Genomic DNA, 57,671 nt, shown 5'->3' with positions numbered 1-57,671 from the left:
GGGTTCGCGTACTCCTCCTTGCCCAGGTACTGCGGCGCCGCGGAGGTCTCCACCGTCTGCCCGCCGTTGTACATCACCGTGTGGGTGCGGTCGTAGGTCTCGTAAACGAAGTCCGGGGTCTTTCGCTTCCAGGACAAGCTGATACGGTGTTCGGACATAGACACCCTCCTAGGCGGACCGTTCGATCGCCACGATCGTCGTGTCGGCGGGGTCGTACTTCACGTAGATCGATTTGCCCGGCTGGTACTTGGGAATCGACGCCTCCGCGATCACGCCCTTGGCGCGCGAGAGGAATTTTGGTTTGCCCGTCGGTTCGACCTCGACCAGCAGCTCCATCGCCGGGTTGTCGCCGTTGACCTGAAACCCCAGCGGCGTCGCCTGGAGGATCTTGGCAAAGGCCGACTGGCCGCCGGCTGCGAGCCTCTTGTTCACGGCCTCGAACTCCGCCGCCTCTCTGAGGGCCTGCTCCTGGTTCATGAGGATCGCGCCGGCCGGCGCCAATCCGCCCTCGGGATCGATCGCCACGGCCTGGGGATCCTTGGGATCCACCTTGATCGCGACGGTCATTCCCGGTTGGAAGAGATTGGGGTTGATGCGCGAGACCAGGGTTTTCACCTTGGCCTCGTAGGGCGGCTTGAATTTGGATCGGACCTCCAGGGCGAGCTCGATCTGGGGCGCGTTATTGACGGTGACGCCCGTGTCGCGCACGCCCTTGATCAAGGCCGTCGCGGGTTCGCCGGTCTTGAGGATCGCGTTCGCGCGGAAGAGCGGCCGGAGGACGGCCATGAAGACCGAACCGAAGATCGCGACGAAGACGACCGCCATCAGCCCGCCGTAGACCGGCGACGCGATGACCGCGGCGAGCAGGCCGATCCCTCCGCCGATCAAGCCGGCGATCAGACCGATCTTGGCCCCGAGTCCCAGTTTGAACATGGAAGGATTATTCTCCGGCCCGCTCCCAACGGAGCGAGGAGCACTTGTCGCCGAAGTAACCGAGATCCGGAACGGAGCCAGAGCCCTTCAGGACGTAGCCGCGCTTGGAGTAATTGTTGTTTTCGTAAAGGACCGCCTGCCAGCCGGCGGGCACGCTCCACTTGACCGAAGACGCCTTGTCGTTGAAGCCCGACTTGCCGTCGTCGGAGGAGACATAGTGCATGTTGCCGATGTCGCGGCCGAAGCGGACGGTCAGGATGCGGTCGGTGAAGCCGGCGTCATCGTAGAGACGCACGTAACCGGACGCCTTGGTCGGCGTTGCGGCGGTGGCCGACGGGGCGGCTTCGGCCGCCGGCTTCGCCGGCACTTCCTTGACGATGACCCGTTCCACCACCTTGGTCGGGGCGGGCGCGGGGGTCACTGCGGCCGGGGGCGTCGCGGGCTGGGTGGTCGGCGCGGCGGGCTGGGTCTCGGCCTTGGCCTTGAGTTCGGCCTCGATCTTGGCCCTCATCTCCGCCTCCGCCTGGGCCTTCTCCTCGGCCTCCTTGCGCGCCTTGGCCTCGGCTTCCATCTGCTGAACCTTGGCCTCCAGCTCCTTCATTTTTTGATCCTGCGGAGAGACCTCCTCGACCTTCTTGCCGGTCAACTGCGTGAGTTTGTCGCAGGAAACCAACGGCAGGACGAAAGCCCCAACCAGGATGATCGTCAAGACACGTCGCATGGATGCCATACCCCCTCCTTGGATTCGCGCTTAATATCCGAGGCGATGGGCCAATGAAAGGTTTTTTTCTAGAGGGATTAGGGGCGCCACGAGGGGCGGCGGCTGTGGTAGAGTTCCATCGACACGGTCAGCGAATCAAATTGGCGCAGGGACCGGATGGCGTCGTCGTAGAAGATCGTCACCGCCTCCGCGGGTTCCTGGGAAACCAAGGGCAGTATCTCTTCGGCCAGGCTCGCGCGCGGGGCGATCACGCGGCGCAGAAGATTCACGTTCCTCCCGATGGTGATCGCCAACGCGTCTTCGTCCCTTCGCAGGTCCGGGGCGTTCCATCCGGCGATGGCATTTTCGAGGGCACGAAGCGACGTGCTGAGAGTCTCCAGGTCGCTCATCACGCGGCTGGCGCGCGGGCGATCGGCCGAGACCCAAGGCAAGGAAAGCTGCCAGAACAGCACGCGAAACTGCCCGTTCTTGGCCAGGAACTCGTCCAAGAGGGCCTGACCCACGTTCAGGGGCGCGAGAAGGGCGCGTTCCTGGACGCGAACGTCGCGCACAAAGGTATCCAGCCGGTCCGATAGCCCCAGGCCGCCTCCATTCGAGTAGGGAATCGGGCTGTTCGCCGTCAGGGAGGCGGGGATCTGCGCCCAAGCCGTGATGTGCGAGGTCAACTGCTGCTGTGCCAAAATGTTCAATGGGTTCATGACGCAACGCACTGTCACAGCGCGTCATTGCTGTCAAGCCCTTGCCGGGCCTACATTAGCCCCGTATTGATAATTTCTTGCCGGCTTCTCCGAAAAGGGCTCGGAGTTCCTTGTGATTCTCCGCCACGGGGAATTGGGGGAATTCCTTTTTCACGTTGTCTGGCGGGCAAAAAAGGATGCCTTGGTGGGCGGCGGCGAGCATCGCCGTGTCGTTGTAAGAGTCTCCGGCCGCCACGACCTTGAATTGGAGCCTGCGGAACGCCTCCACGGAGAGCTTTTTCTGGTCCTTGATCCGGAGCTGGTAATCGGCGATCGCCCCGCCCGGAGCGACCTTGAGGGAATGGCAGAAGAGCGTCGGGTACCCGAGCTGTTTCATGAGCGGCATCGCGAACTCGTAGAAGGTGTCGGAGAGGATCACGACCTGGAACTCCGTCCGCAGCCAGTCGAGAAACTCGTGGGCCCCATCGAGCGGGCGAAGGCTGCCGATCACGTCCTGGATGTCCTCCAGCTTGAACTTATGCTCCGCGAGGATCTTCAGCCGGCCCTTCATGAGGACGTCGTAGTCCGGCACGTCGCGGGTGGTGAGGCGCAGCTCCCGGATGCCGGTCTTTTCGGCGAAGCTGATCCAGATCTCGGGAACGAGGACGCCTTCGAGGTCGAGGCAGGCTAAATTCATCCGGTTTCTATAGTTGCAACGGCGTTCCCCTTCAAGGCAATCTTGGGTCATGACCCCCAAGGACCGATTCCTCAAGGCCTGCCGGCGCGAAGAGGTCGACCGCCCTCCCGTCTGGATGATGCGGCAGGCGGGGCGTTACCTGCCCGAGTACCGCGAGATCCGGAAGTCGAAATCCACCCTGGAGATGATGAAGGACCCGGCGACCGCCTGCGAGATCACCCTGCAACCCGTCCGCCGTTTGGGCGTCGATGCCGCCATCCTCTACAGCGACATCCTGATCGTCCCCGAGGCGATGGGACTCAAGCTCGACTTCGTCCGGGACGTGGGACCGGTCTTCGACCGGAAGATCGAGAACAAGGCGGACGCGCATTGGCTCCGCGAGAAGGACGTGCCGGAGCGATGCCCGTTCGTCTTCGAGACGATCAAGAGGATCCGCAAGGAACTCTCCCCGGACATCCCCCTCCTCGGTTTTGCCGGGGCGCCCTTCACCGTCGGGGCCTACATGGCGGGAGGCGACGGCTCCTACGACGGCGCTCGCATCAAGAAGATCGCCTACCAGCACCGGGACGTCTTTCGGACGCTCATGGAAAAGGTCGCGCTGGCGACGATGGATTACCTCAAGGCCCAGGTCGCCGCCGGCGTCGACGCGGTCCAGCTCTTCGACACCTGGGCGGGAACGCTCACCGCCGAGGACTACCGCCAGTTCGCCCTGCCCTACGCGCGCGAGATCCTCAAGGAGGTCAAGTCGGCCGGCGTTCCGGCGATCCTCTACATCAAGGGCGGCTCTCACCTCTTTGACGAAATGAAAGCCGCGGGACCGGACGTCATCAGCATCGACTGGCGGATGGATCTGACCCTGGCGCGGGAACGGGCGAAGGGCGAGGTCGCCATTCAAGGAAATTTCGACCCGGCGAGGCTCTATGCGCCGCCGGAGGTCATCCGGCAGGAAACGAGGAAGATGATCGACGCGGCCGGGGGCTCCCCCGGCTATCTCGTGAACCTTGGCCACGGCATCTTGGAGGACGTCCCCGTCGAGAACGCGCAGGCGTTCGTGGACGCGGCGAAGAATCATGGCTGACCGTCTCGCAATGCTCCTGAAAAAATACGACGTCGCGGGGCCGCGGTACACAAGTTACCCGACCGCGCCCGCGTGGACCAACTCCGTCGGAGAGGGCGACTTCCGGAAAAGTCTTTCGAGCCTCAAGTCCGGCGAACCCTTGTCCCTCTATTTCCACGTCCCGTTCTGCGAGACCCTCTGCCACTTCTGCGGATGCATGAAGATCATCACGAAGGACCATGCGCGCTCCCGCCGGTACGTCGACGTCCTGTTGACCGAGCTCGACCGGATCGCCTCCTTGATTCCCGGCGCCGGCGGCCAGGTCTCCCAAATGCACTTCGGGGGCGGCAGCCCCAATTACCTGCAGCCGGACGAACTGAAGGACGTCGTCGATCGAACGCGCGCGCGTTTCCGGTTCGAGGCGGACGCCGAGATCGCGATCGAAATGCACCCCCGCACCAGCACGCCCGAATTCTGCGAAATGACGGCCCGTCTCGGCTTCAACCGGATCTCGCTGGGCGTTCAGGACTTCGACCCGGTGGTCCAAAAGCTCATCAACCGTCATCAGACCTACGAAATGACGGCGGACATGGTGGCCTTGCTCCGAAGGCTCGGCTTCACGGCCTTCAACTTCGATCTCATCTACGGGCTTCCGGGACAAACGATCGCGGAATGGACGAAGACGCTGAACCAGGTCATCGGCCTCAGGCCCAATCGCCTCGCCGTCTACAGCTATGCCCACGTGCCCTGGCTCAAGCCCTACCAGAGATCCTTCGAAGACAAGGACCTGCCGTCTCCGGAGCTCAAGCTGCGGCTGTTCGAGACCGCCTACCGGACGCTCACCGCCGGCGGTTACCAGCCCATCGGCATGGATCACTTCGCGCTCGCCGACGACGACCTCGCCAAGGCGCACAAGAACGGAACGATTCACCGCAATTTCATGGGCTATTCGACCAAGGCCGACGCGCACCAGATCGGATTCGGCCTCAGCTCCATCTCCTATGCCGACGGAAATTATTTTCAAAATCACAAGGACATGGAGGCTTACGAGGCCGCCATCCGCGCGGGCGGCCTGGCGACCCAACGGGGCTATCTCCTGAACCGCGACGACCACGTCCGCCGGGAACTCATCCGCCAGATCATGTGCCGGGGCGTCGCGGAGATTCCTGCCTTTGAAAAGGACTGGGGGATCGTCTTTGCGGATTATTTCAAGGACGACCTGCCGCACCTCGGCCCGATGATCGCCGACGGCCTGGTCACCCTCGATTCACAGGCCCTTCGCGTCGTCCATGAGGGCCATCTTTTCCTTAGAAACGTCGCGATGGCCTTCGACCGGCACTTGGAGGAAATAAAGTCAACGGCCAAGAACCCGGTCTTTTCTAGGACGGTCTAATTGGGGGTTCTACGGTCAAGACCCGGTTTCCGAAGCATCGAGCGGCGTCTCCTGACCTTGCCCGTTACCGCCACCGGCGGGTGAATCGATGTCATCGAGGGCCCGCTTGACATCCTCGGGAGCGCCGTCCCTTGGCTGCCGTCCCGAATGTCTGCCGCCGCCGGGGTCCTTTTCGCCCAGGCGCACGACCCGATAGGCGCGGTCGAGCGTCTTCAAGGCCTTGGCGTCGGCCGCGGTGCGGAGCGCGATGCTGTGCTGAACGGCCAGGCCGTAGACGGCCGCGGCCGCGGCGGTCATCTGCTGGCTCAAGAGGCCCATCACGTAGTCGCGGGTCCACCAGTGGCGCGGAGCGTTCGGCGCCAGACGCTCCCATTCCCGGCCTTGCAGATACTCGTAGCCCGAGACCATGACGCCGCCGGCGTTGGCCAGGATGTCCGGAAGGAGGATCACGCCCTTCTCCTGCAGGATCTTGTCCGCTTCGGTATTGGTCACCCCATTGCCCAACTCGACGATGTACTTGGCGCGCACCCGGTCCGCATTCGACCCCGTGAGCGTCAAATCGGGCGCGGCCAGGACCAAGACGTCCGCGTCCATCGCGAGCAAGTCCTTGGGGTCCAGGTTCCGGTCGAAGAGGCGCGTCCGCTGCTTGCGCTCCTCCTCCTTGAGGGCGAGGAAATTGCCGATCTCGTCGGCGGTGAACCCTTCCGGATTCTTGGAGCGCAGCCCGCCCCGCGAATCGCTGAAGGCAAGAACTCGCCCGCCCCGGGACGTGACGATCTGGGCCATGAAGCTGCCGGCGTTGCCGAAGCCGTCGATCGCGAACGTGCGGCCCTCGAACGGATTGCCGTCGATCTTGAGCGTCTCCCGGAGGAGCCATTCCAGGACGATGAAGCCGCCGCGGGCGGTCGCCTCGTCGCGGACGTAGATGCCCCCGTCCTCGATCCGTTTCCCCGTGAAGACCGACCAGACCCGGCGCCCCGCCTGACGGCTGTACTCGTCCGTCATGATCTGCATGTACCGCCCGATGGTGTTCACGTCCGGGGCCGGCACGTCGATGGGATGCCAGTCCGGTCCGGCCAGGTGGGACGCGAACGTGCGTCCGTATTCGGCCGCCAATTGCACCAGCTCCTGGTCCGTCAGCGTCGACGGATCGACGCGCACCGTCCCCTTGCCGCCCCCCATGAAGAGACGGGCGCCCGCCTCCATCGCGTCCGCCGGATCGAAGGACGGAGCGACGACCGCGTTCTTCAAGGTCATCTCAAAGGCGAGCTCCTTGTTCTTGCCCAAGGTCACGTCGGGATGGAAACGGATGCCTCCCTTGTAATCCAACCCCCGGTAACCGAGCAGGCGGCCGTATTCCGCCAAAACGTTCTCGTCTTGGATGCGGGCGGCGGGAAAGACGCGATCGCCGATCCGCAGGAGATGGGCATAGACATGGTTGGGCGCGCTCAAGGAAAGCAGCGTCTGATCATGCGGGGAAACGAGGGGGGCGACGGCCAGAAAGCGCTCGAAGACCGCTCCGCGCCGCCCGGGCTGAAAATAAGAAGACTGCGCCGCGAGATTGGCCGCCAAGGCCGGAGAGACCGCCGAAATCGTCATAAAAAGCCCCTTTGCTTGCCCCCGTGCGCGCCTCCTCGCACGACTTGAGGATAGGTTGCCAGCTTTTTTTCATGTTCTTCATACCCTCCTTCGGATAAGAACGGAGCGCCCCATGATCGGAATCCTTCTCGTCAATTTGGGAACGCCCGACGCCCCGACTACGCCCGCGGTGCGGCGGTATCTCCGCCAATTTCTCTCGGACCCGATGGTGATCGACATCCACCCGGTGGCGCGATGGATGTTGGTCAATCTCGTCATCGCCCCCTTCCGGTCCCCGAAATCCGCCGAGGCCTACAAGAAGATTTGGATGCCGGAAGGATCGCCGCTCCTGTTTCACACGAACAACCTGGCGAAAAAGGTCCAAGCGGTTTTGGGGAAAGACTGCCAAGTCGCCGTCGGGATGCGGTACGGCAGCCCGTCCATTTTATCCGCCGTCGATCGGCTGATCGCGGCCGGGGTCTCGGAGGTCCGCATGCTGCCCCTCTTTCCCCAATACGCGGCCTCCTCCACCGGTTCCGCCGTCGCGGAGTTTGAGCGGGTGATGACGTCGAAGAAAGACGCGCCCCCGTTCCGGGTCCTTCCGCCCTTCTACAACCATCCGGGCTTCCTCTCGGCCTTCGCCGCCGTGGGCGAGCCGGTGCTGGAGCGCGTGCGGCCGGATCATGTCCTCTTCAGTTTTCACGGATTGCCCGAACGCCACATCCTCAAGGAAGACCCGGTGGGGAACCACTGCCTGAAATTCGACGAATGCTGCGATCAGGACGTGATGCAGAATCAGCGATGCTACCGTTCCCACGCCTTCAAGACGGCGAGGTCCCTGATGAAGAGGATCGGAATACCCGACGACGTGTGCAGCGTGTCGTTCCAATCGCGCCTGGGCCGCACGCCCTGGCTCAAGCCCTACACGGATCTGGTGATTCCGGAACTGGTCAAAGCGGGGCGCAGGCGCCTCGTCGTCTTCTGTCCGGCCTTTGTGGCGGATTGTCTGGAAACCCTGGAAGAGATCGGGATCCGGGCCAAGGAAACGGCGATGGCGGCCGGCGCGGAGGCCTTCGAACTCGTGCCTTCGCTCAACGACCATCCCCTTTGGGTGAAAGCCGTGGCGGGGCTGGTAGCGTCGGCCGGTTCCTCCGCATGCGGTTGAGCAGGAACCTCATCTGCCCCACCAGCTCGTCGGCCGACGCCGGCTTGGGGAGGAAACCCGCCATCTCGACGTCCTGGAGGTCTTCGGGGAGGCCGTCTATCCCGCTCTGAAACAGGCAGACCATGTGGGGATCGACGGTCCGGAGTTTTTCCAAAAGCGCGCGCGTCGCGACGCCCGGCATGTTGATATCGAGCAGGACGGCGCTGATCGGGGGACGCGAGAGGTCCCGGTACCACTCTTGCGCGCGGTCCACGGCCTCCCGGCCTCCCGACGCCGTCAGGACCCCGTGTCCCCTCGCCATCAAGACGCGTTTCGCCGTGCGCAGGATCAACTCCTCGTTGTCGACGACCAGCACGATTTCGCGGCCCGTCTCCGGCAGGGGCCGGAGAGGGGGGGGCGGGGCCTCTTCCGCCCTGGGGAAATAGATCGAAAAGACCGTCCCGTGATTTTCGGGGGCCGTCGACGTCCGGACGGCGATGAAGCCGCCCATGGTCTGGACGATCTGGAGGGTCACCGCCAGCCCCAAACCCGTCGAGTTCTTGCCGCTGAAGGACGGATCGAAGATCCGGGGCAGGACATGGGGCGGAATGCCCGGACCATCGTCGCTGACTTGGAGCATCATGAAATCGCCGGCGCGGTGCGTCCCGCGAATCAAGGGTGCGGAGAGCCTTGCCGCGTCGTCCTCGTCCAGAAGCACTTTGCGGGTGGAGACGGACAGCCGGCCGCTCCCGCCCATGGCGTCCCGCGCGTTGACGATGTTGTTGAGGATCACCTGCCAGACCCGGATGGAAGGACCGGGAATCCTCCAGGGCTCGCCGTCGAGGCGGAATTCCACCTCGACCCCCCGGCCCATGAACGCGGACAAGGTCCTTTTGTTCAGGTGGGCGTGCAGGTCCGCGGCCCCCTCGCCGCCGTTCTTGAGCCCCAAGACGAATTCCTGATGGAGCCGGAAGAGGTCGACGGTCAGCGCAGTCAGTTCCTTGGCGGTCTGAAAGCATTCGGAAAGGTCGCGGAGGAGGGCCAAACCCTCCGCGAGATCCTCGGCCGAGGCCACGTGACCGTATTGGTCGGCGATGAGGTTCATCTCCCTCAAGTTCTCCTCGGCCCTTCCGGCGTCCGTCAAGAGGTCGAAGAGACCGATGGTGATTTGGGCGATCAATCCTCCGTCCGACGCGAGCCGAGTCCGCTCGAGATCGGCGCCGGCGCCCACGTCCCTCAGGGACGCGATGACCCGCTGAACGCCCCGGACAAGCTGCGCGACGTTCATGAGAACGCCGCTCATGCCGTCCAGGACGCGGTCCATCGATTCGAGCGTGCCGCTCAACCGCACCCTGACGTCGCCGGGAATGAGATGAAAGTGCCGTCGGGCCAGGAAGTCGACCCTCTGGCAGGTCTCCTCCGCGACGGTCATCTCGCCCGTGAGGGCGGTTAGGATGTTGTTAGCGTCGTGGGTCACCTTGGCCAGGGCGTCCCGCAAGGCATCCGCCATCTGCTGTGCGATGATCTCCCCGGAGATCTCGCGCGTTCCGTGGACGCGAAGAACGGGCGGCGCGATCGAAACGGCCTCGCCGTCTCCTTGTTTCAGCCGCGCGAATCTTCTCCGGAGGCTATCGATATTTTCCCGCAATTGAAGGTCGTCCGTCGTGACCTCCAAGTCCCGGATCGTATCGTCCAAGGCCTGGACGAGCCGTTCGCGCGTCACCGGTACGACGCCCGATGCCGGAGGCATCGTGTCGGGCCTGGGGGGTAGGAGGCTGCTGATGTGGGCCAGTGGGGCCCTCAACTCAGGCGCTTCCTGCCATTGAGGAACGGAGGCCGCCATCTCGTTGTGGATTTCCGAGGGATCGACCCCTTGGGACAGCATCACCGTCCAGTGGAGGATTTGGTGAAAGACGTCTGTAATCGCGAGCGCCGGCATAATGGCCTATGGCGCCTTTTCGCATGGCCGGTCTTGGCGTTGCTAGGAAAAACTGGCCTAACTGATTGATTTTACAAAGAAAATGGAAAAGTTTTTATCCAACGTTGTTCCAAGTTGATTCAAATGAATGGATAAAGATTTAGGAAGCCCGGGGAAGGTAAATATGAAAGGCCGTCCCGTGACCTTCGCCCTCCGTCTCGGAGTCGATTCCGAGAAAGCCTCCCATGTCCTCCACCAGCTCGCGGGTCACGGCCAGACCGTAACCGCTCGAGTTCCGGCCGCTGTAGAAGAGGTCGAAGATTCTTCCCATAAGCCCCGCAGGGATGCCGGGGCCCGCATCCCGGATCGTCAACTGCATGTAATCGCCCGCCCTCGGGGAGCAGCTTGCAGAATCGTGCGGAAGAGACTCGGCCTCTTCCGCCGTGAGGCTCACGCGGCGCGTTGATATTTCCATGCTCCCAAAGTCCTCCATGGCCTGCCGCGCGTTGCCAACCAGGTTGATGATCACCTGCCAGATCCGGATGGACGGTCCGCGCACGGTCCAGGGCGAGGGATCGAGGTCCATGCGAAGCCGGATGCCCTTTCCCAGGATCGCCTGGATCATATCCTCCCTCAGGTAGGCATGGGGATTGATGGAAAACGGGCACTCCGTCTGTTCGCAAAGGTCCTGAAGCCTGAGCAATCTCCGGAAGAGGGTGGCGGACAGCTTCGTCAGATCGATGGACGTCCCGACCGATTCCAGGACGCTCCACACAACGCCGCCCCCCTCCCCGTCCCGGGGTCTCAGGCGGAGCGTCCTTTGCAACCGGCCGAGCGGGTGGAGGAGTTTGGCCAGTTTCGTAAAGACCTGATGGACGTGGCCCTCGGAGAACAGGAGCGTCTTCAAGTCCGCCGGATCGCCTCCGTAGTCGTCACGTTGGGAGTCAATCTGGCCCCTCATCTGTTTGATGAGCGTCGCAATCACGTCGATCTGATGCTCGATGTCCAAAATGATCTCGTTCAAGGCCGGGGCGTCTGGAAAATCCCTAATCTTCTTCTTCGCGGTGGCGACCGTGAGACCCAAGACGGTCAGGGTGTTGTTGGTGTCGTGGAGGGCGCCACCGATGGAGACGAAAAAGGCCTCCCGCACGTTCCGATCCACGCGGGCCCGGGCGTCGCGCTCCGAGCGCCCGGTGCGGAGCCGAAAGACGCCGCTCACCGGCTCCGTAGGATCCGATTCCTGCAGGACGCCCTGCAGTTCGGCGCTGAGGGAATTCAGAAGCCCCTGCTGATGAGGATTGGCGAGGGGGACGATGCTAAGGGCAAATTCCCGAAGCGCCAGGGCCACGTCCCGGCGGGAGGCGGAACCCTTTTCCGCCTGGGACGTCGCCAATTCTTGGAGCGGCTCCAAGCGGTCTTCCAAATTCCTCTTTCTCCACCGCTCGGCGGCGGAGAGCACATCGGTGGCCACCGCATGGGAGGGAACGCCTCCCGTCAACCGGCTGGTTGCGGAGGTGATCAACTGCACGACGTCCAAGATGGGAAGGATGGCCGTAACCGCCATAGTTTCTTTCGGACCCTCTTTCTTTCATATCGTTGGGGGGTTGGGCCAGTGAAAAGTGATGACTCTATGCGTCAGAAGGCAAGGAATATCAGCCTGTTAAGATGGTTATCCACATTGTGGATAACTAGGGAGAGGCCTTCTTCAAGAGGGCGACCGCCTTTTCGGGCAAGGGGATCCGGGCGGCCATCTCGCGGGCGCGCGGTGTCATTTTTTCCAACGTACCGCGAAGGATCCGGACGGTCTTGGCCTCGTCCCATTCCTCCAAATACCCTTCGAGCTTCAATTCCAAAAAGGCCAGGCAATCGGCGTCCTCCAAGGACTGTGAATCGGGGTCGGAGGGAAAATTCTTCTTGAGGATCAGATCGCGCACCCGCGAGATGGCCTTCTCGTCGACGCCCTCCTCGCTCAGGATCTTCGACGTCGCGTCGGCCGAGATGAGGTTAAGGGCCTTCCGCCATTTGTGGTAGCCGGCCGTGGTCATCGGATATTTTTGGGGCTGGCTGTCACGCGGGAGCGTCCAGCGGTCGAGGACGTGGCCCCACGCCGCGAGAAGGAGGGATTCAGAGGGGCTCGGGGATAAACGGCCCACCCACGAGACGACTCGGCGAACGAACAGCAGATCGCGCGGACCTTCTTCGGAGCTCGTTTTCTCGAGCCTCGGGTCCTCCGACAATCGGGCCTCGATCCGGGCGATCGATTTCAAAACGGCGCCGCGCATACGCTTGTATACAAAATAATCGGGATCTCTTGACCCCTCTTACTCCCCCCGATAGAGTCCCGTGTCAATTCCGCAATCCCTCAAACCCTCAGACAAGGAGACTCGCATGAAGAAGCACTCAAGATTATTCGCATTCGCCGTGCTGCTGGCCTCTCTCCTGGCCTACAATCGCGTTTTCGCGGCGCCTGCCGCCTACGGCCCCGAATCCAGGCGTTTCGGCGCCGGCCTTTACCTCGGCGATCCGACCGGCTTGACGGTCAAAGGTTATCTCACCGAACGCCTCGCCCTGGACGCCATCGTCGCCTGGTCGTTCATCGAGTCCTCCTTCACGCTCATCGGCGACGTGACCTATGACATCCTCGACATCCCCGTACATGCCTCGAGTTTCACCCTGCCCTTCTACGCCGGAGCCGGCGGCAAGATCGGCTTCGACAAGGGAGGCAACGGAGACGGCAAGACCATCGCGGCCATCCGCGTCCCCGTCGGCGTCGCCATGCAGTTCGTCCATTATCCCGTGGAAGTCTTTTTCGAGGTTGCCCCCGGAATTCAGATCATTCCCGACAGCGAATTCGACATGACCGGCGGCATCGGCGCGCGTTTTTATTTTTTCTGAAACCGGCCGTTGCCTGTCTGACGGTAGGCCTCGTAGAGGACGATCCCAACGGCCGTGGCGAGGTTTAAACTCCTGACCGGTCCCCATTGCGGGATGTTGAGAACGGACTCGGGGTTCGCTTCCAGGACCTCGGAGGGCAGGCCCGAGCCTTCCGAGCCGAACACCAGGACATCGTCCGGACGGTAGGCCGCTTCGGAATAGACCGTCTTACCCTTGGTGCTGAGATACCAGAGCCGCGACCGTGGATTCTCCCCCTTCACTTCCTCCAGACCGGAGACGACCTTGTATTTGAGGTGCTCCCAATAATCGAGGCCGGAGCGGCGGATCTCCCTGGAGTCGAGGAAGAAACCCATGGGGCGGACGAGATAGAGTTCCGTCTGCGTCGCGACGCACAGCCGGCCGATATTGCCCGTGTTTTGGGGGATCTCCGGGCGAAAGAGGACGATCTTCAACGCCTATTGCGGCTTGATGTTCGCCAGAACCTGAACAGGGAGCGTCGTGTCGCCCTTGAAGGTCAGCACCAGAGCGGCAACGCCCTTCTGCTCCGCGGGCGGCTGGCTGCTCAGTCCCACGCTTTTCAAGACCGCCCCGTCGACCTCCACCGTCACGTAGGCGGCGTTCTGATGCTCGGCCAAGAGGAGGGGATCCACAAAAATGCTCCGTTGGGAGGCGGACAAGACCGACTGGACCGTATCGAAGAGGTCTCCCACCTTGGTGGATTTGCGCTGGTCCGCGATCTCGACCAGGATCGTCTTGCCGGCGAAGGCCTTGGAGTTGATGAGACCTTTCGTCCAGCCGCTTTGCTCGCCCACAAGATCCCTGACGCCGCGGCCCTTGGAAAAAGCAGGCCCCGCGAAAACGACGGGAAGGACCGCCAACAGTGCCACGATGAGAATTTTTTTCATTTTTTTCATATTGGCTCCTTAGTAAAGGTTATAGGACCTTGCTCTACCCGCGAACGTGACAATTATCAAGCCGACAATGACGTCATTGGAATCGACACTCCATTCGGTTTTCGGTCTTGAGGGATTTAGGCCCGGACAGGAGGAGATCGTTCGCGCCGTTTTGGAGGGACGCGACGTCCTCGCGGTGATGGCGACCGGCTCCGGGAAATCCCTCTGTTACCAGCTCCCCGCGGTCGCCGCGGGCAAGCGCTGTCTGGTCGTTTCCCCCTTGATCAGCCTCATGAACGACCAGGTCGCAAAGCTCAATCTCTTGAACATTCCGGCGGCGACGACGCATTCGGCAAATAAAGATGACGGAGAAGCCCTTGCCGCCTGGGCGGAACGGCAGATCAATCTTTATTACGTCTCCCCCGAACGGATCGCGCTGCCCGGCTTCTTCGAATTCCTGAAAAGGCACCGCCCCGACTACGCGGCGGTGGACGAGGCCCACTGCATCGCCCAATGGGGTCATGATTTCCGGGAAGAGTATCGCGACCTCGGCCGGATCAGGCGCGAGTGGGGTTGCCCGGTGATCGCCGTGACGGCCACGGCGACGCCCGAAGTCCAGAGGGAGATCGCGGCCTCGCTCGAGCTTCAAGACCCTCTCATCCGCGTCCACGGCTTCTACCGGCCCAACCTCAAGTTCCGCGCGCGGATGGAGGGCGGCAAAAAGGCGCGGTTTTCGGAGATCCTCCGTCTCCTGGAGAGCCTCCCGGAAGGGGCGGCCATCGTCTATTGCGGCACCCGCAAGGTGGTCGACGCCCTGACGGAATTGTTGAGAAGCCGCAAGGTCCCCGCCTTTCCCTATCACGCCGGACTCGAGGCCGACGCTCGGGAGAAGGCCCACAGGCATTTTCAGGAAGACGCCAGGGTCGTCTTGGTCGCCACGAACGCCTTCGGGATGGGGGTCGACCGGCCGGACGTGAGGCTCGTCGTCCACGCCCAAATGCCGGGGAGTCTCGAGGCCTATTACCAGGAAGCGGGCCGCGCGGGGCGCGACGGGCTCGAGGCGCAGTGTCTTCTCTTTTTCGGCGGCGACGACGCCGGCCTCCAAGACTTTTTCATCCAGCAGGTCTTGGAGACCGTCCCTTCGGACCGGCGAGACGCGTGGCTCGGGAACCGTGAAGACAAACTCAAGCTCATGCAACGCTACGCGCACGGGTCCGCGTGCCGCCAGGCGGCCCTCATGGACTATTTCGGCGACGGCGAAAGGCTCAAAGACGGGTGCGGCGCCTGCGACAATTGCTCGGAGACGGAGACTTTTGAGATCTCCTCTGAGCTGAAGAAAGACATCCGCATCGTCCTCTCGGGCCTTGCCCGATTTGGCACGGCCGCCTCCTTCGGCAAGGGCGTCTTGATCGACTGTCTGACGGGAAAAACGAGCGAGCGCGGTGAAGCGTATGGCCATGACCGACTTTCGACCTTCGGTCTTCTGGCCCACAAAAGACGTCCGGAACTCATGGGCCTCGTCGATCTCCTGATCCGACAGGGCTACATCCAGCAAAACGGGTTCAAGTACCCCACGCTCTCACTGACCGCGGAAGGATCGGCGGTGATGAGGGACCAAAAGGAACCGGTCTTGCCCAAGAGACTCTACGATGAACTCATGACTCGAAGGCCGCGCCGGAGCCGGAGTGCGGGAACGGTCGCATCCTCCGTGCCGGGCGGCGCCGACCACGGCGGTCTCTGGCAGGCGATCCGAAGCTGGCGCGCGGAAACCGCCCGCCGGAAGGGAATCCCGCCCTACACCCTCTTTTGGGACCGGACGATCGACGACCTCTGCGTCAAGAGACCGCGCAACCTGGACGAGTTGGCCGGCGTTTTCGGAATGGGGGAGCGCAAGTGCGCGTCGTTCGGCGAGGAATTGCTGGCGGTCCTCAAGGGTGCGGCCTCGTCTTAGCCTTTTTCCAAAGAGCGCCCATCTCTTTCAGATTCGAGTCTTTGGGCCTCTTCCCCTTCTTTCGCAGTTCGTTTTTGACGAACCGGAAACGGGACTGGAACTTGTCCAGGGTCGCATGGAGGGCCTTTTCCGGGTTCAGCTCGAGCAAGGTGGCCAGGTTGCAGACCGAAAAAAGCAGGTCGCCGATTTCCTCCGAGGTCCGCGCCTTGGTCTTGTCACGGCGGCGGATCTCCCGCTCCAACTCGCGGAGCTCTTCTTTGACCTTTCTCAACGGTCCGGTCCAGCCCCGCCATTGAAAACCGGCCCGCTTCGCATGGGCGATGGTCCGCAGCGTCCTTCGAAGAGCCATGTTACGATTCCCTCTTGGTGCCGGCGTACAATTCGTACTCCAACAACCGGCAGTCGATCTTGCCCGTGTAAAACTCGATCCGGCGGCTGGCCTTCAGCCCGACCTTTTTCGCCAGGTCCAAATTGCCCGTAAAAAGGTAACCCATGAATCCTTTGCATTTCTTTTTCATGAAATCGCCGATGCGCGCGTACGTGGCTTCCAGTTCGGCCATGTGGCCGAGGCGTTCCCCGTACTCGGGATTGAAATAGACAACGCCGGGCGGCTCGGGGAGGGGCGTCGTTTCGAAATCGCCGACACCGAACCGGATCAAATCCCCCACGCCGGCGGCGTTCGCGTTGATCCTGGCGATACGGACGGCTTCTTCGCTCAAATCGGTCGCTATGATCATGAGCCCGGGAACCTCTTTCACCTCGTCGGCGAGCCTTCGGCGCTCTTTGTCGTACACCGCCCGATCATAACCCCTCACGTGCATGAACGCATAATGGCTCCGGAGCAAGCCAGGCTTGCGATGCGTCGCCAGCAAGGCCGCCTCGATCGCCACAGTCCCGGAACCGCACATCGGGTTGACGAACGGGGAGCTTCGGTCCCACTTGGTCGCCATCAACGTCGCCGCGGCCAACGACTCCAGCATGGGCGCCTTGCCGGGCATCTTGCGGTAGCCGTGCTTGGCCAGGGTCTCGCCCGTGGAATCCAGGAATACCTCGGCCCGGTCGTCCTGCCAGTACAAATGCACGACCGTGCGGTCCAACTTCGGCCCGGAATCGGGCCTCTTTCCGGTCTTGTCGCGGATGCGGTCCATGATCGCGTCCTTGACCTTCACGTTCATGAATAACGAGTTATTGACGGTCGGGTGGCTCACGGTGCTGGTGACCGACAGGTAGCCGTCCTCGGGAACGACCTCTTCCCATGGGAGGGTGACCAAGGCGTCGTAGACGCCTCCCGGATGATCCGCCGGAAACTCCTTCAACGAATACAGGACTTGGCTCGCGCATCGCAAATTCAGGTTCAGCCGGATGCAGTCGTTGAGGGTCCCCCGCCATTCAACGCCCGTCGCGAACGTCCGCTTGGGGGTGACGCCCAGTTCCAAAAACTCCCGCTGCAGAGAGGGCGACAAGCGCTTGCCGCAGGTCACGACGATGCGGTTCGGGGTGGTGAAGGGGTTCATGGAATGGCACCGTATATGTTCACCTTTCTCGCTCCCACAACATGAGATTTGTGGTATAGAATCCCTCGTGCCCCTCAAGGACGACTTTCAAAAGGCCTCCAAGGAGGTCTGGAACCTCAAGACGAAGCCGTCGAACGACGAACTCCTGAATCTCTACGCCCTCTACAAGCAGGCCACGGACGGCGACGTCTCGGGGTCCAAACCGGGGCTCTTGGACCTCAAGGGCAGGGCCAAATACAAGGCATGGACCGAACTCAAGGGAACATCCAAGGACGAGGCGATGAAAAAATACGTCGCCGCGGTCAAACGCCTCAAGGGATAGGAATCCTCATGGACGACCTCGCGAAAATCTTCGAGCGCCAAAGGGAGAACCGCTGGCGCATCGCCAAAACCTCCGCCGACCAGCGGATCGCCAAGCTCAAGAAGCTCCGCGAAGCCATCCTCAACCGGCGCGAGGAGCTCCACAAGGCGGTCTATGACGATTTCCGCAAGAATCCGGCCGAGACGGACCTGACCGAGACGCACCTGGTCGTTTCGGAGCTGAACGACGCCATCAAGCACCTGCGGCGCTGGATGCGCCCTCACAAGGTCAGGACGCCCATCACGCTCTTCGGCGCCTCGAGCGAGATCCGCTACGAGCCCAAGGGGGTCGTCCTCATCCTCTCGCCGTGGAATTATCCCTTCCAACTCGCCGTCTCGCCCGTTATCGGCGCCGTGGCCGCGGGCAACTGCGTGATCCTCAAGCCCTCCAACAAGACCGCCCATACGGCCCGTTTTTTGAAAAAGCTCATGGCGGAGGTCTTCGCCGAGGACGAGGTCGCGGTGCTCGAGGGGGACCACGCCGTCGCCGACGCGTTGCTGGAGATGCCCTTCGACCACATCTTTTTCACGGGGAGCCCGAACATCGGGAAAAAGGTCATGGCGGCGGCGGCCAAGAACCTGGCGCCGGTCACCTTGGAGCTCGGCGGCAAATCCCCCGTCATCGTCGACGAGACCGCGGACGTCAAAAAGGCCGCCGCTCGCATCATGTGGGCCAAGTTCATCAACGCGGGCCAGACCTGCGTGGCCCCGGACTACCTGCTCGTTCATGAGGGCCGGGCGAAAGAATTCGTGGAAGAGGCCAAGAGGGTCGTGGCCTCGCGCTACGGATCGACGGAGAAGGACCAGGCCAAGAGCTCGGACTACTGCCGTCTCATCAGCGAACAACACCGCCAGGGGTTGCAAAAGATACTGGAGGCGACGATCAAGTCGGGCGCCAAGGTCGAGATGGGCGGCCTGTCGGGCTCCGACGGGGACGGACGGTTTCTGGCGCCCACCCTGCTCTCCAACGTCACCCCGGATTCACCCATCATGCGCGAGGAGATCTTCGGTCCGATCCTCCCCATTCTCACCTTTCAGACCTTGAATCAGGCCATCGAACTCATCCAATCAAAAGACAAGCCGCTGGCCCTCTACATCTTCTCCAAGGACCGGCGCCACGTGGAAGAGATCCTCAACAACACGACGGCGGGCGGGACCTGCGTGAACAACCTTGCCATCCATTTGGCCAATTCCAACCTCCCCTTCGGCGGCGTGGGCACGAGCGGGATGGGCAGCTATCACGGCTTCTTCGGCTTCAAGACCTTCTCGCACGAGCGGGCCGTCCTCCGCCAGGGCGCGATCGACATGGTCAAAATATTCTACCCCCCCTACACGCCACGCATCAAAAAGATCATCCGGTTTCTGACCAAGCACCTCTGATCAACAAAGACAAAAAAGGCCCCCGTCACCGAACCTGAGGGGGGGTCCGACGGGGGCCTTTTCCAAACTCCGGGACGATCACCTCCTTTCTCCAACAAGGGTTCCGGTCTCCCCCGCTGAACCCTCATGCTGCCTTTCACCAGGAGGACTCATAAAGAGGATTCAAGCGGACGGGGACCTTCCCCATCAGTCGCGATTACTTGGGCGGCAACGTTCCGCCGGAGGCTTCGGGTGAAGCGCTGGCCTGCTGTGTCTTGGCTTCGCGTTCTTGTTTGCGTGCCTCGCGCTGCTTCTCGTGTTCGGCGCGGATGCAATCGGTCAGCTCCTTGCCCTGCTTCCCTTGATCCTTGCAAATCTGGAACGCGCTCGGCGGCGTTTTCGCATTCGCCTGAGCATCTGCGGACTTCGCTTTTTCCACGGCTCCGGCGATTCCCACCGCCAACAGGGCGGCGGCCGTCACGGCCAGAAGAGGACTCTTTTTCATGCGATCACCTCCTTCCATTGACCCTCTTCTAGGGGCGCGCCTTAAAACCTTGATGAAAAGCACATTAAAAAAACCTCATTTGAACGCGGCCCTCCGATCCTCTATACATAAGGATGATGAAGATCCTGATCGCCGAGGATGAGCCCAAGGTCCGGAGTTTCGTGAAAAAGGCCACGGAAGAGGCCGGATTCACGGTCGACGCCGTCGATACGGTCGAAGACCTTCTCGCCTCCGTCCGTGCGAACGCCTACGACATCCTCATCTTGGATCGCCTTCTGAAGGGCCGCGATTCCCTGGACCGGATCGCCGACATCCGCCGTTCCAACGCCCACGTCAAAATCCTGGTCTTGAGCGCCCTCTCGGAGGTCGAGGACAAGGTGAAGGGTCTGACGGAGGGGGCCGACGACTACCTGGGCAAGCCGTTCCACGTGGGCGAGCTCATCGCCCGTCTCCGATCCCTCGCCCGCAGGACGGAGTCGGAGGGCCGGGCGGTGAAAGACACTCTGCTCGCGTACGAAGACGTCAAGATCGATTTGGAGACGCAGCGGGTGTTCCGGGCCAACAAGCGCGTCGACCTCTCGGCCAAGGAGTTCCGCCTCCTCTGCACGCTTGCCCGGCACCCAGGGAAGGTATTTTCCAAGATGGAGCTCCTGGACCAGGTTTGGGACATGAATCATTTCCCCGAAAGCAACGTCGTGGAAGTCACGATCGCGGGTCTCAGAGGCAAGATCGACAAGGGGTTCCGGCCGCTGATCCACAACCGGCGGGGGGTGGGGTACTGGCTGGGTGAGGCTTGAAGAACCCTCTCGCCTCGAGAATCGCGCGGGTGATGTGGGTCATGACCGCGGCCAGCACGCTGGCCGCCATGCTCCTGACCGGCGCCCTGCTCGTCCGCAGCCACCGCGAGTCGATCCGGCGCCAGCTCGAATCCACCGCGTCCGCGCTCATCTCGCTGGGCATCGACGACTTTGGCGATTTGGAAAACATCGACGAACTGAGCCGTTTCATCGAAGGGGCCCTGGGACTCGAGCGCGTGGACCAGGTCGTCCGGATCTACACCAATACGGGCCTCCTGGCCTTCTCGACCGCCCGCCGCGGTTATGACCAACTGCCCGACCGGCTGCCCGAATCCTTCGCGAAGCCCTCCTTCTTCGCCATGGAAGGTCGGAAGAGGAACTACGAGTCCCTCGTGATCCCCTACTCGACGTTCGGGCGGAAGCGACCGTTCTTTCTGCAGATCCTGATCCCCCTGCCGTCCTACGCGGAGATCCTCAAGAACCTCTGGTGGCAAGGCCTGCTCCTTCTCATCGCTCTGACGGGTTTGGCCCTCATCCTCTCGCGCCGGTTGTCCGGGAGGCTCCTGCGCCCCGTCGATGCCATCGCCCTCCATCTCGAGGGCATGGACCCCACCCGCGTGGAGGACTGGAAACCCCTTGCGATCGAGGAGACAGGCCCCTACCTCGATGCGATCGTCCGAAGGATCAACGCCCTGAGCGAGCGCACGCGCGCGGCGGTCCTGCAAATCCGGAAGATGGGGCGCTACGTGGCCCATGAACTCCGCACGCCGCTCACCATCCTTCAAGGCGAGGCGGAGACCGCCCTGGCGAACACAGGGGCCGGACGGGAGGACTACCGCGATGTCCTCAAGAGTTCGCTTGAGGAGATCCAGCGGATGTCGGAGATCGTCGCGACCGTCTTGCAGACCGGCGAGTGGGAACGAACGGACGTGGCGACGGAGCCGGTGGTGACCAGTCTGGCCGCCTGGATAGAAGAGAAGCTCCCCCGCTGGGAGAGGACCCTGGGTGGACCGATCGAGGCGGACCTCGCGGCGGCGGACCCTGCGAAAGTCCGTTTCGACCCGAGGCTGGCGGACTCTCTCGTGGACAACCTCGTCCGGAACGTGCGCAAGCACGCCCCCGGAAGCCCGTGCCGGCTCGCGGTCTCCGGCGCCAAGCTCCTCCTTTCCGACGACGGACCGGGGCTCCCCTCCCCTCTGTTGGAGGCGCTCAACGCCGGCAGACCGGTTCTGGAGGTGACGGGCGTCGGACTGAACCTCTGCCAGAAGATCGCGGGTCTCTGCGGCCTTCGCCTGACCTTCACCAACCGCGCGGGCGGAGGGCTCGACGCGGAAATTCTGTTCCCAAGTCTCTGACAATTCACTATAGCGGGCGAAGAAAGGTTCCCTTTCGGAGTGAGCGATGGCTGAAAATAATTCTCAGATGGGGGGTTCGGGGGGAGAGCGGTATCGCCCCCCGCTCCTATGGATCGACCTCGAAATGACGGGACTCGACGACGCCAAGGACGTCATCCTCGAAGTCGGCGCCGTCGTGACCGACCTCGACTTCAAGATCCTCGAGGAATACGAACGCGTCGTCCACCAGCCCCAGGAAGCCCTCGACCGGATGGACGATTGGTGCAAGAAGACCCATGGGGCCAGCGGACTCACCGACAAGGTCAAGACGGGCGTCCCGCTCGCCGATGTCGAAAAAGACCTGATCGCTCTCGCCAACCGGCATTTTCCGAAAAAAGAGGACAAGATCGTCCTCTGCGGCAACTCCGTCGGGAACGACCGGCGGTTCATCGACCGCTATCTGCCCGCCTTCGCCGAGCGGCTCCATTACCGGTTGATCGACGTGAGCTCGTTCAAGGAGGTCTTTCGACAGAAATACGGTTTCAAACACGAGAAGAAGAACGCCCACCGGGCGATCGGCGACATCCACGAGTCCATCGCGGAGTTGAAGACCTATCTCGGCTACGTGACCGCCCCCTCCAAGAAATAGCCATCAAAAAGTCACCTGACTTTCGGGTTGACGGAGGGCGCCGATTGGGTATGAGACTCTCTCGATCGGGAGGTCCTCCGATGGCAACCGTCAACAACCGCTTACCCGCCAATTGGCAGCTGGTCCCCCTTCGCGAATTCCCCCATCTCTACGCGCTGAAAAACGAGACCGGAGACGTGATCGCAACCGTCCACTCCGAGCACGCCCAGGAATTCCAGGCCCTTCCCGAGCTTCTGGCCGCGAGCCAAGAGATCTTCGACCGTCTGAAGGGCCAATACTCGGGATGGGGCGAACAGAGCAGCCTCGGCCGACTCGAACGGGCCATCGCCCTCTTCAAGACCTCCGCGGGCCGCGGCTAGCGGCCTACTAATTCAGACTCACCCCTAAGAGCCGTCCGATCGCGTAGGTGACGCCGCCGGCGGCCGCCCCGATCGCGAGCATCCTCAGGCCACCCCATAAGGCGTTTCGGCCCGTGAACAGGGTGAGGACCGCGCCGACACCGAATAAGGCGGCGGCCGTCAACCCGATGCAATAGAACAGGGCCCCGCCCCCCCCGGAGATCAGAAAGGGCAGGAGGGGGATCGAGGCCCCGACGGCGAACGCGACAAAAGAAAACACCGCCGCCCCCCAAGGCGAACCGAGGGCCTGCGGGTCCAGGCCCAGTTCCTCACGGGCCAGCGTCTCCAGGGCCTTGCCCGGATCATCAATGAGTTTTTTGGCGATCTCCTGGGCCTCCGTCTCGGAAAGTCCCTTGGCCTGATAGATCAGCGCCAGCTCCTCGGCCTCTTGTTGGGGATACTCGGCCAACTCCTCCCGTTCGAGACCGATTTGGTACTCGTACATCTCGCGCTGGGACCGAACCGACACGAACTCCCCCGCCGCCATCGAGAAGGCCCCGGCGAGCAGGCCCGCGATGCCTGACAGGAGGATCGCGTGCGGGTCGTTGGTCGCCCCGGCCACGCCCAAAATGAGGCCTGCATTGGAGACCAGCCCGTCGTTGACGCCGAAGACGGCCGCCCGGAGGTTGCCTCCGGTCTTCGTGCCCCGATGCCTCCGCCCCACCTCCTCCACTCGCACGGGCGACTCGTGGCCCGGCGGGGTCTTGTCGTAGACGGAGAGGCCGCGGATCTTGAGGGCGGCGAGAGGCGTCCGCAGGGCCTTCGGTCCCAGGCGCCGGACGAGGGCGGCGACGACGCGGGAGCGGAGATCCGGCGCGTACGCCCCGGGCACGGCTTGGGAGGCGGCGGCGAGCTTGCGGGCCCAATGCCCCGCCTGAAGCTCCGCCTCCTGGGCCAGGCCCGAGAAGAGGTTCCGGCGGAGGGTCTCCTTTTCCGCCTCCGCGATCACGCGGTAGAGATAGGCGGACCTTTTTTCCTCCATCCAGCTTTCCCGATAGGACACGTTTCAGATCCTCCAAAACATTTAAATTCTGAATCGCACTTTAGTGTGGTTGCAAAAATCTATCAGATGTAGCTTTTTGCTGCCATGGCCATCTCCACCGAACCCCACAAGATCATCTTTTCCATGACCCGCGTGGGCCGGGTCCATCCGCCCAAGAAAGAGGTCCTGAAGGACATCTCCCTCTCGTTCTTTTACGGGGCGAAGATCGGCGTCCTGGGGCTCAACGGCTCCGGCAAGTCCAGCCTCCTCCGGATCATCGCGGGCGTGGACCAGGATCACACGGGGGAAGTCCATTTCTCGAAGGACTACTCGATCGGATTCCTGGAACAGGAGCCCCGCCTCAATCCCGACAAGACGGTCAAGGAATCGGTCTCCGAGGGTGTCCAGGAGGTCGTCGACCTGTTGAAGGAGTTCGAGACCATCAACAACAGCTTCGCGAACCCGATGTCCGACGGCGAGATGGCGAAACTCCTCGAGAGGCAGGCCGCGGTCCAAGAAAAGCTCGAGCAGCACGACGCCTGGAACCTGGACAGCCGACTGGAGCTGGCCATGGACGCCCTGCGCTGCCCGCCGGAGGACGCGATCATCTCGACCCTCTCCGGCGGCGAGAAGCGCCGCGTGGCCCTCTGCCGGCTACTCTTGAAGGAACCGGACATCCTCCTCCTGGACGAACCCACCAACCACCTGGACGCGGAATCCGTCTACTGGCTGGAGCGCCACCTCCAGCAGTACAAGGGCACGGTCATCGCCGTCACCCATGACCGGTATTTTTTGGACAACGTCGCCGGCTGGATCTTGGAACTCGACCGCGGCCACGGCATCCCGTGGAAGGGCAATTATTCGTCTTGGTTGGAGCAAAAGGACGAACGGCTCCGCCGGGAGGAGAAGGCCGATCAAAAGCGCTTGAAGACGTTGGAACGGGAACTCGAATGGGTGCGGCAGTCGCCCTCGGCGCGCCGCGCCAAATCGAAGGCCCGGCTCTCGAACTACGAGAACCTCCTCAAACAATCCGCCGCCCAGTCCGAAGAAGAGCTCGAGATCTACATCCCCCCCGGGCCGCGTTTGGGGGAGATGGTCATCGAGGCCAAGGGCGTCTCCAAGGCCTACGGCGACCGCCTCCTCTTCGAGAACCTGAACTTCAAGCTCCCCCAGGGCGGCATCGTGGGCGTCATCGGCCCCAACGGGGCCGGCAAGACGACCCTCTTCCGGATGATCATGGGCCAGGAGAAGCCGGACAGCGGCACATTCAAGGTGGGTGAGACGGTCAAGCTCGGCTACGTCGATCAGAACCGTTTCTCGCCGGAAGACACACGGACGGTCTGGGACGTGGTCTCGGGCGGACTCGACGTCGTCAAGCTGGGAGCCCGCGAGGTCAACTCGCGAGCCTACGTGGCCCGATTCAATTTTTCCGGGACGGACCAGCAGAAGCCGATCAGCGTCCTCTCGGGCGGCGAGAGAAACCGCGTGCACCTGGCGATGACCCTCAAGGAGGCCGGCAACGTCCTTTTGCTCGACGAGCCGACGAACGACCTGGACGTGAACACCCTCCGCGCCCTGGAGGTCGCCCTGGAGAACTTCGCTGGCTGCGCCGTCATCATCAGCCATGACCGCTGGTTCCTGGACCGGATCGCGACCCACATGCTCGCCTTCGAGGGAAACAGCCAGGTGACGTGGTTCGACGGGAATTTCTCGGAGTACGAAGAGGACAAGAAGCGTCGCCTGGGCGAGGCCGCCCTCGAGACCCACCGGATCAAGTACAAGAAATTGAAACGCGATTAATGACAATGCGGCTTGCAGACGAACTTGCCGTCGCGGATCTCGCCCTCGCGCCGTGAGATGAACGTGCCGCAGAGCTCGCAGGCGGCCATCTCCTCCGCCTCCAGCCTCGGTCTCTTGGGCTCCGGTTTCGGTTTGCGGAATTTGAAACGGGGGTTTTTGCCGAACAGGTCGTTCATGGGCCTGGTGATCACCAGATAGAGCACATAGAGAAGCCCCAAAAAGATGAGAAAACGGATCACGGCGCCTCCTCGAGGAGCGCCTCGTACTTGCGGCTCTTCTCGTCGTGCTTCTTGGTCGCCGTTTCCAAACGCCCGAATTTCTCCTCGATCTCGTCCTGGATCTCCTTCATCTTCTTCGAGAGCCTCACGAAGGCGTCGATGTTCTTGCCCTCGGAAGCCGCCGCCAGCTCTTGATTCACGGCGGCCTGCTCTGACTCCAGGCGGCAGATGTCCGCCTCGAGGGTTTCCATTTCCTTCTTCAGCGGCGTTAAGATTCTGGATTTCTCGGCGATGACGTCGGCTCTTTTCTTCCGGGATTCCTTCTTGTTGACGGGTTCCTGTGGAATCGGCGGCGCCGCCGTAGGGGCACGGCGCGCCGTGCCCCTACCATCCGTCGATTCCTCTTCCCAACCGATCTTGTCCAAGAACTCCGCGTAGGTCCCGTTGAAGACCTCGGCGTCTCCGTGCTGGAAGACCACCAGCTTGGTCGCCACTTCCCGGAGGATCATCTCGCTGTGGGTCACGATGACGACCGCGCCCTCGAAGAGGTCGATGGCGTCCACCAAGGCCTCGATCGACTGCATGTCCAGGTGGTTGGTCGGCTCGTCCAAGAAAAGGAGGTTCGCGGGCGAGGCCAGGATCTTGCCCAAGAGGACGCGGCTTTTTTCGCCGCCGGAGAGGACCGAGACGCGCTTCTCCGCCGCCTCCCCCGAAAACATCATGATGCCGCAGATCCCGCGCACGCTCGTGCGGCTGAGCTCGAGGTTCGCGTTGCCGATCTCCTCCTCGACCGTCAGCTTCGGATGCAGCCGGTCGATGTTGGTCTGGCCGAAGTAGCCGAGCTTCATGTTCGGATGGGTGCGGATACTGCCCGACTTGGGAGCGAATTCCCCGGCGAGCACGTTCAAGAGCGTCGACTTGCCCTTGCCGTTCTTGCCGATGACGGCGATGCGGTCCTTGGCGCCGATCGTGAGATTCAAGTCATGGAACAATTCCTCGTCGAATCCGAACGAGAGCCCCTGGGCCTCCAAGATCGTCTTCGCCTCGAACGGGGCGTAACGGAACTCGAAGTCCAGATCCGCGATCCGCGCCAACACCTCTCGGCTGGGCATCTTCTCCAGCATCTTGACCCGGGACTGGGCCGCCGCGGCCTTGGAGGCCTTGGCCTTGAAGCGCGTCACGAAGGCCTCGATCTGCTGCCGCCTCTTCTCCTCGTTGACGCGCGTCTTCTCGTGGATCTCCTCCTCCTGGGCGATCTGGGCGTAGAGCTTCTCGGTCCCGCCCTGCACCTTCTTGATCTTTTGCCGGTGGATCGCCGCCGTATGCGTCGTCACGGAATCCATGAACTCCCGGTCGTGGGAAATGAGGATCATCTCGCCCTCCCAGGCCCGGAGGAACTTCGTGATCCAGCGGATGGAGACGATGTCCAGGTAGTTGGTGGGCTCGTCCAAAAGGAGCAGATTCGGGTGCGAGACCAGGACCTTGGCGAGGTTGAGGCGCACTTGATAGCCGCCTGAGAATTCCTCCGGAGGGCGGTCCATGTCCTCCTTGGTGAAGCCCAGGCCGAAGAGGATGCGCTCCACCTTATAAGAGTCGTGCTCCTCGCCCTCCGGGAGCCCGAGACAGCCCTCCTCCAGGACCGTCGGCCTCGAGAAACGGATGTGCTGGGCCAGGTGGCCGAGACGGTAGCCGCGGGGCAGTACGACGGAGCCCTCGTCCGCCTCATCCTCGCCCAAAATGATCCGCAAGAGCGTGGACTTGCCGTGCCCGTTCCGGCCCACTAACCCTAAGCGCTCTCCCGGTCCCATCTGAAGTGAGGCGTCGTCAAAAAGGACTTGAGCGCCGTACTGTTTATGGAGATTCTGTATCTTGATCACGGTGAAACCAACCTATCGACGGATGCTCCAGGGACTCAAGGAAAAAGGGGCGGGAACGGCCCCCTCCTCCGAGCCCTGGTTCGTCTACCTTGTCGAATGCAACGACGGGTCCCTCTACACAGGCATCACCAACGACATTCTCCGCCGCGTGCGGAAGCATAACGACGGCAAGGGAGCCAGCTACACGCGGACGCGCCGTCCCGTCAAACTCCTCTACTATGAGCGATGCGCGAACCGTTCGGAGGCCTTGATCCGCGAATGCGCGGTCAAGGCCCTGCCGCGCGATAAGAAACTGGATCTGACCCGGTAAAAAAAAACCGCTCCGCCCCAAACGGGACGGAGCGGTTTTGCGCAAGAGATTTTGAAGTTAAGCCTTCGCGACCTCGGTGGCGAACTCGCCCTTGGGGCCTTGTCCGACGCTGAACTCGACCGGCTGGCCTTCCGCGAGCGACTTGTAGCCTTCGCCCTGGATGTTCGTGTGGTGAACGAAGAGGTCCTTGCCGCCGCCGTCGGGCGTGATGAAGCCGTAGCCTTTGGCGTCATTGAACCACTTAACGGTTCCTTTTTGTTTGGACATACTGTCCTCCTTTTACGCTGCCGTTTTTTGAAACGAGAGGATTGAGGCGGGATGCCCCACGGGGAGATGAACTCACCTGCATTAAAAAGCCTTCGTACATCAAACGACCACGTCTCTTGAGGGCCGTTCATAAGAAATCCCCGGAACACTGGCAAGAACTTTTTTGCCTTTCACACGCGCAGGCGTGTGATCTAAGGTGCCGACATGAATGAGATTTCCCTTACCCCCCAGGAACGCCAGCTTCGGACCCTCATGCGGCTTTGGACCTTTCTCTTCGGCGCGGGCGCCGTGGCCTTCCTCCTCTTCGGCGATTGGATCCTCTACTCCGGCAACTATTTCTCCGTGGAGATCATGAAATGGGGCCTGCCCGCGATGCCGCTCCCCGTGGAGAAGTTCTGGCTCTCGCTCACCGTCTCCATGATGGCGACGATCACGATGATCGCCTATTACATCCAAAAGGACGTACGGGCGAACCTGGTCCTCACGAGTTTTCTCCTCGTCTCGAAGCTCACGTCGACCTCCGTGATGCTTTCGGCCTTCTTCTGGGACCGGCCGTATTTCAATTATCTGATGGGATCGGTCTTCTGCGACGGGCCTATTTTCGTCCTAACGTTGATCTTTTACCGGCGTGCGGTGATGAGTTTGATGCCTGCGTGTCTGAAAAAATCCTAATGCCCCGCCAAATCCACCCGCAAGACATGATCCGACCCGAAGAGCGAAATTGCGTATAAGAACCCGTCCGGCCCCTTTTGGAGGGACGTCAGCCCGTTCAAATGGCCCAGGTGCTTGTCGTCATCGATCGTGAGACCCTCGTCGCCCTCCTTGAGCTTGAAGCCGCGCACCCAGCCCTGGAAGAAGTCGCTGTAGATCAGGCGGCCGTCGAGCTTTCCGTCATACTGGCCGCCTTCGTAGAAGGCCCCGACAATGACGGACTGGGGATTCGAAGTCTCATCGGCGTCTCCTTCGATGACGTCAAAGTCGCTCTCCGTCGGGTCTTCCTTCGCGAATTTGTTGTCCGTGTGCTCGTAGGAGTGGACGGGATTCACGTAAGTGAAGAGGCTCGACGGCCCCTCGGTGATGGGCCAGCCGAAGTTGAGTCCCGGTTCGGGCAGGAGATCGACCTCCTCCACCCGCGTCGAGCCGACGTCGCCGACGAAAAGACCGGCCGGCCCCACCGCCAGCGTGAAGGGATTTCGGAACCCCCGCCCGTGGATCTCCGAGACGAGGGCCCCGCCCTCGCCCGGATTCCGGTTGGGAAGGATGCGATGGATCTTGCCCAGGGGATTCGTGCCGTCCTGGGCGAGGGCGAGAATGGTATCGGGCCCGCCCGCGCCGCCGCCGTCCCCGACGCCCAAATAAAGCGCGCCGTCGGAGCCAAAGACCAGGCCGCCGCCGTTGTGGTGGCCGTCGAAGTCCGGGGAAGCCGTTTTCGAGAAGATTTCGACCGCCTGGGGATCGGTCAGATCGAAGGTGCCGGCGGAGATGTCCACCGCCACCGTGTAGCGGCCCAGGTGGTTGCCGTCGCCCGTCGGCAACGTGCCGTACAAATAGATAAAATGATTATCCGCGTAGCCCGGGTCGGCGACGACGTTCAAAAGGCCCTGTTCGTCTTCGTCGAGAACTCCCACGGTCACCGTTTGAGCCAGCGGCGCGAAGTCCTTCGTCATGTAAAAAACCGTCCCGTCCTTGGCGATGACGACCGCCTCTCCGTCCGTACCCGGCAAAAACTCCAGATCGATCAGGTTCGCGGTTCCGAACGACGCCCCCACGGGCGTGAAGACGACGACGTCCTTCTTGGACGAAGAACAGCCGAAGGGATTGAGGGCAAACCCGCAGAGGGCGACCCAGAGGCAGAGGAACGGGACGATTTTCTTCATTCAAAATCCATCTCAAATCGGGTAAGAAACCTCCAGGGGGAAATCGCACTCTGTGCGATTCACGACTTAAACTTCTTGGAGGATCTGAAACGTGAAAAACATCCTCACCGGACTCGCACTGATCGCAGCCGTGGCCGCCTGCGCGCCAAAAACCGAAGCGCCCCCGGCGACCCAGCCTGCCGCCACCGGGCCCGCGGCGGCAGCCCCCGCTCCTTCGCCCGAAACGGCGCCAACCATCCCGACCTCGAATCCTTCCAAAGAGGCCCCCTGGCTCCAAGTCCCCCTGGGCCTGGACAACGAAAACCTGAACATCCCCGCCGACAATCCTTTGACGCCCGAGAAGGCGGAGTTGGGAAGGCTGCTTTATTTCGACGCGCGTTTCTCGGCCGACGGAAAGGTCTCCTGCGCGACCTGCCACAACCCCCGCCAGGGATGGACGGACAACGAACCCGTCTCCGCGGGCATTCACGGCAAGAAGGGCACGGTGAGCGCGCCGACGGTGGTGAACGCCACCTACATGGCCCTGCAATTCTGGGACGGCCGGGCGGCCACGCTGGAGGAGCAGGCGCTGGGACCCGTCGTCAATCCGGTGGAGATGGGGCTCCCCTCGCACGAGGTCATGGTCTCCACCTGCAAGTCGATCCCGGGCTACGCGCCGTACTTCAAGAAGGCGTTCGGCGATGAGGCCATCACCAAGGAACGCATCGCCCAGGCGATCGCATCGTTCGAAAGGACGGTCTTGAGCGGCAATTCCCGCTACGACCGGTGGACCTTCGGCGACAAGACGGCGATGACGGAACAGGATATCCGCGGCCGCGACCTCTTCTTCGGAAAGGCCCTCTGCACGCGCTGCCACGCGGGCCCGAATTTTTCGGACAGCATGTTCCACAACCTGGGGGTCGGACAGAACAAGCCCAAACCCGATCAGGGACGCTTTGCGGTCACCAAGGCGAAGGAAGACATGGGCGCGTTCAAGACGCCGACGGTGCGAGACGTCACGAAGACGGCCCCGTACATGCATGACGGCTCGGAAAAAACTCTGGAGGACGTGGTCGAGTTCTACAACCGGGGGGGCACCAAGAATCCCAATTTGGATGTGCGGATGGAGGCGTTGAATCTGACCGCTCAGGAAAAAACCGATTTGGTGGCGTTCCTGAAAGCCCTGGACGGCAACCCCTACCCCGTGGTCGCTCCTCCCGAAATGCCGAAATGAGGGGAAAAGGCGGCCAAAAAGGAAAATCGCCTACCGTCTCGGAACAAGAAGAGCCGTCGTAACGCGGGGATGATCGCGAATTTGGTCCGCCCGGGTGCTATATGTCGACCACGATGCGAAATCCTGGCCGGCATGCTCCGTCACGAAACCTTCCGCCGTATGGAGCCACTCATCAACGGCGGCGGCATCGCCCCGGAGTGCTGCCTCGTCGGCCCTCCGAAGGGCGTTCTCCATCGTGCGGTTCACGATCTCGGCCGCCCGGTCTCTGACCTGTGCCCTCAGATCGGGTCCGCCGCGCTCAAAGAGAATCCTGGCCAAATGGCGGGCGTCACCGATGCCGGCATTGGCCATGATGATTCCCATTGTACTCGGCGCCTCGGCATAGTTCCCGGCGCTGTTCAAATACGCCGTAATGAACAGGGAGTCAGACCAATTCCGGTCGAAGGTCATCCCCGCGTTCACGGCCAATCCCCTCATTTGATTGGAAGCGCGGGCCAACTCTTCGGAATTTCCTTCCCTGGAAGATCTCTCTGCCAGCTGCCGTAACGCCTGGTACTGGATATAAGCCTGGGCGCGGCCGACCGTGAGACCGCTGATCTTGGCCACACCCAGATTCGAGAGGAATCCCCGCACGTAGCGATCGCTGATGCCATACTCGCGGCGACGGCCCCCCTCATCCCTGAAAACGACCCGATCCCCTTTCCCGACAATCCCGTCGCCGTTGTCCCGAATCTCCACAAACTGATACTCGGCCGCCGATGACGAAATTTTTGACATATATCTTCAATTATCGGCCAAATAGTACTCTGTAGTTTCTTGAAATGCATATTTTTTTAGGCCGAGTATCAGCATTATTATCAAAATGATAACACTCTCCTTAGTCTCTGAGATGCTTGAGGATTTTCCGGTTCATGGAGGAGGTGGGGAGGGAATCCACCTCCGAAAGGCGGGTCCAACGGTGCTCACAAGGCCAGGAGGCGGTCCCCCGGAGTTCGCAGAGAAACGGTAAGATCTTGAGGCGACGGTTGAGGACGGAGTGACGGACCATTGGCAGCGCGCGAGCCACGTCCACCGGCCAATCTTTCCCTAAATCCCGAGAATCCCCCGTCACCATGGGCAGCTCCCACATCCCGCGGAGAAGACCTTGTTGAGGACGCCGCACAAAAAGAATCCTGCCTTCCTTCCGGACGACAGCCGCAACCATGAGGACGTCGCGGTACTCCGTCCTTTTCTTTCCTTTGGGGAATTCTTCGGGCCTTCCCTTCTTCCGGGCGAGGCAATCCGTCGAAACGGGGCAAGAAAGGCAGGAGGGATTTTCGGGCGAACAGACCGTTGCGCCCAACTCCATGACGGCCTGATTGAAATCTCCGCAATGCTTGTGCGGCAGGATTTGCTGGGCCATTCCCCAAAACACTTTTTGACCTGCGGACGATTTCGGATCTTCGCGGATCGCGAAGATCCGCGAGAGGACGCGGATGACGTTGCCGTCGACGATCGGCGCCTTCCGACCGAAAGCGATGGAGGCGATGGCGCCGGCGGTGTAGCGGCCGATACCGGGTAATTTCATCAATTCTTCGACCGAGCCGGGCAATTCCACGATCATCCCCGCCGCCCTGTGCAGGTTCCTCGCCCGCGAATAATAACCGAGCCCCGACCAGAGCCTCAGGACGTCTTCTTCGGAACCGGCGGCCAACGCCTTCACCGTCGGGAATCGTTTCAGAAAGCGCTCGTAGTAAGGGATGACGGCCTCGACGGTGGTTTGCTGCAGCATGATCTCCGAGACCCAGATGGCGTAGGGGTCCTTCGTCCGACGCCACGGAAGATCGCGACGGTTCTTGCGGTACCACGCCAGGAGTTTCGATTGCCAGGTTGCCGGTTTCAATCTAGCCTCGACTCACCCTATGAAAGCCATCGTCCTCGGCGCAACCGGTTTCATCGGTTCCCACGTCGCGCGCTCCCTCGCGCAGGAAGGGATCGACGTCCGCGTCTTGAGCCGGGGCACGAGCCCGTCCCTCGCCTTGGAAGGATTGCACGTCGAGCGGGTCATGGGGGATCTCGACGACAAGAAATCGTTGATCCAGGGCATGAAGGGCTGCCAGGCCCTCTTTCACGTCGCGGGCTACTACCCCCTCTATTCGCTCAACCGCAAACCCCAGAAAAGGACGGCGCTGGCCCAAATGACGAACGTCCTGGAGGCCGCGGCGGAAGCGGGGGTCGAAAAAACCGTCTACACGAGCTCGATGAGCGCGATCGGAAAGACGGCGGACGGGTCGCCGTCCGACGAAGACACCCCGTACGACACGAATTATTTCAAGGGCCTGTATTACGAGATCAAATACCTTCAAGAGCAACTCGCCCTGGAAGCGGCGCGTAAGGGACGCCACATCGTCGTCGTCAATCCCACCGGCGTCTTCGGCGACTACGACGTCAAGCCGACCTCGGGGGCCCTCATCGTCGCATTGGCCAAGGCCCAGGTCCCCTTCCTCTTCGACGCCCTCATGAACGCCGTCGATGCCGGGGACGTCGGCCGTGGACAAGTGGCCGCCCTCAAACAGGGTCGTTCCGGCCGACGCTATCTCCTGGGGGGGCATAATACGACGGTCTGGGAGTTGGCTCAAAAGGTCTGCAGGATCGCCAAGGTCCGAATGCCCTTCGGCCGCCTCCCGCTCTTCGTGGGGGAGGTCCTCGCGATGGTCTCGGAGGTCGTAGGGGACTTTTTCAATCGGCCCAAGCCCCTCCTCCCCCAGGTCGGCATCGACTTTCTCAAGTACGGGATGCACTACGATACGTCCCGAGCCCGGAAGGAGCTTGGCTTCACGGCGACGCCCCTGGAGGAGACCCTCGAACGGGCGATCGCATGGTTCCGCAAACACCGGTATCTTTAGTTGGCAACTTTGAACGCTCCCCCGGCGAAGAAAGCGCCATGTCTTTGGGTCTATTCGCCGTCCAAGCCTATCTCGCCGCGAACGCCTACGTGCAGGCCAGGGCCGGTGCGCCCATGGCCGTTTCTGCGTCGGAGCCCCTTCCCGGACCGGTCCATGGAAACCACTTGGAAACGCATTTCTCCGACGCGCCCTCGGTCTTCTTTCCCGCCGGCGCGAGTCACCGTTCTCCCAACGCGTGGACGCCCTACCGTTCGGCCTTCACCGTCCGGCTCCCTCATACGACCCTCCCTCAGGAGATCGTCGACTACCTCATCAATCGCTCCCAACTGACGGGTCACCACTACTCGCTCTTCCGCCACGGACCGGCCTCTCGGCCATCGCGCTACGAGGTGCGCGAGGGCTCTCCCTCGGCGTCCGACCGGTCCGTCCTGGGAGGCGAAACCTACGATGTTTTCGAGGAATCTTTTTTCGACGTGACCTGGGTGGCGCATGTCCATCCGCCGTCACGGAACCCCCTGCCGACGGACGACGACTTAAATGCGCTCGCGGAGCGGGCATGCCACCGGAGGGGCCGATGCTTTCGCCATACCCTCTTCGGTTTTCTTCGCGGCGAGCCCGTCTTCATCGAATTTCAGGTGATGGTCGACCCTTTCACGCGGGGCATCACGGTCCTGCATCGGGCCTCGGAAAGCGTCGCGGCGGCGACGGATGCGCGAATTCAGGACTTTATTTCTTCTTATCGTTGAGCAGCCCCTGCAGTTCGTTTAGGAATTGGTTCACGTCCTTGAAGTCCCGGTAGACGGAGGCGAATCGGACGTAGGCGACGTGATCCAGATCGTGCAAGGCGCGCATGATCCGCTCGCCGATCTCCTTGGAGTTCACTTCTTTCTCGCCCAATTCGACGATCTCCCGCTCGATCCGGTCGACGGTCTCCTCGATCTTCTCCATGGGCACGGGCCTCTTCTCGCAGGCCTTCTGGATGCCGCCGACGATCTTCTTGCGGTCAAACGGCTCGCGGCGGCCGTCCTTTTTGATGACGAGGGGGAGGAGCTCCTCGACGCGCTCGTAGGTGGTAAACCGCTTGCCGCACGTGTCGCACTCGCGCCGGCGCCTGATCGTCTCGCCTTCCTTGGAGTCGCGGCTGTCGACGACGCTGCTGTTGGGATGGTTACAGAAAGGGCATTTCACAAATACAGGGGGAATTTCTTGCAGAGCGCGCGGATACTCTCCCTCACCTCGCGCTTCGCCTTTTCATTCTTGAGGTCAGACAGGACCGTATGGATCCAACCCCCGATCGTCTTCATCTCCGGTTCCTTCATACCCCGCGTCGTGAGGGCCGCGGTGCCGATCCGGATGCCGCTGGTGATGAGAGGACTCTGGTCGTCGAAGGGGACCGCGTTCTTGTTGACCGTGATCCCGGCCTCTTCGAGGGCCTCTTGGGCGTCCTTGCCGGTGACCTTCCTGTTTCTCAAGTCCACCAGCATCAGGTGATTGTCCGTCCCGCCGGAGACCAGGTTGTAGCCCAGGTCCACCAGCGTTTGGGCGAGGGCCTGCGCGTTCTTGATGATCTGGCGGGCGTAGTCCTCGAACGCCGGCTGCAGGGCCTCCTCAAAGGCCACCGCCTTGGCGGCGATAATGTGCATGAGCGGCCCGCCCTGGATGCCCGGGATGATCATCGAGTCGATCAGTTCGCTCATCTTCTTCACGCGCCCCGATTTGGGCGCGACGAGGCCGAAGGGGTTCTCGTAGTCCTTGCCGATCAGGATCAAGCCGCCGCGGGGTCCCCGGAGGGTCTTGTGCGTCGTCGAGGTCACCACATGGCAATGCGGCACGGGGTCGTTGTGGAGCTTCTTCGCGATCAGTCCCGCCGGGTGGGCGATGTCGGCGAAGAGAAAGGCCCCGACGGAATCCGCGATCTCCCGGAACTTCTTGTAGTCGATGTTGCGTGAATAGGCCGAGGCTCCCACCGTGATCATCTTGGGACGTTCCTTCTTGGCCTGATCCGCGCACCGGTCGTAGTCGATCCGCCCCGTCTTGGGGTCCACCCCGTAGGCGGCAAAATTATAAAGTTGACCGGAAAAATTGACGGGTGATCCGTGCGTCAGGTGGCCGCCATGGGACAGGTTCATCCCCATGACCTTATCTCCTGGCTTGAGGAACGTGAAATACACGCCCATGTTGGCCTGGGAGCCGGAGTGCGGCTGGACGTTGGCGTATTCGGCGCCAAAGAGCCTCTTGACCCGGTCCCGCGCCAGGTCCTCCGCCCGGTCCACGAACTCGCAGCCGCCGTAATAGCGCTTACCGGGGTAGCCCTCGGCGTATTTGTTCGTCATCACGCTCCCGGCCGCCTCCAAAACGGCCCGCGAGACGAAGTTCTCGGACGCGATCATTTCCAGGGTGAATTCCTGGCGCTCCGTCTCGCCGTGGATGGCGGCGTGGATGTCGGGGTCCTGTTTTTGAAGGTAAGACATCATGAATTCGGGGGGTAGCATGGCAAAACAAAAAAGGCGACCCTCTTTCGAGGGCCGCCTTCGAGATAGTGTCGGGGCGAACCTCGTGTTCGCCCTTCGTATTATCTAATCAAGCTGCAACCGCCGCTGCCTCCCGACTCCTCGGTACAGACCGACGGTTCACCCGTGCAGGTAAAGCCATCTTCGACCACACAGGTAGCGCTGCAACCGTCGCCCGCAGTGGTGTCGCCATCATCGCAGCCCTCACCGGTCTCCACGTCGCCGTTTCCACAAACAGCAGGCACGACCGGCGGAACCGGGGGGGCCGCGGGGGTTGTAACCTCCAAGGCGCCCAGGTCACAGGCGTCGCCGACGGGACGATCGGTACCGACCTGGTCGGTCGGGTCGCAGGTGGCGTTGTTACCGGCGTCAATCGCGGGGCTCCCGGCCTGCAGGGAGAGGCTTTGGACCACCGAGGTCGGCTCGTCGCCGGCGAACCGACCGCCGTTGTCCGCCAGACCCGCCAGATCAAAGAGGGGGTCCACATTCAGGACGCCCGTCGGATCACCGGTGATCTCACAACCAGACGGGTCTTGGACTATGTTGGGCCCGCTCGAAGCCATGCTGTTCCCGGCACCCGTGAAGTCGTTGAGGCAATCCGGGGCCTCGGCGCCGGGGCTCGCGTCGGTATTGCCGGCAATGAGGGTATTGCTGAATACCATGTCATCATCGTTGTAAATTCCGCCGCCGTCGCCGCCCGTAAAACCTCCCTCATTCGCGTCCGACGTGTTGAAGGCGATCGTCACGTTGTTCAAGTCCAGCTTATCATCACTCCAAATTCCGCCGCCATGGCCATCCGCCTGGTTGTTGACAATGGTCGTGTTGATGATCTGGAGCGGGTAGTCTGTCGCAATGCCGCCGCCATTGCTGTCGTCCGTGGCCGAATTATTCTGATCCCCAAGGGCACGATTGTCGCTGATCAGAGTGTTCCGGATGACGCCGGGGTAATCGGTCGCAATCCCGCCGCCGTCATTGTCCGCCGCGGTGTTGCCGGTAATGAGGCAGTTATCGAGGACGAAGTAGTAATAGGCGTCGATACCGCCGCCCTCTCCGGTCAGATGTGTGTTTCCGGAAATGATGGAGTTACTGACCGTGCTCCAGTCGTCGAAGTGGATCCCGCCGCCGCCTTCGCCGCCGCCGCCTCCATCCTCGTCGGTGTCTCCGATGTTGTCGGCGATCGTGCTGTTGTCGATGGTGATGTGGTAGTAGTTATAGACGCCCCCGCCGCTGTCTTCGGAGCGGTTCCCGCTGATCGTGCTGTTCAGGATCACCATCTCATCGTCGTTGTAGACACCGCCGCCGTCGTTGTCGTCCAGGGCCTGGTTTTCGGCGATCAGGCAGTTGTCGATCAGCATGGTGTATTCGTTGTCGACTCCCCCACCCTCGCCGGCAAGGGTGCGGTTTCCGCTGATTTCGCAGTTGCCGCTGCCGGTGATGGTCATCGCCCCGTAGTCATTCATGATGCCGCCGCCGTCGCCGCTCGAACTTCCAGTCTCGTTGTCAACGACCCGGGTGTCAATGATCTCGGCCCCGTCCTCGTTGTTGTAGATGCCGCCGCCGTTTCCGCTGCCGTCATCGCCGGCCTTGTTTTCAGCAATCGTGCTGTTCTTGACGAGAAGGGAGCCGTCGTCGTTGCTGATGGCTCCGCCATCGTCCTCCGAGATATTATTGGAAAGGGTACAGTTTTCCACGACTAGGCCCGAACCGTCATCGTCCAAGTGAATACCGCCGCCATCGCCTGTAGCGTCATTTCCAAAGACGAGGCTGTCTACGATCCTCAAGAAACCGCGATTGTCGATGTTTATTCCACCCCCGCTCCCACTGACATTGCCTCCTTGAATGGTGACGCCGGTCATCACGACGCTCGCGGCAACGCCGGGACTCGCGCCGGCATCGATATGAAAGACCCGATCTCCAGTGGCGGCACCATTGCCTTCAATGACGGTCGTCAGAGAGCCGGATCCGGTGATGATCACATTGTCCGTAATGTCAAGATCGCCCGTCGCGGCAAGGTCCTCGCCCGCGCCGGCAATGGTCAACTGATAGATTCCGGCCGGAATCACGATTTCGTCATCAACTCCGACGCTTGCATTGGCCGCAATAACGGCCTCGCGCAGGGAGCAATCGGCGTCGCAGTTGCCATCCGGGGCGTCGTCCGTGATCTTCGTCACGGTAAAGGTCGCCGCACCCACCGTGCCCGCCGGAAGCATCAAGGCCAGAAATCCCATGCCCAACAGAGCCTTTTTCATTGTTTTTTTCCCCATGCGACGGAGAAACAGGACCCCTAAACCTGCGAAAATCGCCATCAAGGGGCCGGTCGCAGCCGCCGATGTGCCCCCGTCCGTCAGGGAGCAGCCTCCGCCGTCCCCGGCCGTTTCGGTGCAGACGGAGGGCTCCCCGGAACAGGTGAAACCGGCTTCCACGCTGCAGGTGTCGCTGCAACCGTCTCCCGCGTCCGTATCGCCGTCGTCGCATCCTTCACCGGTCTCCACGTCTCCATTGCCGCAGACCGCGGGAGGCGCCTCGCAGACGTCGCCCGTCCCGTCGCCGTCCGCGTCCGCCTGGTCGGCGTTGGCGTCCGCCGGACAGTTGTCACAGACGTCGCCCACACCGTCGGCATCACCGTCCGCCTGATCGGCGTTGGATGCAGCGGGGCAGTTGTCGACGTCGTCGCTTACCCCGTCGCCGTCGGTATCCACGACCAGTTCAAACGCTCCCAGGTCACAATCGGCGCCCTGGGGCCGGGTCACGCCGCGCTCGTCGGTCAAGGCGCAACTTGCATTGTCGCCCGCTTCGGCCGCGGCACTGGCCGGGGCCAGGGCAACCGTCTGCAACCGGACCGGGGCCTCGGGGTCTCCGACCAAGGGACCGTTGTTGTCGGCCAGGCCGGCCGCGGCGAAGCCGGGGTCTCCGGTCAGGACGGCCGTATCGTCGCCCTCAATGTCGCAGTCGGTATCGACGACACCGACGAAGTTGGGACCGCCCGAGGTCAACGTACTCGCGCCGGCGGTCGAATCGCTGATGCAGTCATCCCCCAGGTTGGGGCTCGTATTGCCCGCGATGATCGTGTTGATCATGACGGCGTCCGAGTTGTCGTCATAGAATCCGCCGCCGTCACCACCGCCGGCCGCATCCGCGTCCGATTCGTTACCCGTAATGGTCACGTTGTTGAGAAGGATGCCGTCACCGCCGGAATCGTTGTAAAGTCCGCCGCCGTTGCCGTCTGCCGTATTGTTGGCGATGGTCGTGTTGGAGATATCCATCGCATAGGTCGTATAAAGTCCACCCCCGTCGCTGTTGTTGCGGGCGGCGTTTCCGGAAATGGTGCAGTTCCGTAGGACAACCGGGTCCCCGTCGACATAAAGGCCGCCTCCGTCGTCGTCTTGGGCGATGTTGCCCGTGACGGCCACTCCGTCCAGAACGGCGTAATCGTTGAAATAGATACCGCCGCCGTTGTTGCTGATTGAAATATTGTTGCTGACCAAGCTGTCGGAGAGTGAAAGATAGTCGTTATTGTAGATTCCGCCGCCGTAACCGCCGGAACCGTCGTCGTTAAAGTCGGCGATATTCTCGGAAATGGTCGAGTTGCTGATTGTGAGACCGTCGTCGTTGTAGATACCACCCGCGCTTTCGTTGGCGTGATTGCCGAAGATGGTGCTGTTGATTAGGGTGAGATGTTCACTATTGTCGATGCCGCCGCCGTCTCCGTCTGCTGTGTTTCCGGCGATCCGGCAGTTGTCGATGAAGAGGGTGCTGTCGTTATAGATCCCCCCGCCGTCATCGTTGATGGTCGCGTTGTTGGTGATCTCGCAATTCAGGAGATAGGCCGAGGTATCTTGGTTGCTGTCGAGATAGAGCCCGCCGCCATAATCGTCCGCGCGGTTGCCCGTGACCTGGCTGTCCACGATCTGAAGGACGCCGCCGCTAGTGTAAATGCCGCCGCCGTAGCTGCCGAGGGCCTGATTATTGGGCCCAATGACGCTGTTGCCGATGACATGGACGAACCCCTCGCCGCTCCAGATACCGCCGCCGTCGTTGTCCGCGGTGTTGTTGGAGACCGTGCTGTTGATGAGCACGAGGGTTCCCTGATCCTCCACATCGATGCCGCCACCGCTGGTGGTGCAGTGGTTTCCGTCGACCACCGAATCAATGAGGGTCAGACTCGCTGTCCAGCTCAGGAGAATGCCGCCGCCGCTGGCGCCCACATCGCCGCCCGTGATGGTGACCCCCGAGATGGTCACCGCGATGCCGGTGTCGTCCGGGTCGATGCTGAAGACGCGATCGTCGCCGCCTCCGGCCCCGTTTCCGTCGATGATGGTGTCGGAAGCGCCTGCGCCCTGGATCGTTACGTTCCGCCTGATTTCAATCTCCCCGATGGTTGAGTCGAGATTGACCGTGCCTGACGGGATGACGACGGTGTCGCCGTCCGCGAGCGCGATGTTCTCGAGATAGAAACGCAGGGACCCCGGATCTCCGTCCGGAACGGTCGGCGCCGCACCCATCGAGTTTGGATCGACGTTGTAGGTAACCGCACCGGCGGTGGACGGAAGCAACAATGACGCCAGCGCCAAAATCCAAAAGCCTTTTTTCATCGCGATTTTCCTCATCCGAAGCGCCGCTAAGGCCGCAAGGCCGGCGAACACGGCCCAGAAGGTGACATGAGGCTTCGCATCACCACTCGCGACTAGGCCGCATCCCCCACCGTTTCCTCCGCCGCCGGTCGTGCCGCCGCCGGTGTCATCGGTGTCGCAGGCGGCGCCGATCCCGTCGCCGTCTTCATCGGCCTGGTCCGCGTTGGCGACCAGAGGGCAGTTGTCGACCCCGTCGGCGACGCCGTCTCCGTCGTCGTCCGTGTCGCAGGCGTCACCCGCGCCGTCGCCGTCCGTGTCGGTTTGGTCCGCATTGGAGACGTCGGGGCAGTTGTCCAAAGTATTGGGAATCCCGTCGCCATCGGCGTCGGGCTCCAATTCGAAGGCGCCCAAGTCGCAAGCCGCGCCTTGGGGCCGCGCAGTGCCGCGCTGGTCGGTGAGTTCGCAGGAGCCGTTGTCACCCACGTCCAAGGCAGGGCTCGCGGCCTGAAGGGCCAAGGTCTGGGTCGGGCCACCGTTGTCGGCCAGGCCGGCCGGGTCGAAGAGCGGATCGTCGCTCCGGAGACTTGAGACGTCTCCCACGACCTCGCAACCATCCAGATTTTGGATGATATTCGGTCCGACGACGGTGAAGTTGTTACCATCCCCGGTAAAGTTGCTGTAGCAATCGGGGGAAGTGGAAATGAAGCTGGCGTCCGTGTTCCCGGCGATGATGGAATTGGTGAGCAGCACACCCTGATCGTTGAAGACGCCTCCGCCTTCGCCGCCCGAGAAGCCTCCTTCGTTGGCATCGGCGGTATTGCCCGTGATCGTCACGTTGCTCAGGATGATGTTCGCATCGCTGTCGGAATTCACGTAGATCCCACCGCCGTCGCCGTCGGCACGGTTCCCGACGACCGTACAATTGGTCATGGTCAGCGCTTCGTCGTGCCAAATGCCGCCGCCCTGGCTGTCGGTTGAGGCCGAATTGTGCTGATCCCCCAGGGCGATGTTGCCGGAGATGGTGCTGTTCGTGATGATGGTCTGGGAATTGTCGAAATAGATGCCTCCGCCGTCGTTATCCGCGGCCACGTTGTCGGCAATGGTGCTCCGATCAATGACCGTGTACTCACTGCCCGTGCCGGAGATACCGCCCCCGACGCCGCCGCCGCCGGCCACGTTTCTCAGGATGCTGCTCTCCCGCACGTAGAGATCACCGTCGGTGTTGATCCCGCCGCCATTGCCCTCGGAGCCGTCGGAGTCGATATCGGTGGCATTGTCGGCGATCGTGCTGCGCTCGATCACGGCCGTTGAGTTGTTGTAGATGGCGCCGCCATCGTCATCGGCTCCATTGTCGGAAAGGGTACTGTCTTCGACCCAGAGCTCCACGTCATTGAAGACAGCGCCGCCGTCACTGTCATTCAGGGCCTGATTGTGGGAGACCGTGGAGGCAGAGATCAGCAGCGTATAACCATTGTAAACGCCGCCGCCGTTGCCCTCGGCCGTATTGCCGCTCAAATCCGAATTGTTCAGGACCACGGCCGTGTAGCCGTTGTAGATACCGCCGCCGTCGCTGTCCGCATCGTTGTTGTTGATTTGGCTGTTGATGACGTCGAGCCCTCCCGCATCGGTATAGATGCCTCCCCCGGAGGAGGTCGCGATGTTGCCGGTGACGGAACTCCCATCGGAGATGATCAGGGAGCCGCTGGTATTGTAGATGCCTCCGCCGTTGCCGTCGGCGACGTTGGTCCGGACGGTCGAGCGGATCACGGCCAAGGCGCCCTCATTCAGATAAATGCCGCCGCCGTCCGCTCCATTGGTCTCGTTGTCGCTCACGACGCTGTCGACAAGGGTCAGGGAGCCCCGGTTGTCGATGAGGACGCCGCCGCCGTTGGCCGAAGGCTTTCCGGCCTGGATGGTCATGCCTTCGAGGGTCGCCCCCGCCCCGGTGTCGTTGGGATCGATATGAAAGACGCGGTCGGCGGTCAGGTCGCCGCTGCCGTCGATGAAGGTGCTTCCGGCCCCGGCGCCCTGGATGGTGATTGTTTTCGTAATGTCCAAATCCGGGAATGTGTCGGCGTCAAAGGCGCCGCCCGCCAGGGTGAGTACGATGGTTCCAGCCGGAACGATGATCACGTCCCCGTCCAGCGCGGTCGCGATCGCATTGCGGAGTGTCCCTGGTGTACCGTCGTCCAGGAGGCTCGTGACGGTTATGTCCGCCGCTCGGCCGGTGCTGGAAAACAGGAGCAGGATCGCCGCGGCCGGAAGGGCACGGCGGGCCACGCGCCTACCCCGGAACAGGCATAATCCGGCAAAGGCCAGGATCGACATCAGGAACATTGAAAGACCCTCCGTGGCTCCGCGCGCGGCGGTGGAACCGGCGTTGAGGCTGCAACCGCCCCCGCCGTCTTCCGCGTCACACGCGTCGCCGATCCCGTCAGCGTCTGCATCTGCCTGGTCCGCGTTGGCGACGGCATCGCAATTATCCGTCGAATCCGGGACGCCGTCCCCGTCGGTATCCGTGGCAGGCGTCACGGCCGCCTCGCAGGCGTCTCCCGTTCCGTCGCCGTCGGTGTCGGCCTGATCGGCGTTGGCATCGTCCGCGCAGTTGTCGCAGACGTCTCCGACGCCGTCGGCATCGCCGTCTTCCTGTCCGGCGTTGGCGGTCGACGGGCAGTTGTCCGAGTTGTCCTCGATGCCGTCGCCGTCCGTATCGGTGAAGAGCTCAAAGGCCCCCAAATCGCAGGCCGGACCTTGAGGCCGGCTCGTACCGCGCTCGTCATCCAACTCGCAGGTCCCGCTGTCGCCCGCGTCCAAGGCCGCGCTGCCGGCCGCGATGGCGCTGGTAAGGATCGGCTCGGGGCTGTCGGGGTCGCCGGCGTCCGGGCCACCATTGTCCGCCAGGGCGGCCAAGGCCGGGTCGCCGGTGACGAGTCCCAAACCGGTCACGTCGCATCCGGTCGTAACTTCGATGAGATTGGCGCTGAGGGACGTAAAAACCGCACCAGCCGAGAAATCGCTGAAGCAGTCGGGCGCGGTTGCGTCATCGGAGTTGTCGGCGAGGATCGAATTGGTAATCGTGACGCCGGTGGCGTCGTTGTAGATTCCGCCGCCGACGCCATCGGCCCCGCCCTCTTGGTCCGCGACGTTGCCCGAAATAGTGACGTTGTTGAAGAAGTGATCGTCGCCGCCGGAGGCATAGATGCCGCCGCCGTCGCCGTCGGCCTCGTTGTTGGCCACGGTCGTGTTCGACATCATGAGGGGATAATAGGAGACGATGCCGCCGCCGATACTGTCCGTCCCGCCGCCGTTCTCATCTCCGAGGGCCCGGTTTCCGGAGATCGTGCTGTTGCGGATGATCATCGGGGCGCCGGTGTTATAGATCCCGCCGGCGTCGTGATCGCTGGCTTCGTTGTCGGCGATGACGCTCGATTCGATGATGATGTAGTTGGAGCTGTCCGAGTAGATGCCGCCGCCTTCTCCGCTCACGGAGATATTGCCGCGGACGACGCTGCCACTGAGGAAGAAGTAGTTATCCGTGTAGATGCCTCCGCCCTGGCTTCCATCGGGGTCCGCGTCCACGTCGGCCGTGTTGCCCGAGATCGTGCTGTTCAAGATTGTGAGTGATCCGCTGTTGTAGATGCCGCCCCCGTTGTCCTCGGCGTCGTTGTTGCTGACGGTGCTGTCCGTCAGGGTCAGAAGATCTTCCGTGTAGATGCCGCCGCCATCGTGGTCATTCATCGCATGGTTATCGTCGATGAGGCAGTTATCGATCGACATGAGTTCGCCGTTATGAATTCCACCGCCATCACCACCGGACTTGTTGCCGCTGATCTCGCAGGCGCCGGACCCCGTGATCGTGGCCGATTGATCGCTCGTCGTGTAGATGCCGCCGCCCTCGCTGCTCGTATCCTCCGGATCGTCGAACGTGCTGTCGTTGTCGCCGGCGATGTTTCCTTTGATGGCGGTATCGATGATATTAAGGGTTCCATCTTCCGAGTAGATGCCGCCGCCGTCCCCGTCCGTGGTGGAAGCGCCGAAGCTTGAGATATTGTTCTCGATCGAGCTGTTCTTGATTTCGATGAAGCCGGCGTTTGCATAAATGCCGCCGCCGTCCTGCGTCGCCGCGTTGTCCGAGATCGTGGAGTTTTCGACGACCAAGGCGCCGTCGGATTCGATGGCAATACCCCCGCCGTCGGTCGATCCCGCAGTCACCTGGTTGTCCTTGACCTCGCAATCCCTCAGAAGGAGGGAGCCGGAGTTGCGAATCCGAATGCCGCCGCCGGTTCCCGAGTCCTCACGCCCCCCCTGGACCGTGAGGGCCTCGATGGCGACATGCACCCCCCGGTCATCGGCGTCGATGTCGATGGCCCGGTCGTTCGTGACCGCGCCATTGGCGTCGATGATCGTTGTCCCCGCGCCGTTTCCGCGGATCGTGATGCTCTTGTTGATGTCGAGGTCATCGGTCAGGGTGACGGTGGTGACGCTGGCATCGAAGACGATCACGTCGCCGTCGATGACGGCCGGATTTTCGATGATCGTCCGGAGGGTCCCCGAGGAGCCGTCATCCGCGGCGTTGGTCACGGTCCAGGTGGCTGCCGTAGCTGGAGAGCTCAGGGCGAGTCCCGTGATGATAAAGGAGGCAAAGATTGAGAGTATGCCGAGACGTTTGGTCATAAGAGTCGCTCCTCGGGTTGTGAGCAAATGGAGGGGGACGGCCCCGCGAGGCCGCCCCCCAATGTCATTTATCGAATCAAAGAACAACCACCGCTACCGCCGCCGTCCGTATCGCAGGCGTCACCGATGCCATCGGCATCCGCATCCGCCTGGTCGGCGTTGTCATCGTCCACGCAGTTGTCGCAGGCGTCGCCGACACCGTCACCGTCCGCATCGGCCTGGTCGGCGTTCGCGTCAGCGGGGCAGTTGTCATCCACGTCGAGAACGCCGTCGTCGTCGTCATCCTCGTCGTCGACGGGGCCAACCGCCGCCGAGACTTCGACTGCGCCCAGATCACAATTGTCACCCTGGGGCCGTGCAACGCCGTTCTGATCCGTCGGTTCGCAGGACCCATTATCGCCCGCATTGATCGCCGGGCTCCCGGCTTGGAGACCGATGGTCTTGGCGGGCTCCTTGGGGTCGTCCCCCTGATCGGAACCGCCGTTGTCGGCCAGCCCGGCGGGAGCGAACAGGGGATCCGCTTCTATGAGGAGACTCAATTGGCCCTGAAGTTCGCATCCGGATGTGTCTTGAATGAGGTTGGGGCCAAGGATCTCGATACTGTCTCCGTCAATGGTAAAGTTGTTGTAGCAGTCCGGGGCTTCATGGCCGGGGCTGGCGTCGAGATTTCCCGCGAGGATGCTGTTGGTGACCGCCACGCGGTCAATGTTGTAAATGCCTCCGCCGTCGCCGCCACTGAGGCCACCTTCATTGGCATCGGCGACGTTGCCGGTCATCGTGACATTGTTGAGGCTCGTACCTTCATCGTCGGAGTAGATTCCGCCGCCATGACCGTCGGCGCGGTTGTTCGCGATCGTGGTGTTCGTGAGGAGCAGGGGGTACGTATTCCAAATACCGCCGCCCTGGCTGTCATCAGAACCGTCGTCACCGAGGGCCGCATTCCCCGAGATCGTGCTGTTACGGATCACCGTGGGCTCGCAATCCGTATAGATGCCGCCGCCGTGATTGTTTGCCGCAACGTTGCCGGCGATGGTGCTGTTATCGATGATGGCGTATCCGTCTTGATAAATGCCGCCCCCGATATCACCTTTGGACAGGTTATTGATGATCAAGCTGTTGGTCACATAGAGGTGATAGCAATCGTCGTTGCTGATGCCGCCGCCATTGCCGGATCCATCATCGTCGGCATCGGCGACATTGTTGGAAATCGTGCTATTGATGATATTGACGGCGTAATAATCATTGTAAATTCCGCCGCCGTCGTCGTCGGCCCGATTACCGTCGATGGTCGAGTTCATGATGGTCATGATCCCGCCGTCCTCGTTTGCGACTCCCCCGCCATAACCGGAGGAGCTCGTCGCCACGTTGTCTTGGATCAAGCAATTGTCGATCAGGATGGTGTAGTCGTTTTCAATGCCACCGCCTTGGCTTCCTTCGGAACGGTTACCGATAAAGTCGGAATTGAGGACATACACGGAAGCGTATTCGTTCCAAAGACCGCCGCCATAGTTTCCGTCCGACACATTGTTCGTGATCCGGCTGTTGATCACCTCCAATGTTCCGCAGTCGATGTAGACGCCGCCACCGCCGTTGCTGACCGCCGTATTTCCGTCGATTTCGCTGTTGGAGATAATTCCCGAGGTGGCGTCGCCGCACGAGAACCAGAGGCCACCGCCGTTATCACCCGACTTGTTGTTGGAGACCGAACTGTTGGTCAGAATCAGGGAACCGTCATCCGGCAGGGCGATACCGCCCCCCGCGGAGCTGGCAACCGTATCCGAGTCGTTCCCGTCAACGGCGCTATCGAGCACCGTAAGCACGCCGTGATTGCTGACCAGAATGCCGCCCCCCTCACCGGACGACGGCTGTCCGCCGGTGATCGTCAGGCCTTGGAACGTAACGCCAACGCCGGTATCGTCCGGATCGATTTCAAAGACGCGGGCGCCTGTGACAGCGCCGTCGGCATCGATGACCGTGCTACCGGGACCTGCCCCCCGAATCGTGATGCTCTTGTCGACATCCAGGTCCGCGTTCGCGTCCGTCTCGGCAAAGAACGTCGACCCTGCCGTGTCGAGCACGATCGTACAGGCCGGGATCTGGATCGTGTCGCAATCCTGAACCGAGGCGCTGTGGATCAACTGGCGGAGTGTCCCCACCGAGCCGTCGTCGCCACAGTTGGTGACCGTGAAGGTCGCCGGGGTCGTGCAGTCGGCCTGGGCCACCGCCGGAATCAAGGGCAGGACCAATCCGCCCAAGAGCGCCATTTTTTTGAACGATTTCTTTCGGATCATAAACATCCCCGCTACGGTCATGAGAGAGAGGAGACCCACAAGGCCGCCTCCGGAAGAACCGGCCGTCATGAGCGAGCATCCGCCGCCGCCACCTCCTGAATCACAGGCGTCGCCGATGCCGTCGCCGTCCGCGTCGGCCTGATCCGCGTTGTCATCGTCCACGCAGTTGTCGCAGGCGTCGCCGACGCCATCCCCGTCAGTATCGGCCTGGTCGGCGTTCGCATCGGAGGGACAGTTGTCGTCGACGTCCAGGACGCCGTCGTCGTCATCGTCGTCATCGTCGATAGGGCCCGCCCCACCTTCAACCTCCACGGCACCCAGGTCACATTCGGCTCCCTGGGGACGGCTGACACCTCTCTCGTCGGTTGTCGCACAGACCCCTGTATCGCCGGCGTCAACGGCCGGGCTCCCGCTTTGGAGCGAGACCGTTTGGATGACTAGAAGACTGTCAGGATCGCCCGCAGAGGTGCCGCTGTTGTCGGCCAATCCCGCCGCGTCAAAGAGAGGATCGGCCTCCACAACCAATTCCTTGAAACCCGTGATTTCGCAGTTGGAGGTGTCCTGGACAAGGTTGGGACCACCCGCAGTCATTTCATTTGAAACGCCGCTGAAATCATTGAAGCAATCCGGGGCGCCGGGGCCCGGACCGACATCTGCATTTCCCGCGATGATGCTATTGACCATGACGACCCGCGCGTTGTTGTAAACACCGCCGCCGTCGCCCAAGGAAAGGCCGCCCTCGTTCGCGTCCGCCGTATTAAACGCAATGGTGACGTTATTGAGGGTCAACTCTTCGTCATTATAGATACCGCCGCCGCTGCCGTCGGCGGAATTGTTCACGATCGTGGAGTTGATGATATCCATCGGCTCGCAGTTGTATATGCCGCCGCCCTCGGCATCCTCACCGCTAGCATCATTGCTCTCACCCTTCGCCTGATTGCCGGAGATTGTCGTGTTGCGGATTGATGTCGGCTCGCTGCAGGCACTGATGCCCCCGCCGTCGCCGTTCGTTGTCGTGTTGTTGGCTATGAGAGAATCGACGATGATCGCATAGTCATTCTGGTAGATCCCGCCGCCGTCGGCTTCACCGTTGGAGGTATTCCCGCTCACGATGCTCCGAATGAGCGTCAGGGTGAAATTATTGTAGATGCCTCCGCCGCAACCGCCATCGCAGCCACCCGTGTTGTCTCCATCGACGTCCGCGATGTTGTCGGAAATCGTTGTGTCTTCGATCGTGATCCCTTCACTGTTATAGATCCCGCCGGCGTCGCCCTCGGCGCGGTTTCCTGAGACCGTGCTCTTGACAATGTATAAGAGGTCGTCGTTGTAAATGCCGCCGCCGTCGTTGTCGCTGGTTGTCTTATTATTGCTAATGACACAGTTATCGATGAAGGTCGTGTAATTGTTGTAGATACCGCCGCCGCTGGAATCCGCCACATTTCCACTGATCTCAGAATCGACCAGGGTAATCGCGGCGAATTCATTGGAAATGCCGCCGCCGTCACTGCCCGACTTGTTGTCGATGATCCTGCTGTTGAAGACCTCCAACTGGCCGTCGCTGTGATAGATTCCACCACCCTCGCTCCCGGCTTCGTTATCGGAAATGACGGACCCATTGGCAATAATGCCGGAGGTGCCCGATCCCGCGAAATAAATGCCGCCACCGTCGCTCGAAGCGATGTTGTGCGAAATGACCGAGTTATCGAGGGTCAATGAACTTCCGTCATCATCCAAGTGGATTCCACCGCCATTGCCGCTCGCCTCATTCCCGATCACCGCGCTGTCGATCAGTCGCAGGGATCCGTTATTTGAGAGGATAATACCGCCGCCGTCCGTGCCGGGGAGTCCATTCTGAACCGTAACCCCTTCCATCGTCACGCCGACCCCGGTGTCATCCGGATCGATCTCGAAGGCGCGATCGGCCGTATTGGGACCGTTGGCGTCGATGATGGTCGTCCCGGCGCCGGCGCCGTGGAGGGTAATGTTCTTTCGAATCTGAATCTGCCCTGGACCCGTCCCGTCATAGACGATCGTCCCGGCCGGGATGTCGATGGTGTCGCAGTCTTCGACCGTCGCCGAGTTGATGAGCTGCCGGAGGGTGCCCACCGAGCCGTCATCGGCCAGGCTCGTCACCGTGTGCGTGACGGGCGTCGTGCAATCCGCGTGAGCGGTGCCGGCCGTTAAGGCTGTGAACGGAAGAGCCAGCGCGGTCAGCGCGAAAAAAATGGAGTTACGGCGTGATTGATTTTGCATCTTAGAACCCCCTCCGTGATGCTAGGTTTTGATTATGCTCAGGTTACGGCGGCATAAAAAACATGGATGAGCCGCTTTAGTCAAGAAAGTTCGGCAAGTTCCGTATACATGCGAATACTCGGGCTGAATTTTTTCCCCGTCAAAAGGGATGGACCGGTCTCCGGGCGTCTGCTACAAATCGATACAATCCCCGTATGCTGACGATCTTCACCTACAGCGAGACCTCCGGCATGCAGGAGGTGAAGAACGCCTCCGAGATCCGCGCCCTGGTCGCCGACAAGACACGCGTGACGTGGGTGGACATTGAAAAACCGACGCCGGAGGAGACCGAACTCCTGGACGTCGCCTTCAACTTTCACCCGCTGACCATCGACGACTGTCTCTCTCCGAGACACCAGCCCAAGATCGACCAGTACGGCGATTACATCTTTCTCATCTTTCACGAGGTACTGCCGGCGGAGTCGGCCGACCGGGAATTCAAGACGGCCGAGCTCGACATGTTTTTGGGGGCGAATTTCCTGGTGACCTACCACAAGCCCAAACTCCGCAGCACCGCCATGGCGAAGGAGCGGGCGGAGCGGAACCCCAAGTCTGCGATGCGGAGCGCGGACTTCCTCATGGCCCGGCTCCTGGACGAGATGGTCAACCTTTATATGCCCGTCCTGGACCAGTTCGACCGCCGGATCGCCGTCCTGGAGGACAACGTCCTGGAACAGCATGAAAAGAACCTCCTGCCTGAAATCTTCAGTCTTAAGAGGAACTTGGCGCGTTTGAAGCGAATCTGTGCCCAGCAGATCGACATGCTGATGAGCTTGGTCAAGGAAGGTTACGACGAGGTCCTTCCCATCTCAATCCCCTACCTTTCCAACGTCCGGGACCACCTGGTGAGGATCTCCGACCGCACCGAATCCAACCGGGACGCCATCGGCGGGCTGATCGAGGCCCACCTGCTCACCTCCTCCAACAAGGCGAACGAGGTCATGAAACTCCTGACGATCTCCGCCGCCATCATGCTGCCCTTGACCGTCATCACCGGAATCTACGGGATGAACTTCAAACACATGCCGGAGCTGGAATGGGAGCACGGATACTACATGACGTTGGGGCTCTTGGTGGCGGTCGCGGGGGGGCTGATTTACTTTTTCCGGAAGAAGAAGTGGCTTTGATTATTTGAAATTCTGTTTTTCGATTTGCCGGATCTTGTCCAGCCGGCGGTCGTGGCGGCCGCCTTGATATTGGGCGTCCAGCCAGGCCGCGAGAATCTCTTCGGCCTTGCCGTTCTCCTCCAACACGCGGCCGCCCACGCAGAGGATGTTGGCGTTGTTGTGCTCCTTGGCCATTCTCGCAGAATAGGGATCGCTGACGACGGCGGCGCGGACGTTTCTGAACTTGTTGGCCACGATGCACATGCCGATGCCCGTACCGCAGACGAGCACGCCCGCGTCCGCATGGCCCTGCGAGACACGCTCGGCCACCTTGATGGCAAAGTCGGGATAATCGACGGATCCGTCGGAATCCGTGCCGAGGTCCTCGATATGGACCTTTCTCTTACTCAGGAAGGCGACGATGCGGGACTTGAGTGCGAACCCGCCGTGATCGGAGGCGATCAGAAGTTTCATGGGACGGTCTTCCGGACGTAGTCGACGGTATCCTTGACGCTCCTCATCTTTTCCGCGTCCTCATCGGAGATGTCGACCTCGAACTCTTCTTCAAGCGCCATGATGAGCTCGGCGATGTCGACGGAGTCCGCGCCCAGGTCGTCGACGATCAAATCCGACGGACCGACTTCGTCCTCCGACACTCCGAGCTGTTCTGCGATGATCGCTTTCACCCGTTGCTCGACCGCGGATGACATGGGTTACTTGGCTTCCTCGATGCGGAAGACCTCGGCCTCTCCGAGAAAGCCGCAGGACGGGCACACGCGGTGGGAGAGGCGCGGGCTGCCGCAGCGCTTGCACTTTTGCACCTGAAGTTTGGCCAGATGCTGATGGGAGCGACGGTTGTTGCGGCGCGCCCTCGACTTTTTCTTGCGTGGAACCGGCATTCAATCCTCCGAAAAAGAGCGCCAAGGGCTACCGGAGGAGGGTGCGAATGTCAACCGCCGTCAAAAAACTGGACTTGGCGGTCTCGCAAGTCTAATCTTTTGTAAGTAAGCACTTACTTGTATGAAAAAAATCCCTTCCGGAGAGCGTCGCGACAAGATCCTAAAAGCAGCTATCTCCCTGTTTTCACAGGGAGGTTTCGCAGGAACCACCACGCGGAGGATCGCGCGGAAGGCGGGGATCAGCGAGGCGCTCCTCTTTCGTCATTTTCCCAACAAAGAGCGCCTCTACGACGCCATCCTCCAAAGAAAAATGGAGGAGAGCAACCCCCGCATCCTCGGGGATCTGCCGACGGATCGGGGCCCCGAAACCTTGCTCCGGGCGCTCGCGCGGCGGCTCGTCCGCACCCACGAGGACGACCCGTCGTTCCTCCGGCTCTTTCTTTTTTCAGCGTTGGAAGACCACAAGCTCAACGACCTCTTTTTTAAGAAGAGGACGATGGCCGTCGCCGGTTTCCTGGTGGACTATTTTCGCAAGGCGATGGACGCGGGCGTTTTGGAAAAATCCGATCCGGAGACCAAGGCCCTGGCGTTTCTGGCGATGGTTTTCGGTTATATCGAATCGCGGATCATCTATAAGGTTCCGCAAGTCACGAAGCACGCCGCCGAAGAACTCATGGACGAGTACGTCGGCGTCTTTCTCCACGGAGTCCTGCCGTGAGAGCGCGACTGATCCCCATCACCCTCGCCGTTTGCCTGGCGGCGCCCGCCGCCGGGGCGGACGGCGGCGTCCTGACGCTCAAGGAGAGCTTCAAGCGCGCCCTCACACGGAGCGAGACCCTTGCCATGGAAGGGCAAGATATCAAAATCGCCGAGGCGCACTACCTTCAAGCCTTGGGCACCGTCCTTCCCCACATCGAGGTCCGGGCCAACGAGCTCCTCCAGGACACGGCGCCCGTCAGCGGCGGAGACGCGTCGGTCGGCCAGACCTTCACGCGCCGAAGCCGTCCCGAGGTCGCGGTCAATTTGAAGCAACCCCTTTTCCAGGGCCTGAGGGAGTTCAACGCCCTCAAGGCCTCCAGCGCGGAAAAAAACCGGAACACCTACCAACGCGATCGGGCACGGCAGATCCTCTTCGGCGACGTGGCCCGCGCCTACTACACGGTGCTGGAACTCGAGGATCAGCTTAAGATCGAGCAGTCGCTCCGCGCGACGCTTCAAAAACGCGTCGACGATCTTAAAAATCGGATCCTCTTGGGAAAATCGCGCGAGAGCGAGCTTCTCACGACGGAGGCGGGGCTGGCGCAGAACGAGGCCAACCAGGAGGAGACCAAGGGTCTGATCCTCTCCGCACGCGACTTCTTGGCATTCTTGGTCGGCGAACCGGTCACCGCTCGGTTGGTCGACGAGTTCCCGGTACCGAAGATAGCCGGGCTTGAGACGTTTCTGGATCAAGGCGACCGGCGCCCCGACGTGAACGCCTCGAAGGAGCAAGTCCGGCTCTCCAAGGGCCGTCTCGATTACGAGAAAGGGGGCCGCTACCCGACCGTGGATGTAGAGGCGAATTATTACCCCTACCGCGTTGGTTTCTTGAGCGACATCGACTGGGACGTGAACTTCGCCCTCACCGTTCCCGTCTTCAAGGGAGGCGCCACGCGCGGCCTGATCCGCGAGGCCGCGGCCGGTCTCAAGCAATCCGAACTCGCCCATGAAGAAAGCCGGAGGAAGGCGGACCTCGAAATCCGCCAGGCTTATCACGAACTTCAGTCGGCCAGATCGCGGGAGGCCGCCCTGAGGAAGGCCGAGAAAAAATACGGAGCCGACTACAACTCCCAGCTTGAGGAGTACACCCTCGGTCTGGTCAATAACCTGGACGTACTCCAATCGCTCCGCAACTGGCAGGAGAGCCGACTCGACACCAATCGCTCCCACTACGAGACGAAGCTCGAATACCTGGGGCTCCTGATCGCAACCGGCGACGTGCCGCCGAAGGTGCTTGAATGACCCTTTCTGATCTCTCCATCAAGAATCCTGTTTTTGCCTGGATGATCATGGTGGGTCTGATCGTGTTCGGCTGGGTGAGCTTCACACGCATGGGCATCAGCCAGCTCCCGGACGTCGATTTTCCGGTCGTGACCGTCTCCGTCACCTGGGAGGGCGCGGCTCCCGAGGTGATGGAAACGGAGGTCACCGACGTCATCGAGGACGTGGTGATGTCGATCGAGGGGATCAAGGAGGTGAGCTCCAATTCCCGCCAGGGGCGGGCCAACATCACGATCGAATTCGAGCTCTCCCGCGACATCGACGCCGCCCTCCAAGAGGTCCAGACCAAGATCACCCAGGCCCAGCGGGACCTCCCCAATGACATCGACCCTCCGGTCGTCACGAAGACCAACCCGGAGGACCAGCCCATCCTGTGGGCGGCCCTCTCGGGGGACAGGCCGCTCCGGGAGATGATGGCCTACACGCACGATTTTTTGAAAAACCAGTTCACCACCGTCTCCGGCGTGGGCGAGGTCATCCTGGGCGGCTACGTCGACCCGAACCTGCGCGTCTGGCTCTCCTCGGAGAAAATGGACGCGCTGGAGCTGACGGTCGAGGACATCATCGCGGCCATCCAAACGCAGCACGAGGAAGTCCCCGCCGGCTACATCGACACGGGCGACCGGGAGCTCAACGTCCGGGTCATGGGCGAAGCGGCGAATCCCCGGGACTTCGAAAGGATCATCATCCCCTCGCGCAGCGGGGAGGCCATTTGGAAGACGATCCGTATCGGCGAGGCCGCGAGCGTGGAGGACGGGCTGGACGACGTCCGCCGCATCTCGCGCCACCAAGGCAAGCCGGCCGTCGGTCTGGGAGTCAAGAAACAGCGCGGCTCGAACGCCGTCGAGGTCGCCCGCGGCGTCAAGGAGCGGATCGCATCCCTTCAAAAGAACCTACCCGAGGGGATGCACCTCAACATCGTCTTCGACAGCACGCGCTACATCGAGCAATCCACGCACGAGCTCAACTTCACGCTGATCCTGTCCGCCCTCCTGACCGCCCTGGTCTGCTGGCTTTTCTTAGGATCCTGGAGCTCGACCTTGAACGTGCTGCTGGCCATTCCCACGTCGGTGATCGGGGCCTTCACGATCCTCTACTTCATGGGGTTCACCCTCAACACGTTCACGCTGCTCGGCCTCTCGCTCGCCATCGGCATCGTGGTCGACGACGCCATTATGGTGCTGGAAAACATCGTCCGCCACCGGGAGCACGGCCAGTCCCGCATCCGCGCGGCGATCGTCGGGGCGCGCGAGATCACCTTCGCCGCCATGGCCTCCACCGTCGCGATCCTGGCCATCTTCCTTCCCGTCGTCTTCATGAAGGGGATCATGGGGCGGTTCTTCTATCAGTTCGGCGTAACGATGACCGTCGCAGTCCTGCTTTCCCTTCTCGAGGCCCTGACGCTCGCCCCGATGCGGTGCTCGCAATACCTCGAAGTGGGCCATGCCAACTGGCTCGCCCGGAACGTGGACGCCCTCATGGACCGGCTCGCGAAGGCCTACCGCCGTTCCTTGGAAATCCTGCTCGGCCGCCGCTGGACGGTCATTGTCGCGGCCTCTGTTCTCTTCGCGGGGTCGCTCTTTCTCACGCAGTTCATCCGGAAGGAATTCGTGCCGCCTCAGGACGAAGGCCGCTTCCTGATCCGCCTCCAGACGCCCATCGGGTCCTCCATCGGCGCGACCGACGAGGTCATGAAGAAGGCGGAGGCCTATATGATGGGCCGGCCGGACATCAAATACTACTACGCCGCGATCGGCGGTTTCGGCGGAGGGGAGGTCAACACGGGGATGCTGTTCGTCACCATGGACCCCTTGAACGAGCGCAAGGCGGTCGCCCCGAACAAGAAGCCCCTCCGGCAACAAGAGATCATGGGCGCCGTCCGCGAGGCGTTGGGCAAGATACCCGGCGTCTACCGCGTCGTCGTCCAGGATCTTTCCCAGCAGGGATTCTCCGCGCAGCGCGGGTTTCCGGTCGAGTTCACGATCCGCGGGCCCGAGTGGGACAAGCTCGCCTCTCTGAGCGAAACCCTCATGGAGAAGATGCGCGCGACGGACCTGATGACCGACGTCGACACCGACTACCTCCTGGGCATGCCGGAAGTCCGCGTGGTTCCGGACCGCGAGAAAGCGGGCGAGCGCGGCGTCAGCATCGAGACGATCGGCAACACGGTCAACGCGATGATCGGAGGACTCCGCGTCGGCAAGTACACCCAGGGGGGCAAGCGATACGACATCCGCGTCCGCCTGGTGGACAAGGACCGCTCCCGCCCGCAAGACATCGACCGCATCTGGGTGCGCAACAACCGCGGCGAACTGATCCGTCTGTCGGAGGTCGTGACGACCGAGGAGAAGCCCACGCTCCAGAGCATCACGAGACGCAACCGCGAACGGGCCATCGGCCTCTTCGCCAACGTCGCCGCGGGCAAGTCGCAGGCGGATGCCCTCAAAAAGGTGGAAGAGATCGGACGGGAGGTGTTGCCCGACGGTTACCGTCTTGTCTTCTCCGGCAGCGCGCAGACCTTCCGCGAGTCCTTTAGCACCCTCTTGTTCGCGCTCTACATGGGCATCTTCGTCGCCTACATGGTGCTTGCGTCCCAGTTCAACAGCTTCATCCACCCCTTCACGGTCCTGCTGGCCCTCCCCTTCAGCGTGACGGGCGCGTTCATCGCGCTGATCTTGGGAGGGCAGTCGCTCAACATCTACAGCCTGATCGGCATCATCCTGCTCATGGGCATCGTGAAGAAGAATTCGATCCTGCTGATCGACTTTACCAACGAGCGGCGCAAGCAGGGTCTGCCCGTCCGCGAGGCCCTGCTCGAAGCCTGCCCCATCCGGCTCCGGCCGATCCTGATGACGGCGCTCGCGACGGTCGCCGCCGCGATCCCTCCCGCCCTGGGATTCGGCCCCGGCGCCGAGGTGCGCATCCCGATGGCCCTGGTGGTCATCGGAGGCGTGTTGGTCTCGACCTTTCTCACCCTCTTCGTCGTCCCCTGCGCCTACAGCCTGCTCTCGCGGTTCGAAAGCCGCCGGCACGACCGGGATCTGAGGCAGGCCCTGGTGGAATTGGGGGAACTGGCGCCGACAAAG

Annotated in this window: 49 protein-coding genes (2 of these 49 cut by a window edge); 21 read left to right on the top strand and 28 right to left on the bottom strand. The window is 61.8% G+C overall.

The features are described 5' to 3' along the window. The 5 genes from VLJ37_06975 to thrH all read right to left on the bottom strand — a co-directional run. On the bottom strand, positions 1–158 hold the 5' end (the start) of the coding sequence (locus tag VLJ37_06975) for an OsmC family protein (protein HSA59413.1). The gene continues 295 nt to the left of window position 1, outside the view; only the first 158 of its 453 coding nucleotides appear in the window; it begins with the start codon at positions 156–158; its stop codon lies beyond the left edge, outside the window. A gap of 10 nt (positions 159–168) precedes the next feature. Beyond that, a complete protein-coding gene (locus VLJ37_06970; protein HSA59412.1) occupies positions 169–933 on the bottom strand; it encodes a DUF3592 domain-containing protein in 765 nt (254 codons plus the stop codon). Between the two features lie 7 nt (positions 934–940). After that, on the bottom strand, positions 941–1,663 hold the full coding sequence (locus VLJ37_06965; GenBank protein ID HSA59411.1) for a hypothetical protein: 723 nt from the start codon (positions 1,661–1,663) through the stop codon (positions 941–943). Positions 1,664–1,731: 68 nt separating this feature from the next. Then, the gene (locus VLJ37_06960; GenBank protein HSA59410.1) at positions 1,732–2,352 is read right to left on the bottom strand and encodes a hypothetical protein; all 621 of its coding nucleotides are present in this window, start codon (positions 2,350–2,352) and stop codon (positions 1,732–1,734) included. A gap of 55 nt (positions 2,353–2,407) precedes the next feature. Then, positions 2,408–3,028, bottom strand: coding sequence for a bifunctional phosphoserine phosphatase/homoserine phosphotransferase ThrH (gene thrH, locus VLJ37_06955; protein HSA59409.1), 621 nt, complete (start codon positions 3,026–3,028; stop codon positions 2,408–2,410). Positions 3,029–3,077: 49 nt separating this feature from the next. Here thrH and hemE point away from each other — a divergent pair, with 49 nt between their 5' ends. Beyond that, positions 3,078–4,106: a uroporphyrinogen decarboxylase gene (gene hemE, locus VLJ37_06950; GenBank protein HSA59408.1), complete on the top strand. Its 1,029-nt coding sequence runs from the start codon at positions 3,078–3,080 to the stop codon at positions 4,104–4,106. Further along, positions 4,099–5,478, top strand: a complete 1,380-nt coding sequence (gene hemN / locus VLJ37_06945) for an oxygen-independent coproporphyrinogen III oxidase (GenBank protein ID HSA59407.1) — start codon at positions 4,099–4,101, stop codon at positions 5,476–5,478. Before hemE ends, hemN begins: the two co-directional genes overlap by 8 nt. A gap of 15 nt (positions 5,479–5,493) precedes the next feature. On the opposite strand, the gene VLJ37_06940 is transcribed toward hemN, so the two are convergent. Then, entirely contained in the window at positions 5,494–7,077 is a 1,584-nt protein-coding gene (locus VLJ37_06940; GenBank protein HSA59406.1) for a Glu/Leu/Phe/Val dehydrogenase, read from the bottom strand. A gap of 112 nt (positions 7,078–7,189) precedes the next feature. Between VLJ37_06940 and hemH the strand changes: the two genes are divergently transcribed. Next, a complete protein-coding gene (hemH, locus tag VLJ37_06935; GenBank protein HSA59405.1) occupies positions 7,190–8,221 on the top strand; it encodes a ferrochelatase in 1,032 nt (343 codons plus the stop codon). On the opposite strand, the gene VLJ37_06930 is transcribed toward hemH, so the two are convergent. From VLJ37_06930 to VLJ37_06920, 3 genes are all read right to left on the bottom strand, one after another. After that, the gene (locus VLJ37_06930; protein HSA59404.1) at positions 8,148–10,139 is read right to left on the bottom strand and encodes an ATP-binding protein; all 1,992 of its coding nucleotides are present in this window, start codon (positions 10,137–10,139) and stop codon (positions 8,148–8,150) included. The two genes, hemH and VLJ37_06930, sit on opposite strands and share 74 nt — an antisense overlap. A gap of 139 nt (positions 10,140–10,278) precedes the next feature. Then, the gene (locus tag VLJ37_06925) at positions 10,279–11,682 is read right to left on the bottom strand and encodes an ATP-binding protein (GenBank protein HSA59403.1); all 1,404 of its coding nucleotides are present in this window, start codon (positions 11,680–11,682) and stop codon (positions 10,279–10,281) included. 124 nt (positions 11,683–11,806) lie between these two features. Beyond that, a complete protein-coding gene (locus tag VLJ37_06920; GenBank protein ID HSA59402.1) occupies positions 11,807–12,400 on the bottom strand; it encodes a DUF4202 domain-containing protein in 594 nt (197 codons plus the stop codon). 106 nt (positions 12,401–12,506) lie between these two features. Here VLJ37_06920 and VLJ37_06915 point away from each other — a divergent pair, with 106 nt between their 5' ends. Next, entirely contained in the window at positions 12,507–13,013 is a 507-nt protein-coding gene (locus tag VLJ37_06915; GenBank protein ID HSA59401.1) for a hypothetical protein, read from the top strand. Here the strand turns inward: VLJ37_06915 and VLJ37_06910 are convergent. Together VLJ37_06910 and VLJ37_06905 are read right to left on the bottom strand one after the other, a co-directional pair. Then, positions 13,001–13,465, bottom strand: coding sequence for a tRNA (cytidine(34)-2'-O)-methyltransferase (locus VLJ37_06910; protein ID HSA59400.1), 465 nt, complete (start codon positions 13,463–13,465; stop codon positions 13,001–13,003). The genes VLJ37_06915 and VLJ37_06910 overlap by 13 nt on opposite strands. Positions 13,466–13,468: 3 nt before the next feature. Beyond that, positions 13,469–13,918, bottom strand: coding sequence for a hypothetical protein (locus VLJ37_06905; GenBank protein ID HSA59399.1), 450 nt, complete (start codon positions 13,916–13,918; stop codon positions 13,469–13,471). A gap of 76 nt (positions 13,919–13,994) precedes the next feature. Here VLJ37_06905 and VLJ37_06900 point away from each other — a divergent pair, with 76 nt between their 5' ends. Next, positions 13,995–15,857: a RecQ family ATP-dependent DNA helicase gene (locus VLJ37_06900; protein ID HSA59398.1), complete on the top strand. Its 1,863-nt coding sequence runs from the start codon at positions 13,995–13,997 to the stop codon at positions 15,855–15,857. On the opposite strand, the gene VLJ37_06895 is transcribed toward VLJ37_06900, so the two are convergent. Then, a complete protein-coding gene (locus VLJ37_06895; GenBank protein ID HSA59397.1) occupies positions 15,835–16,206 on the bottom strand; it encodes a MazG nucleotide pyrophosphohydrolase domain-containing protein in 372 nt (123 codons plus the stop codon). The two genes, VLJ37_06900 and VLJ37_06895, sit on opposite strands and share 23 nt — an antisense overlap. A gap of 1 nt (position 16,207) precedes the next feature. Further along, the gene (locus VLJ37_06890; GenBank protein HSA59396.1) at positions 16,208–17,371 is read right to left on the bottom strand and encodes a class I SAM-dependent RNA methyltransferase; all 1,164 of its coding nucleotides are present in this window, start codon (positions 17,369–17,371) and stop codon (positions 16,208–16,210) included. A gap of 67 nt (positions 17,372–17,438) precedes the next feature. Here VLJ37_06890 and VLJ37_06885 point away from each other — a divergent pair, with 67 nt between their 5' ends. Together VLJ37_06885 and VLJ37_06880 are read left to right on the top strand one after the other, a co-directional pair. Then, positions 17,439–17,693, top strand: a complete 255-nt coding sequence (locus VLJ37_06885; GenBank protein ID HSA59395.1) for an acyl-CoA-binding protein — start codon at positions 17,439–17,441, stop codon at positions 17,691–17,693. An 8-nt stretch (positions 17,694–17,701) separates the two neighbouring features. After that, on the top strand, positions 17,702–19,111 hold the full coding sequence (locus VLJ37_06880; protein HSA59394.1) for an aldehyde dehydrogenase family protein: 1,410 nt from the start codon (positions 17,702–17,704) through the stop codon (positions 19,109–19,111). 196 nt (positions 19,112–19,307) lie between these two features. Here the strand turns inward: VLJ37_06880 and VLJ37_06875 are convergent, their stop codons facing one another. Continuing rightward, on the bottom strand, positions 19,308–19,595 hold the full coding sequence (locus VLJ37_06875) for a hypothetical protein (GenBank protein HSA59393.1): 288 nt from the start codon (positions 19,593–19,595) through the stop codon (positions 19,308–19,310). A gap of 116 nt (positions 19,596–19,711) precedes the next feature. Between VLJ37_06875 and VLJ37_06870 the strand changes: the two genes are divergently transcribed. The 4 genes from VLJ37_06870 (at position 19,712) to VLJ37_06855 (ending at position 22,734) form a co-directional block, all read left to right on the top strand. Continuing rightward, positions 19,712–20,392, top strand: coding sequence for a response regulator transcription factor (locus tag VLJ37_06870; GenBank protein ID HSA59392.1), 681 nt, complete (start codon positions 19,712–19,714; stop codon positions 20,390–20,392). Continuing rightward, a complete protein-coding gene (locus VLJ37_06865; GenBank protein ID HSA59391.1) occupies positions 20,389–21,747 on the top strand; it encodes a HAMP domain-containing sensor histidine kinase in 1,359 nt (452 codons plus the stop codon). Before VLJ37_06870 ends, VLJ37_06865 begins: the two co-directional genes overlap by 4 nt. Before the next feature lie 46 nt (positions 21,748–21,793). Beyond that, entirely contained in the window at positions 21,794–22,375 is a 582-nt protein-coding gene (gene orn, locus VLJ37_06860; protein ID HSA59390.1) for an oligoribonuclease, read from the top strand. 80 nt (positions 22,376–22,455) lie between these two features. Further along, positions 22,456–22,734 (top strand): hypothetical protein, encoded by a 279-nt coding sequence (locus VLJ37_06855; GenBank protein ID HSA59389.1) that lies wholly within the window; start codon positions 22,456–22,458, stop codon positions 22,732–22,734. A gap of 7 nt (positions 22,735–22,741) precedes the next feature. On the opposite strand, the gene VLJ37_06850 is transcribed toward VLJ37_06855, so the two are convergent. Then, the gene (locus VLJ37_06850; GenBank protein ID HSA59388.1) at positions 22,742–23,776 is read right to left on the bottom strand and encodes a VIT1/CCC1 transporter family protein; all 1,035 of its coding nucleotides are present in this window, start codon (positions 23,774–23,776) and stop codon (positions 22,742–22,744) included. Between the two features lie 90 nt (positions 23,777–23,866). Between VLJ37_06850 and ettA the strand changes: the two genes are divergently transcribed. Next, positions 23,867–25,555, top strand: a complete 1,689-nt coding sequence (gene ettA / locus VLJ37_06845) for an energy-dependent translational throttle protein EttA (protein ID HSA59387.1) — start codon at positions 23,867–23,869, stop codon at positions 25,553–25,555. Here ettA and VLJ37_06840 read toward each other — a convergent pair. Together VLJ37_06840 and VLJ37_06835 are read right to left on the bottom strand one after the other, a co-directional pair. Then, positions 25,552–25,794 (bottom strand): hypothetical protein, encoded by a 243-nt coding sequence (locus VLJ37_06840; protein HSA59386.1) that lies wholly within the window; start codon positions 25,792–25,794, stop codon positions 25,552–25,554. The genes ettA and VLJ37_06840 overlap by 4 nt on opposite strands. After that, a complete protein-coding gene (locus VLJ37_06835) occupies positions 25,791–27,650 on the bottom strand; it encodes an ABC-F family ATP-binding cassette domain-containing protein (protein HSA59385.1) in 1,860 nt (619 codons plus the stop codon). The genes VLJ37_06840 and VLJ37_06835 overlap by 4 nt, the downstream gene beginning before the upstream one ends. A gap of 1 nt (position 27,651) precedes the next feature. On the opposite strand from VLJ37_06835, the gene VLJ37_06830 reads away from it, so the two are divergent. Continuing rightward, complete coding sequence (locus tag VLJ37_06830) at positions 27,652–27,960, top strand: GIY-YIG nuclease family protein (GenBank protein ID HSA59384.1); 309 nt, start codon at positions 27,652–27,654, stop codon at positions 27,958–27,960. A 57-nt stretch (positions 27,961–28,017) separates the two neighbouring features. Here the strand turns inward: VLJ37_06830 and VLJ37_06825 are convergent, their stop codons facing one another. Next, the gene (locus tag VLJ37_06825) at positions 28,018–28,227 is read right to left on the bottom strand and encodes a cold shock domain-containing protein (GenBank protein HSA59383.1); all 210 of its coding nucleotides are present in this window, start codon (positions 28,225–28,227) and stop codon (positions 28,018–28,020) included. Between the two features lie 204 nt (positions 28,228–28,431). Here VLJ37_06825 and VLJ37_06820 point away from each other — a divergent pair, with 204 nt between their 5' ends. Then, entirely contained in the window at positions 28,432–28,899 is a 468-nt protein-coding gene (locus VLJ37_06820) for a hypothetical protein (protein ID HSA59382.1), read from the top strand. Here VLJ37_06820 and VLJ37_06815 read toward each other — a convergent pair. Beyond that, complete coding sequence (locus VLJ37_06815) at positions 28,896–30,104, bottom strand: PQQ-dependent sugar dehydrogenase (protein ID HSA59381.1); 1,209 nt, start codon at positions 30,102–30,104, stop codon at positions 28,896–28,898. The two genes, VLJ37_06820 and VLJ37_06815, sit on opposite strands and share 4 nt — an antisense overlap. A gap of 91 nt (positions 30,105–30,195) precedes the next feature. Here VLJ37_06815 and VLJ37_06810 point away from each other — a divergent pair, with 91 nt between their 5' ends. After that, on the top strand, positions 30,196–31,317 hold the full coding sequence (locus VLJ37_06810) for a cytochrome c peroxidase (protein ID HSA59380.1): 1,122 nt from the start codon (positions 30,196–30,198) through the stop codon (positions 31,315–31,317). 30 nt (positions 31,318–31,347) lie between these two features. Here VLJ37_06810 and VLJ37_06805 read toward each other — a convergent pair whose 3' ends face one another. Together VLJ37_06805 and mutY are read right to left on the bottom strand one after the other, a co-directional pair. After that, on the bottom strand, positions 31,348–32,094 hold the full coding sequence (locus tag VLJ37_06805; protein ID HSA59379.1) for a hypothetical protein: 747 nt from the start codon (positions 32,092–32,094) through the stop codon (positions 31,348–31,350). 100 nt (positions 32,095–32,194) lie between these two features. Then, on the bottom strand, positions 32,195–33,199 hold the full coding sequence (gene mutY, locus VLJ37_06800; protein HSA59378.1) for an A/G-specific adenine glycosylase: 1,005 nt from the start codon (positions 33,197–33,199) through the stop codon (positions 32,195–32,197). 19 nt (positions 33,200–33,218) lie between these two features. Between mutY and VLJ37_06795 the strand changes: the two genes are divergently transcribed. After that, positions 33,219–34,202, top strand: coding sequence for an NAD-dependent epimerase/dehydratase family protein (locus tag VLJ37_06795; GenBank protein HSA59377.1), 984 nt, complete (start codon positions 33,219–33,221; stop codon positions 34,200–34,202). A gap of 38 nt (positions 34,203–34,240) precedes the next feature. After that, positions 34,241–34,948 carry a hypothetical protein gene (locus VLJ37_06790; GenBank protein ID HSA59376.1) on the top strand — a complete coding sequence of 236 codons (708 nt, stop codon included), beginning with the start codon at positions 34,241–34,243 and terminating at the stop codon, positions 34,946–34,948. Here the strand turns inward: VLJ37_06790 and nrdR are convergent. The 4 genes from nrdR to VLJ37_06770 form a co-directional block, all read right to left on the bottom strand. Further along, positions 34,929–35,390 (bottom strand): transcriptional regulator NrdR, encoded by a 462-nt coding sequence (nrdR, locus tag VLJ37_06785; GenBank protein ID HSA59375.1) that lies wholly within the window; start codon positions 35,388–35,390, stop codon positions 34,929–34,931. The genes VLJ37_06790 and nrdR overlap by 20 nt on opposite strands. Then, positions 35,387–36,673 (bottom strand): serine hydroxymethyltransferase, encoded by a 1,287-nt coding sequence (gene glyA, locus VLJ37_06780; protein HSA59374.1) that lies wholly within the window; start codon positions 36,671–36,673, stop codon positions 35,387–35,389. Before glyA ends, nrdR begins: the two co-directional genes overlap by 4 nt. Before the next feature lie 101 nt (positions 36,674–36,774). Continuing rightward, entirely contained in the window at positions 36,775–45,957 is a 9,183-nt protein-coding gene (locus VLJ37_06775) for a choice-of-anchor Q domain-containing protein (protein ID HSA59373.1), read from the bottom strand. A 68-nt stretch (positions 45,958–46,025) separates the two neighbouring features. Next, complete coding sequence (locus VLJ37_06770; protein ID HSA59372.1) at positions 46,026–50,501, bottom strand: choice-of-anchor Q domain-containing protein; 4,476 nt, start codon at positions 50,499–50,501, stop codon at positions 46,026–46,028. A gap of 194 nt (positions 50,502–50,695) precedes the next feature. On the opposite strand from VLJ37_06770, the gene corA reads away from it, so the two are divergent. Next, positions 50,696–51,667 carry a magnesium/cobalt transporter CorA gene (gene corA / locus VLJ37_06765; GenBank protein ID HSA59371.1) on the top strand — a complete coding sequence of 324 codons (972 nt, stop codon included), beginning with the start codon at positions 50,696–50,698 and terminating at the stop codon, positions 51,665–51,667. Here the strand turns inward: corA and rpiB are convergent, their stop codons facing one another. The 3 genes from rpiB to rpmF are packed head-to-tail and all read right to left on the bottom strand — an operon-like array spanning position 51,668 to position 52,545. Then, positions 51,668–52,120, bottom strand: a complete 453-nt coding sequence (gene rpiB, locus VLJ37_06760; GenBank protein HSA59370.1) for a ribose 5-phosphate isomerase B — start codon at positions 52,118–52,120, stop codon at positions 51,668–51,670. It lies immediately after the preceding gene. Beyond that, the gene (gene acpP / locus VLJ37_06755) at positions 52,117–52,356 is read right to left on the bottom strand and encodes an acyl carrier protein (protein ID HSA59369.1); all 240 of its coding nucleotides are present in this window, start codon (positions 52,354–52,356) and stop codon (positions 52,117–52,119) included. The genes rpiB and acpP overlap by 4 nt, the downstream gene beginning before the upstream one ends. A 3-nt stretch (positions 52,357–52,359) precedes the next feature. Further along, positions 52,360–52,545: a 50S ribosomal protein L32 gene (gene rpmF, locus VLJ37_06750; protein ID HSA59368.1), complete on the bottom strand. Its 186-nt coding sequence runs from the start codon at positions 52,543–52,545 to the stop codon at positions 52,360–52,362. Between the two features lie 121 nt (positions 52,546–52,666). Between rpmF and VLJ37_06745 the strand changes: the two genes are divergently transcribed. The 3 genes in view from VLJ37_06745 to VLJ37_06735 are tightly spaced (each overlapping or abutting the next) and all read left to right on the top strand, a layout consistent with a single transcriptional unit that may run on beyond the window. Then, positions 52,667–53,263, top strand: coding sequence for a TetR/AcrR family transcriptional regulator (locus VLJ37_06745; protein HSA59367.1), 597 nt, complete (start codon positions 52,667–52,669; stop codon positions 53,261–53,263). Next, on the top strand, positions 53,260–54,546 hold the full coding sequence (locus tag VLJ37_06740; GenBank protein ID HSA59366.1) for a TolC family protein: 1,287 nt from the start codon (positions 53,260–53,262) through the stop codon (positions 54,544–54,546). The genes VLJ37_06745 and VLJ37_06740 overlap by 4 nt, the downstream gene beginning before the upstream one ends. Then, positions 54,543–57,671, top strand: the 5' portion of a protein-coding gene (locus VLJ37_06735; protein HSA59365.1) for an efflux RND transporter permease subunit. The gene runs 15 nt beyond the window's last position; 3,129 of the gene's 3,144 nt are visible here — the first part of the coding sequence; it begins with the start codon at positions 54,543–54,545; the stop codon falls past the right edge of the window. Before VLJ37_06740 ends, VLJ37_06735 begins: the two co-directional genes overlap by 4 nt.

The sequence above is a fragment of the bacterium genome (assembly GCA_035454885.1).
In the GTDB taxonomy this organism is placed as follows: Bacteria; UBA10199; UBA10199; order JACPAL01.
This window is presented reverse-complemented; position numbering and strand designations above follow the sequence as displayed.

Bases quoted from the DNA above. Each gene is read 5' to 3' on its own strand.
- VLJ37_06930 (HSA59404.1), bottom strand. From the start codon at position 10,139: ATGCCGGCGCTCGCGATTACAGACGTCTTTCACCAAATCCTCCACTGG.
- VLJ37_06870 (HSA59392.1), top strand. From the start codon at position 19,712: ATGAAGATCCTGATCGCCGAGGATGAGCCCAAGGTCCGGAGTTTCGTG.
- VLJ37_06820 (HSA59382.1), top strand. From the start codon at position 28,432: ATGAATGAGATTTCCCTTACCCCCCAGGAACGCCAGCTTCGGACCCTC.
- VLJ37_06960 (HSA59410.1), bottom strand. From the start codon at position 2,352: ATGAACCCATTGAACATTTTGGCACAGCAGCAGTTGACCTCGCACATC.
- glyA (HSA59374.1), bottom strand. From the start codon at position 36,673: ATGTCTTACCTTCAAAAACAGGACCCCGACATCCACGCCGCCATCCAC.
- VLJ37_06770 (HSA59372.1), bottom strand. From the start codon at position 50,501: ATGCAAAATCAATCACGCCGTAACTCCATTTTTTTCGCGCTGACCGCG.
- VLJ37_06815 (HSA59381.1), bottom strand. From the start codon at position 30,104: ATGAAGAAAATCGTCCCGTTCCTCTGCCTCTGGGTCGCCCTCTGCGGG.
- VLJ37_06855 (HSA59389.1), top strand. From the start codon at position 22,456: ATGGCAACCGTCAACAACCGCTTACCCGCCAATTGGCAGCTGGTCCCC.
- VLJ37_06775 (HSA59373.1), bottom strand. From the start codon at position 45,957: ATGACCAAACGTCTCGGCATACTCTCAATCTTTGCCTCCTTTATCATC.
- VLJ37_06880 (HSA59394.1), top strand. From the start codon at position 17,702: ATGGACGACCTCGCGAAAATCTTCGAGCGCCAAAGGGAGAACCGCTGG.
- VLJ37_06920 (HSA59402.1), bottom strand. From the start codon at position 12,400: ATGCGCGGCGCCGTTTTGAAATCGATCGCCCGGATCGAGGCCCGATTG.
- hemH (HSA59405.1), top strand. From the start codon at position 7,190: ATGATCGGAATCCTTCTCGTCAATTTGGGAACGCCCGACGCCCCGACT.
- VLJ37_06900 (HSA59398.1), top strand. From the start codon at position 13,995: ATGACGTCATTGGAATCGACACTCCATTCGGTTTTCGGTCTTGAGGGA.
- VLJ37_06875 (HSA59393.1), bottom strand. From the start codon at position 19,595: ATGAAAAAGAGTCCTCTTCTGGCCGTGACGGCCGCCGCCCTGTTGGCG.
- hemE (HSA59408.1), top strand. From the start codon at position 3,078: ATGACCCCCAAGGACCGATTCCTCAAGGCCTGCCGGCGCGAAGAGGTC.
- thrH (HSA59409.1), bottom strand. From the start codon at position 3,028: ATGAATTTAGCCTGCCTCGACCTCGAAGGCGTCCTCGTTCCCGAGATC.
- VLJ37_06825 (HSA59383.1), bottom strand. From the start codon at position 28,227: ATGTCCAAACAAAAAGGAACCGTTAAGTGGTTCAATGACGCCAAAGGC.
- VLJ37_06795 (HSA59377.1), top strand. From the start codon at position 33,219: ATGAAAGCCATCGTCCTCGGCGCAACCGGTTTCATCGGTTCCCACGTC.
- acpP (HSA59369.1), bottom strand. From the start codon at position 52,356: ATGTCATCCGCGGTCGAGCAACGGGTGAAAGCGATCATCGCAGAACAG.
- VLJ37_06890 (HSA59396.1), bottom strand. From the start codon at position 17,371: ATGAACCCCTTCACCACCCCGAACCGCATCGTCGTGACCTGCGGCAAG.
- corA (HSA59371.1), top strand. From the start codon at position 50,696: ATGCTGACGATCTTCACCTACAGCGAGACCTCCGGCATGCAGGAGGTG.
- rpiB (HSA59370.1), bottom strand. From the start codon at position 52,120: ATGAAACTTCTGATCGCCTCCGATCACGGCGGGTTCGCACTCAAGTCC.
- VLJ37_06940 (HSA59406.1), bottom strand. From the start codon at position 7,077: ATGACGATTTCGGCGGTCTCTCCGGCCTTGGCGGCCAATCTCGCGGCG.
- VLJ37_06965 (HSA59411.1), bottom strand. From the start codon at position 1,663: ATGGCATCCATGCGACGTGTCTTGACGATCATCCTGGTTGGGGCTTTC.
- VLJ37_06970 (HSA59412.1), bottom strand. From the start codon at position 933: ATGTTCAAACTGGGACTCGGGGCCAAGATCGGTCTGATCGCCGGCTTG.
- VLJ37_06925 (HSA59403.1), bottom strand. From the start codon at position 11,682: ATGGCGGTTACGGCCATCCTTCCCATCTTGGACGTCGTGCAGTTGATC.
- rpmF (HSA59368.1), bottom strand. From the start codon at position 52,545: ATGCCGGTTCCACGCAAGAAAAAGTCGAGGGCGCGCCGCAACAACCGT.
- VLJ37_06790 (HSA59376.1), top strand. From the start codon at position 34,241: ATGTCTTTGGGTCTATTCGCCGTCCAAGCCTATCTCGCCGCGAACGCC.
- VLJ37_06915 (HSA59401.1), top strand. From the start codon at position 12,507: ATGAAGAAGCACTCAAGATTATTCGCATTCGCCGTGCTGCTGGCCTCT.
- orn (HSA59390.1), top strand. From the start codon at position 21,794: ATGGCTGAAAATAATTCTCAGATGGGGGGTTCGGGGGGAGAGCGGTAT.
- VLJ37_06805 (HSA59379.1), bottom strand. From the start codon at position 32,094: ATGTCAAAAATTTCGTCATCGGCGGCCGAGTATCAGTTTGTGGAGATT.
- VLJ37_06745 (HSA59367.1), top strand. From the start codon at position 52,667: ATGAAAAAAATCCCTTCCGGAGAGCGTCGCGACAAGATCCTAAAAGCA.
- VLJ37_06895 (HSA59397.1), bottom strand. From the start codon at position 16,206: ATGGCTCTTCGAAGGACGCTGCGGACCATCGCCCATGCGAAGCGGGCC.
- hemN (HSA59407.1), top strand. From the start codon at position 4,099: ATGGCTGACCGTCTCGCAATGCTCCTGAAAAAATACGACGTCGCGGGG.
- VLJ37_06905 (HSA59399.1), bottom strand. From the start codon at position 13,918: ATGAAAAAAATTCTCATCGTGGCACTGTTGGCGGTCCTTCCCGTCGTT.